Below are 53,386 nucleotides of genomic sequence, written 5' to 3'. Positions count from 1 at the left end.
GCAATGTCGGCCGGGGCGGCAGGCCGCAAACCGTCAGCCGCTTTCTTCGCCCGGAGGAATGCGACGGTAAGGGGTTCCCGCACATCCGTCATGACCGGGAAGTCGATCAGTTTCCCGATGTCGAGCTCGTAGTCCAGCCATCTCCGGTTCACGGCGTCGTGCGCTGCCATCAGGGCGGCAACCTCGGCCTGGCTGGCTTGTTCCGCCTGCACCGTCTGGTTCTTGAGCTTGTACAGTTCCATGCGGCGGCGGTGCCGGCGTGCGCTGGCCTTGGACCACTGCCTTGCCCACCCGCCGGCAATTCCGCTGAGGGGGAAGGCGAGCCACCAGTAATGGCGAAGGAAGTCAAAGAATTGGTCCACGGACTCATCCTCCCACCGGCCCCGGCGGACCCCAAGGGCAACGTCTGGCCCACTATGCTCAGACATCATGGAGGTGAGGGTGACGCACCCCTGTCTTCAGGCCCGACCGATACCTATTCAGCAGCGCTATATTTCGGAGGTACCCACTATGTCTGAATCCGAACTTGAAGCACTCCGGGAGCTGGCGGCCCGGGGGGACACTGACGCCGTCGGGCAGTTGATCGAACTTGCCGCGGAGCGGGAAGACTTCGACGAACTGCGGCGCCTCGCGGACGGCGGCAGCAGGGATGCTGCCGACCAGCTTGTTGAACTCGCCGCCGAAAAGTCGGACCTGGACGAGCTCCGGCGGCTGGCCGCCAGCGGCAACCGTGACGCCGCCGACGTTCTGGCGGAGCTCACGGACGAGGGCTCCGCCGACGACGAATAGCGGTCCGCCCGGGCGATGCACTGCAGCCCTGCCGGGTGCGGGCATGCGCCCGGAACGGGCCGGCCAGGCCTTAGCGGACGATCTTGAAGTTGAACACGGGTGTGCCGAGTGCGCCCCAGAGGCGGAGCCATACGGGCAGAAGCATTTCCGTGCCACGCGCGGTGGTGATGTCGCCGAGGTCGATGACGTCCTGGTGGCCGAATTCCTTCAGGAGCACGGTGACGGTGTGCTTGGCATCGGCGTCGTTGCCGGAAACGAAGACCGTGCTGGCCTCCGAAAGTCGGTCCGGATTGACCATGAGATCGGCGTTGAGGGTATTGAGTGACTTCACCACGCGGGCGCCGGGGAAAGCCCGCTGGATCTGCTCGCCCAGCGAGTCGGTGTCCTTGACGAACAGGGTGGGCGGCATGCCGTTGCTGAAGTCCAGGGGGTTGGCAATGTCGAGAATGACCTTGCCGGCCAGGTTCTCCGCCCCGGCCTGGGCCAGAACATCCAGGGAGGCGCCGCCGTTGGTGGCGTTGACAATGAGTTCAGCCCCGGCGGCTGCGTCGGCGAAACGCGCAACACCAATGCCGGCATTTCCAGCGGACCAGGCGGCAAAGGGAGCATTGCCCATGGCATCGGCGCCAGTCCGGGCAACGGTGGCCTGGGGGTCACGGGTGCCGATGGTGACGGTGTGGCCTAGTTGTATTGACCTGAGAGGTTGGTGACGCGGCTGGCTGGTGGCTGACCTTTGAGTGAAGTGTGGCCTCGGTGATGATTGTAGTGATGGAGCCAATCGGTGAAAGCGGCAACACGCTCTGATTCTGATGCGTAGGGTTTGGCGTACGCCCACTCGTCCAGCATGGTGCGGTTGTAGCGCTCGACTTTGCCGTTGGTCTGAGGACGGTAGGGGCGGGTCCGTTTGTGCTTGATGTCTGGGCCCAAGGCGTCCTTGAACGCGTAGGAGCGGTAGCAGGAGCCGTTGTCCGTCAACACCCGTTTGACAGTGACGCCGCAGGACTGGAAGTAGGCGTTGGCGCGTTCCCAGAATCCGGCCGCGGTTTCCTTCTTTTCATCGGCCAGGATCTCGGTATAGGCCAGCCGGGAGTGGTCATCGACGGCGTTGTGCAAGAACGCGTAGCCGGGTCTGCGGTTCGCCGCCGTGCCGGTCTTGTTCCGCCTGCCAGCGGCCCTGCCCAGGCTCCGGTGACCGCCTCCGTCCGGAATCCGCCCGAGCTTCTTGATGTCCACGTGGACCATGTCCCCGGGGCCCTCGTGCTCGTAGCGGCGGATCACCCGGCCTGTGGCACGGTCCAGCCAGGACAGCCTGGCCAGCCCGTACCGGGACAGGACCCGGTGCACCGTGGACGGGTGGATCCCCAACAAAAAACCGATCCGCGCCGGGCCCCACCGGCGGTTGACTCTGATCGCGATGATCCGCCGTTCCCGCCGTGGGCAGGTCTTCCGCGGCGAGGTTCGGGGCCGGCTCGAGGCATCCTGCATGCCGGCCTCACCATGGTCGCGGTAGCGGCTGGCCCACCGCGACGCGGTCGTGACCGAGACCTGGAACCGTTCAGCTGCCCGGCGCAGCGGCCATCCGTCATCAACGATGCATCTGGCCAGCCGGAGCCTGCCCTTGGGCGTGAGGATCGCGTTAGCATGGGACATTGAAGACCTCCTTGTGAACTGGACTCTCGACAAGCCCAACTCCACTCGGAGGTCTTCTTTTTGTCACCTAACCACGCCGGTGTTCCTAACGTCCGTGGTCAATACAACTAGGCCTGCCAGGCGTTCTGCGATGGTCCGGCCTACAGTGCCGGTTCCGAGGACTGCGATTTTCATGGTGTTCCTTGCGTGTTTTGATGGCGACGGCACCGATGTGACGGATCGTTCTCATAGTTTGTGACGGAACGTTCCGTCTGTCAAACTCGAGTTATCTGAAGGTAAAGGTTTTGCAGAAGGAGTGTGGTTCGTGTGGTCCGCAGGACGGGTGAGGAGAACCGGCGGAACGTCCTCGAGGTGGCCACGCGGCTGTTCTACCAGCGTGGCATCCGGGCTGTGGGAATGGACACGGTGGTGAAGGAATGCGGGGTGGGCAATGCGACCGTCTACCGCCAGTTTCCGACGAAGGACGCACTGGCCACCGCCTACGTCCAGGGCCGCGCAGATGCCTGGTTCGAACGGATGCAGTTGACCGCCGGCGAACACCCGGACCCCCGGGACAAGCTGGTTGCCGTCTTCGAAGTTCTCGCCGGTGACACTGCCGGCCGCACCTACCGGGGTTGCCCGATGCTGAACACCAGCACCGAGTTTCCCGAGGGAGAGCATCCAGCCCATCTGGCGGCCGTGGACCATAAGCAGCGGGTGCGTGACTGGTTCCGCTCCCTGGCAGCCGACGCAGGCGCCGACGACCCGGACGAACTCGCGGAGGAACTCCTCATCGTCCTTAATGGCGCCTACATCACGGCCGACATCCTCAGCGGCGCCGCCTATGGGAAGCGCGCTCTCCGCATGGCCCGACGCCTGGTCGACGATGCCTGTTCTGGCCTTAGGGCCGGGAAAGCCTCCAGCTAACGCCGGGCCCACGGCTGCCGCGTCTATCCGCGCCCACCCGTCGGATGGCAGAGTGGGACCATGAATGAGCAGCCGGGGAGCCATGTGTTGAACTTGGAATGCCGGCTGGAGGCTCCGCCTGAGAAAGTCTTCAGGATGCTGACGGAAGCCACCGAACTGGTGAAGTGGTGGGGCCCGGACGGCTTCACCCTCCCCTCGGCTGAACTCAACGTGGTGACCGGCGGGCGCTACCGCTTCCGGATGGCACCGCCGGACGGCGAGCCCTTCCACCTCTCCGGCGAGTTCCTCGAAATCGATCCGCCCTGGCGCTTGGTCTACACGTTCAACTGGGAGGAACCCACCCCGGACGACCGGGAGACCGTCGTCGACCTCGCGCTAGTCAGCGACGGCTCGGGCACCCGGCTGGCCCTCTCGCAGGGTCCGTTCCTGACGGAGGAACGGCTGGCACTGCACCGCGACGGCTGGACCGAGTCCTTTGCGAAGCTTCAGCGGCACTGACCACAACGTCCGATCAGACCCAAACGCTCACAGAACCGGAGGATAGTTAATGACCGCCGACCCGACGCAGGATCGAAGCTTCACCCTTACCCGCACTTTGGCAGCATCGCGGCATGCCGTGTTTACCGCCTGGACTGACCCTGAGCACCTGGCCTGGTTCTACAACCCGGAGATGCCCGCCCCCACCACGCCCGTTGAGGTGGACCTCCGTGTGGGGGGAACGTGGAAACAGCAGATGATCGTCAACAACGACCTCAGCTATCCCACCGGCGGGATTTACCTGGAGATTGTTCCCGACGAACGGCTCGTCTTCCGTTGGGGAGCAGTGGGCGGCTGGCCCGACCTCGACGGCGACAACGAACGAACTGCACCCGTTGTCACGGTGCAGCTGAATGACCGCGGCGCCGGAACGGAGCTCGTCCTCACAGTTCAGTTCTCCGAGACTCTCGACATCGACGAGGTGCAAAAGCTCATACTGGGAGGCACGCGCGAGGGCTGGGGTGCCACCATCGACCGGGTCAAGGACAGCACCGCCATAACCCCGGTAACCAACGGGCTCATGGCAGGGCCCCAGCTGTATGTCTATTTCCCGGGAACGGCCCGGGAAGCACTGAACTTTTACGCGGACGTTTTTGGGGGTGAGCTTTCCCTGCACACCTACGAGGACTTCGGCAGGAGCGATGGCCCGGCCAGCTCCATAGCTCACGGAACGCTCAGCGGCGTTGTTGCCCTGGCGGGATCGGATGCAGCCGAGGGCCAGACGACTGTCCGGCTGGAAGGCGTGATGCTCTCCCTACTGGGAACCGCCGAACCGGCAGTCCTTCACCAGTGGTTCGACAAGCTCTCCGTTGCCGGCTCGGTGATCGATCCCCTCTCGCCCAAACCATGGGGCGCCTCCGACGGCCAGGTCATTGATCGTCACGGACTTCACTGGCTTGTCGGATATGAGCCCTCAACGTGAACGAAGCAACAACCACGCGCTCATTCCCGGAGCCAGTGCGGGGGCATCACCAGATCCGCCGGCAGCTGGGTTGAGCGGCTGCCGCTGGCAGCGTTGAGCTGCGGCTGCGTCAGGTACAGGGCCGCCGACAGGTCGGCGCCCCCAAGCCGCGCGTCCCGAAGGTCCGCGCCGAGCAGGTCCGCACCCGAGAAATCACTGTCGCGCAGATCAGCCGCAATCAGGTAAGCCCCTCTGAGGTCCGCCCCGCACAACCGGCGCCCCCTGAGATTGACGCCCATGAGGTCCGCTCCGGGCCCCAGTCCGGCATCCAGGTGATCACCGCCCGCGGCAAAGTAGGCCGCCCGGACTTCCGCGCTGACTTCCATCAGCGTTGACCTCACCTGAGTATGAAGATCCTGGACGTCCAGCGCGAGCAGTTGCTGCAGCCCGCCGTCGACTGCCTGCCCGATGGTGGCGCCAAGTTCCATGGCACGGTGGGCGACGTCGGGATCGAAAGTCCGACGCCGGGCCTCGGCCAGGTACCAGAGCATCTCGTGCAGCTGCCGCACGGCTTTGAAGGCGGCAAACATCTGGTCTTTGGTGCCAGGGTCCTCCCGCCAGCTCGTTCCGCCGAAGAGCCCCTGGGACACTTTTTGCCCGGCGCCGAAGCAGTCAAAGACCGTGCAGCCGCGAAAGCCCCTCGGCCGCAGGCTGTTGTGGATGGTGCAGGAGAAGTCGGGGGCAAGGTTCTGGCACGGCGCGCCTGCGGGTTTGTCGAGCGCAAAATCTGCGGAACGCGAGAACCCGAAGGCTGTGCAGCAGAGGGCAAAGCAGTTGCCGCAGTCAGGGCGCAGGGACTGTCGGTCAGGGGAAGCCGACAAGGGTGGGGCGGGGTTGGCTGAATTCGTTTGCATGTGATCTTCCAGTGGTGAATTCGGGATGGGGGCCGGTGGCCGGGGAACTCCAAAGGGAGCTCCCCTCACGGGCGCACAGAATCACGGCCCCTCGAAGGAGCGAACTGGAATCGCTGAAGGGTTCTGGGTCACAGAGAAGAATAAGAAGTCACTGGTCTCAGATTACTCTCCTGGCTCGCTGCCGTCCCCCATCAGGCCGACGGCGGCACTCGACTTCGCCTTCTGTCCCACCACTACCGGCCGCGGGGCGCGGAACTGAAGCGCCGCCGTCGTAATTCCCGACCGCGCCCGCCGCATTCGTGCGGATAGAGTTCCGGAGATTTCCGGGTTCGCTGACGAGCCGCAGTCCGTGTGACTGCCTCGGCGGCGGGCACAACTATGGGGGACAAATGGCAATTCCTGACATCCTGGATGAAGACCATCTCGACACTCCGACGACCTGATCGCCGTCTCCTTCCTTTCTGGTGACGTCCCCGGCGAAGCCGCCTTTGGCATCCTGGAAACTCAAGCAGCACTGATTTCGGATCTCCTCGCGCAGATTCCGGCCGACCCCGACATGGCGGATGTGCAGGCAGACGAGTTCGACAAAGTACTCGGCGAAGCCAGCCCCGCGCTTCAGCTCTGGCACGTCCTCCAGGGACGAGATACCGGCCGCTGGGGCATGGGCGAAACGCGAACCAGCAAACTGATGGCCCGAAAACGACTCGTGCTCTGGATGTACGGGACGGGCACCGCGACAGGCGAGAGGCAGTAGCGCGGGTCCGGGGTTACTAGGGGGCGTGTTCCGGCGCGGACATGAAGTGTTCGATCGCGTCGGCCGCCGCAGCGGCTCCCCCGGCCGACCGGACGCGTAGGCCCATGGCTTCCAGGTTGCGCCGGATCTCCTGGTCGTTGCTGACGTCGGCGATGACCGTGCGGATCAGCTCTGGTGAAAGCGCATCGGCGGGGAGGCGGCGGCCCAGTCCCAGGTCTTGGACGCGGCGTGCGTTGGCTTCCTGTTCCGGCTGCAGGGGAAAGGCAACTACGGGAACCTCGAAGTACAGCGCCTCCATGGTGGAATTCATGCCCGTGTGCGAGAGGAACACATCGGCGTGGCGCAGGACGTCGATCTGCGGGAAGAAGGGGCGGACTTCAGCGTTGTCCGGTATCTCCCCCAGTTCGGAGACATTCATGCGGTCGCCGACGGCCATGGCCACCTGCCAGTCGGTGCCGGCGAATGCTTCCAGGCACATCCGGAAGAAGTCCGGGCGGTCGTTTAACGGAGTGGTGCCCAGCGAAATGAATACCAGGGGCCTGTCCTGCGCGCGGGGCTGCCAAAGCTCCTCGGTGGCCCGTTGGCCGGGGCTGGGTCCAACAAAGTGAAAGCTGGCGTCAAAGGTTTCACCCGCGGGCTGGAATTCCCGTGGGATGAAGCAGATGTTCAATGAAGCCGGCGGGCCCTCCATGAAGGTGAAATCTTCCAGGCCCTGTTCGGCCGCGAAGTCGGTGATAAGCCGGCGGACCTGTTTCCAGGCCTTGAGCATTTCGGCCGGTGCCCGGGCGGGCATCAGCTCGCGTATCGAGAAGTGTTCGTTGGTGGCATACGTCGGCTGCAGGGCGATGTCAGGCAGGGCAAGCTTCATGGCGGCCATCTTCCCGGCCAGGGTCATGGCGTCGTAACACACAGCGTCCGGCGGATCGGCGGTCAGCCGGGCGAGCAGGGCCGGGAATTCGACCCTCGCCCTCTCCAGCAGCCGCTCCAGCAGACCGGACATCATCCCGGCTCCGAGTCCCGCCAGCATCCCCATCCGGGGGGAGGCCGCCGGGTCAGCTGGCGGGTTGATGCGGGGAAGCATCGCAGCGAGGTCCTCCCCGCTCTCAAAGAAGACGGCGCCGGCGGACTCAACCGCCTTCGCGTACCGGGCGGAGGTTGCATAGGTGACCCGGTGACCCCGACGGACAAGCTCGGCCACGACCGGCAAGGTCGGGTTCACGTGGCCTGCGGCCGGCAGACAAACAAAAGCAAAATGCATGACGCTGTCCCTCCAGAAATCACGGCGGGCGGCATACGGACGCGGCTACCGCCGAACTCCACAGGCCCCCGCACCCGGAGCCATCGAACGGCGATAACTGACGCACCGCCGTCGTAATTTCCGGCGGCGGCCGCTGACCAACTGCCCCGCTGCGCCTACTGCCCCGGCGCCCGGTAGGACGGCGTCTTCTTGGCCGCCTCGTCAATGTCCTCCGGTGTCATGAGCGGCTTCAGGCGCACGTCCACGGTGCCGGTCGAATTGATCATCAGTGAAAGGGCTGCCGCGCCCGCCTGGTCCGGCACATCAAAAACGCCGAGGACGTCGATGTCCCCGAAGGCGTAGTAGAAACACTCCAGCGATCCCCCGACCGAGCTGAGCGCCTCCTCCAGCGCCTCACGCCGTTTGGTGCCGCCTTCGCGCATGAGTCCGGTGATACCGTCGCCCACGTAATTCGCTTCAAACAGATACTTGGTCATGGTTTTTCCTGTCCCGTGCTGTCCAGGACGCGGCATCCCAGCGTGTGCCTGACCCCAGTGAGGGCGGGTCCTGGCCGGTCCCCCGCGTGGGGCCGTGGCCATAGCGTAGGCCCACTTCAGGGCGGTGACAACAGCTTCCGCAAAGGCTACAAGGCCTCCATGAACAGCGCGCCCTGCAATTAAGAGCTTGAACGGGGATGCATGATCCGCATCTGGTCCCACGTCCGTTCGGACGCAGCGATGTTTTTGTTTGACCGCTCACGGTCTAGGGAAGCGAGTTCGACGGCGATCGCCTGGACCGCCGCGACGGCACCCGTGAGCGAGGGGAAAAAGCCCGCGCCTTCGGTGGGAACGACGATCCGCTGCTCGGCGTGCTCGGCCACGGGAGAGCCTGCGCTGTCCGTGATCGAAGCGATGGTTGCGCCCACGTTGTGGGCGATCTCCATGGCGCGCATGCTGCTGTCGTAAACCCTCCACAGGCTGATCACGATCACCAGGTCCTCGGAGGTCACCCGCGCGAGGGTATTCGTCAGTGCAGCGACATCAGCGTCGAGCAGCCGGACGTTATAACCGGCAATGACCGCGTTGTGCTCCAACGCTTTGCCCGGGATCGCGTAGCTTCCGGCGGCAACAATCAGGGTCTGCCGTGCCCCCGCGATCGCTTCGGCGATGGAGCGGACCGTACCTGGATCGAGTGTGCGCTCCAGATGGGCCAGATTGGCCCGGTCCGTGGAAACGGCGGCCTGGGCAGGGCTGCTGACGTGGCCGTTGTGCTCAGCCGCGACCTCGAGGGCGCTCAGCGACGCCAGAAACCTTGAGCGGAGCTCGAACTGGAAGTCCGCCCAGCCCTTGAATTCCAGTGCCTGCGCGGTCCTGGTCACGGTGGAAGCGTTCGACGACGCCGCTGCCGCGATGTCGCTGACTGAACCGTAGGAGGCGAGGCGGGGCTGTGACCGGAGGATGCCGATGACCTGCATCTGCCTGGCCGCTAGTTTCCGTCCCTGGACCCGGCTGTCCAGCCATTCGGTGACCGACGAAGTGTTAATTTCCTGTTTCACCTATTGACCTGCCTCACACTCTGGCCGTAGCTTCGATACATCGCATCTGCACAGACTTGTGCATATTCCTCAAAATGTACAACTTGGCCCACTTTGGCAGGAATCATCATGTCCCTCACAGCACGCTTGGACCGCCTGGCTCTCAGTCGTCCACACTACAAGCTTCTCCTCATCGGAGGCCTCGGCTACTCGTTCGACGGCATGGACGGGGCAGTGGTCGCCTTCCTCCTCCCCCGGATCCAGGAACTGTGGGGCCTCAGCAATGCAAGCCTCGGCCTGGTGGGCTCCGCCGCCCCGTTCGGCTTCTTCTTCGGCGCCATCCTCTCCGGCTATTTGGGCGACCGCTTCGGCCGCAAGAAGGTCATGCTCTGGGCGCTTGCTTTCTACTGCCTCATGTCGGTGGTGGCGGCCATGGCCCCCAACTTCGAGATCTTCCTGATTGCACGGATCTTCGCGGGCTTGGGTGCCGGCGCCGAGAGCGTCATCATTGCGCCGTTCCTGTCCGAGTTCATTCCCCCGAAGCGCCGTGGCTGGTTCATTGGAACCCTGGCCGGCTTCTTCTCCTTCGGCTTCGTTGGCGCGGCACTGATCGGGCGCTTTATTGTTCCGATGGGTGAGGACGGCTGGCGCTGGGCCCAGGTTGTCACAGCCATCCCGATTCTCCTCCTGCTGTGGTGGCGTCGAAGCCTGCCTGAATCCCCGCGCTTCCTCATCAGCCGTGGCCGCATGGCTGAAGCCACGCAGGTAGTAGAGCGTTTTGAGCAGAGCGTGGTGGCCGCTACCGGCAAGCAACTCACTCCGCTGACGCCCGGGAACGAAGAGATCATCAAGCACGAGCAGAAGATCAACATCTGGAACGCCCTCAAGTTCATGTGGTCCCGGGCCATGCGCCGCCGGACTGCTGTCATCTGGCTGATCTGGTTCGTGATCACGTTCTCGTACTACGGCTTCTTCTCCTGGATCCCCACGCTGCTGGTGGGTCGTGGCATTACCGTCACCAAGAGCTTCGAGTACTCGATCATCATTTACCTCGCGCAGATTCCCGGTTACTTCTCCGCCGCCTGGCTCAACGACCGGATCGACAGGAAGAACACCATCGCCCTGTATCTGGCCGGATCGGCGCTCAGCGCGTTTTGGCTGAGCCAATCCAACGACTCGGGGATGATTTTGGTGGCCGCGGCAACGTTGTCGTTCTTCCTGAACGGCACCTATGCCGGCGTCTACGCCTACACGCCGGAACTGTTCCCCACCTGGATGCGCGCCACCGGCGTGGGCCTGGCCAGCGCCGTGGGCCGTATCGGCAGCATCCTGGCACCGTCCATCATCGGCATCTTCTCAGTGGCCCTTGGCTTTGGCGGAGTGTTCGTCATGACAACGGTGGTGCTGACCGTCGGCGTCCTGGGTGTCGTCATCTTCGGCGCCTCCACCGCGGGCAAATCACTGGAGGACATCAATGCCCGCGCCGAGCATGATCCGGCACCGGCTGGAACAGGACAGAAATGAGCGGCATAGCAGACTCCATGAAGGCAGACACAGTGTTCCAGCAGACCTTCGAGGAGATGCGACGGGATCCCGGCGTCATCCTCTTCACCGCCCTCCAATGGATCCCGGAACGGTCCAGCCTTCGGCGGCTCTTCACCAGCCACCCGGCAGATTACCCGGTGGGTGGCGAGAAAACCGTGGAGATCTCCCCGGGCTGGCTCGGAACGGTCATTGAAGACAAAGAACCGTTCCTGGCCGCCGACCTGAACGCGCTGCGTGACGTCTTCGCCGATTCCGAACTCATCCAGCGGCTCGGGTGCGGTGCGGTCATCAACGTTCCTGTCCTTGACGGCGGCCGCAACGTGGTGGGCGTCCTGGCCATGCTGGACGCCGAAGGCGGCTACACCCAGCACAGTGTCGCTACCGCCGTCGACGTCGTCAACCGGAACCTGGCAGACCTGACCGCGGCCTTTGCCGCCCACCCCACCGAAGTCCCCGGGAAGGACACCGTCTAGATGAGCACCACCCCGTACACCCAGGACCCCAGTGAAGAGGCTGCCAGCACCGCTCCCCTGGTGATCCGCAACGCCAGCGTCCTGGACGTCGAGGCAGGCACCTACTCCGTTGCCGACGTCGTCAGTATTGACGGGAAAATAAGCGATATCGGTCCGGATGCCGAAGCGCCCTCGGGAGCCCGCGTCATCGACGGCACCGGCAAGTTCGTCATTCCGGGGCTCATCGATTGCCACGTCCACGTGGTCGCCTCCAGTGCCGACTTCCGGTCGCTGACGTGGACGCCAGCGTCATACGTCTACGCGCAGACCGCACGGATCATGGGCCAGATGCTGCGCCGCGGCTTCACCACCGTCCGGGACCTCTCAGGGGCTGACTTTGGCCTGGCGATGGCACAGCAGGAAGGCCTACTGGACGGACCCAAAATCCACTTTTGCGGGCACGCGCTCAGCCAGACCGGCGGCCATGGCGACATGCGGCTCCCGGGCGAAGACCACGAGCCCAACGGCCGTGGATGCTGTGGAATCGGCCGCGTGGCTGATGGCGTGGACGCTGTCCGGGCCGCCGCGCGGGATGAACTGCGCAAAGGCGCCCATCACATCAAGATCATGGCCTCCGGCGGAGTTTCCTCGCCTACCGACCGGATCGACTCCACTCAGTATTCGATGGAAGAGATGCGTGCCGCGGTGGAGGAGGCCGAGGCCGCCAACCGCTACGTCGCGGCCCACGCCTACACTGCGCGTGCCATCAACCGTGCCCTTGAGGCCGGCGTCCGTTCAATCGAGCATGGCAACCTGCTCGACGACGAGAGCCTCCGGCTGTTCCTCGAAAAGGACGCCTTCCTGGTCCCCACTCTTGTGACCTATTGGGCGCTCAAGGAGGAGGGCAGGAGCTTCGGTCTCACGGAGGAAATGTGGGCAAAGGTGGATTCGGTGCTCACCAGTGGCCTCGAAGCCATCGCCCGCGCGCACGAAGCCGGCGTCAAAATGGCTTTCGGAACTGACCTCCTTGGCGGCATGCACCGCCACCAGAACGAACAGTTCCGTCTTTTGGGGAAGGTCCAGCCGGCCATCGCCGCCATCCGCTCGGCAACCACGACGGCGGCCCTGCTCCTGGGGCGCGAAGGCGAGATCGGCATCGTGGCACCTGGCGCGGACGCAGACATGCTCGTGCTGTCCGCCGACCCGCTCGCCGACATCGCTGTGCTGGCCGATATTGCCGACCACCTGGACGTACTGGTCCAGAACGGGCGGGTGGTCAGCCCCTAACACTGCGCGGCCGGCGCCGTTCCGGATCAGTTCGGAAGAGGTTCGTTAGGCTGGGACTATGCGTACGGCGCGGGCCCGTGGTTCCTGCCTCCGTCCGGCGCATATGGCTTGGGGGCGCGCCGCCACCGGGCGTGCCATCGAGCATTGGACTGCCATGAACAAAGCTATCGCCGCCACTGCGGTGGCCGCAGCCCTGCTGCTCACGGGCTGCGCGGCTTCGTCATCCCCGGTGGACACCGCCCCGGACGCCCCGTCTGGCATGACGACGGCCAGCCAGACTGCTGCGGCCCCGGCATCACTGCCTGCGGCCACAGTTGATGACGATAGGACGGGCGACTTCACCACGGCGAACGCCGGCGCAGCCTGGTCGCAAGATCAAATCCGCAACGGTCACCGAACCCGGCCGGATCAAGATCGAGACCAGTATTGTTGACCCGCGGGGTGTTAACGGAAGCGAACCTGCCAGGACCGCGATCGCCATATGCGAGGCCGCCGTTGCCATCTTCGGCCCCAGCTACGTGGCCGTGATGGAGGATGACGGAACGCAATTCGTCCTGTTCGGCCACCCCTCCGTGCCGGCGGGCGCATGTACGGAAGTCTGAATCCTGCCGAGCCACCCCGTCACCCCAGAGGAAACAGTATGGTCTACGACCGAGAGCGTGAGAAGCGCAACGACACCGTTTACGCCGAACACAAGAAGGCAATCGCCGCCGGCGAGAAGCGCGTCCTCCGCAAGACCAGAACCGGGGAGTTGCACAGCTACCCCGCGGACGAGATCGGCATCACTCCCGGACGCGGTCAGGCCCAGGTCAGCACCTGGTGGGGCATGGGGATCCTCGCCGCCGTTGGCGCTGTGCTGGCCGTCCTTTCAGTGCTAATTTTGTTGGCCCCTCTGAGACAGGGCGAAGGTCCATTCTGGGGTTCGCTGTTCCTGACGGCCATGTCTGCAGGCCTCACGTTCTATGCGTTGAGCCTTGCACGGGACGAGTACAGGGCCACGCAATTGCGCAAGCTGCGCAACTCCCCCAAGCCCGGGACAGGCAACGTGGACATCGATCTCCTTGAATTGGGCCAGCAACGTCCCCACCGACCCGACACGTCCCGATAGGATCCGTTCCCATGTTCAACCAGCGCAGGCAGTTCCGCAGACCCGGCACCCTTTGCGACCCCGGCAGTTTCAAGATCCGGCAGTACGCGGAGCAGTACGGGCTGCGTGCTCAGCAGGACAACGCGGCGCAGGTGCGGTGATGGATCAGGGTGTTGCAACGCTGGTGGCTATTGGCTGCGTGCCGGTGCTTATGGCGATGGTGTTTCTCCTGAACTCCTTCTGGCAGCGCCGGCACCGGCGCACCAGGCCGCCGCGACACCAGGGCGAGCCTCAATCCCAGCGGGGCCGCGTGTACAAGAATCCGCCGCCCACCAATCACAACCAGGACCAGTGGAGCGGTTGGCCCTGATCGTCCATTGTTCGCGACGGCCAAGACTATGCACTACCCGGCCTTCACGGCGCGAACCAGACAGTTCTGGAACAAGTAGCAGCCGAGTACGGGCTTTCCATCGAGCTCCGCGACCACTATGTCAGGGGCACCTACGCAGTGCTCGATGCCGCCGGCCATAATGCTCACCTTGAACGCCCGGATCTGGCTGCCGCCCTCGTAAAGGATTGGCTCGGGCGGGCCAGGAGCTCCGGAAATGGCGCGCCGCCATCGTAATTCACGACGGCGGCCACTCACCAGCTGTGCCTCATCTACTGCCCAGGTGCCCGGACGACGGCGTCTTCTTCGGCGCCTCGTCTATGTACTCCGGTGTCATCAGCGGCGAACACTTCTGCAACTGGTCTGGGTGCTGACCGGAGCGGGGCCGTCGTGGGGCACATAGACCGTGATTCGGCCCCGCAACGGCAGTATCCGCGGCGTGTCCGTGTCAATGTGCCCCAGTTCGGTTTACTTATCGCACCCGATCCCGTCGCCGTCCCGGTCAAGGTGCTTCCCATATCCGGGGGTACCGCCATAGATGGGAGCCGCTCCGGCTTGGCGTGCCGCCGTGCAGTTCGCGTAGTAGACGGAAGCCGGAGCCGGCGCCTTGACAGCGGGTGCTGGTGCCGGTGCGGGTGCCGGGACTACCGGAGCTGGCTTCGCGGCCTGCGCCGCCGCCTGATCCGCTGCGGCCTTGTCTGCCGCAGCTTTCTCAGCCGCGGCCTTGTCCGCCGCAACTTTTGCTGCAGCAGCTGCCTCTGCGGCAGCCTTTTCTGAGGCGGCCTTGTCGGCGGCAGCCTTTTCAGCCTCAATCTTTTCGAGGGACTTGACGCCAAGATTCACGGTGGAACCCTTTGCCGCGGATGCGCCTTCCGTGGGGTCTTGGGACATGACCTGCCAGTTCTTCTTGGACATGATCTTCTTGCCGTCGATGATGTCCACGGCCTCGACCTTAAACCCAAGATCTTCCAGTTGATCCGTGGCTTTGTCCAGAGTCAGGCCGACAACGCCTGGAACCGCGACAGCATCAACCACTGCTGCGGCCGCCGTCGGCTGTTCTGCCTTCTGAGCGCCACCGCATCCGGTCAGCATGAGGCCGGTGAGCACAACTAATGCCAGTGTCTTTTTCATATTTCCCCCTTGGAAAGTTCGGAACATTGGAGTGATGGAACTGGTCTAGCTTTCGCAGGCCACGCCGTCATTGTCGCGGTCCAGCGCCGCCCGGTAGCCGGCCTGCCCGGCACGGATCGGTGCGGCGCCGGCGGCCTTGGCCGCCGCGCAGTTGGCGTAGTAGACGGCTGCGGGCGCGGGTGCCGGAACGACCGGGGCAGCCGGCGCGGGAGCAACCGGCGCCACCGGAGCCGGAGCCACGGGGGCTGGTGCCACCGGCGCCGGAGCGGGCGCCACCGGAGTGGGTGCAGGTGCCGCCGCGGCCACAGGTGCCTTCTCGTTCGTCGGTGCCAACTGGCCGGCGCAGTCTGCAAGGATTCTGGCCATCGCGTCGTGCTCTGCCTGGGTGACCCACAGGCTGTACGTTGCCTTCACCGAAATCTGCCGCGCCACATACTCGCACCGGAAGCCTTTGTTCGGCGGCAACCAGGTGGCTGCGTCGCCGTCGCTCTTTTTCATGTTGGTGGGACCGTCCGTCGACTGCAGGTTCAGCGGGTCGTTGGCAAAGGCCGTGCGCTGTTCCGTGGTCAGCTGCTGCGCGCCTTTCTGCCAGGCGTCGCTGAGGGCAACAACATGGTCGATCTGCACGGCGTTGCTTGTGGCGCTCCCCCGCTGGAAGCTGATGGTGGAACCGGTGTAGGGGTCCGCGAGCGTTCCGGACTGGACCTTGCACGGAACGCTATTAGTGAACGTGATGCCGGTCAGGTCGCGCTTGAGCATGTCATTCCGGGTGTCGCAGCCGTTGCGGTCAACGTCCAGCCACGCCTGCCCGAACAGCGCACGGTCATAGCCGGTCTTCGGCGCCCGGCCCTTGATGGGAAGGGTGGCCAGCAGATCGACCGCCTTGGTGGCGAACGCGGGCTGCCCCTTCGGAGCCGTGGCATTGGCGCCGTTCGCCAGGGCGGAAGCCGTCTCAGGATCGAGCGGAGCCTCCGTGGCCTGGGCGGTTGGAGCGGACGACGGCGCCACGGACGTTTCCGGGGAGGCGCTCGCTGAGGCGGTTGCCGGCGAGGCATCCCATCCCGAAGAGGCTGCCTGAAGGCCGTCCGCGCTGGTCCGCGGCAACGTCACGGCGCCCGTGAAGAACAGGGCAAAGGAAACCGCGAGGGCGATGGCCCCTGCCTTCCGCTTCGCCGGAAGCCACGCCCACGACCGGCGTCCTGTGAGCAGGACGTAGAGGCTGGTCAGCCCCGCCGAGATGCCCAGGAAAACCAGCGCCCCGCCGAACCCTCCAACGAAGGCACCAATAATCACGAAGAGGGCTGTAATGCCGCCGGCGACCAGCGTGGAAGCCCGCGGCCGCCTGGGCGGATTCGGCCCGGGCTCAGGAGCAGACGGTGCTGACCCGAAAAGGGTCTGGTAGTTCGACAATTCTTATTCCCCAATAGTCAGGGCTCGACGTTGAGCCCGACCTTTTCTCTTGAAACTTCACGTAAATGCTGAGCCTATTCCGCAGGGAGGCAGGAAAACCGAAATTGCGATGAACCTCGGACAACGTTGATGGATTCTTGAGCCGGTCTTGATCGGAGGCCGGGTGGCAGCCCCTGTCCGCGTAAGGGGGGCACTGGCTATACCCCTATAAGCGGAGCCTTCCTCGCCAGCGAGCGAACGGGTGCAATGGATGCAGGCCATTTTCCACTGCACCAATGAGGAGTTCGCATGCGCGGGCAGACAACAATCAAGGACGGCGTTACGGCCGGAGGTACCAAGAACGTTAAGGACCGACGGCGGCCCCCGCTTCCGCTGGTGGTCTACGTTCTGGCGCTGGGCACGTTCCTCATGCTCACCAGCGAGTTCGTGGTGGCGGGCATTCTGCCGCTGATCGCAAGTGACATGCAGGTGAGCGTCGCGCAGGCCGGATCGCTGATCACCGTCTTCGCGATCGGCATGGTGGTGGGCGCGCCGCTGATGGCGATGCTGACAATGCGTCTGTCCAAGCAGGTGACGCTGGTCCTGGCACTCATCGTCTTCGTTGCCGGCCATGTTGTGGTGGCGCTTGGCCAGGACTTCACGCTGCTGCTGGTGGCACGGTTCGTCAGCGCTCTCGCCACCGGCGCGTTCTGGGCGGTCTCGGCTGTGGTGGCCACCCGCGCCGCGGGGCCGTCCTCCGGTGCCCGGGCGGTGGGGATAGTGGGCGCCGGCGGGGCCCTGGCCACCGTCCTCGGCGTGCCTCTGGGGGCCTTCGTCGCGCAGCTGGTCGGCTGGCGCGGAACCTTCTGGGCGCTCGCGGCGGCCGCCGCGCTGGCCACCGTCCTCGTCGCCCGCCTTATTCCGCAGGATGCCCCCGGCGCGTACCCAACGTCCATCCGTGCCGAACTGGCCGGGCTGCGCTCGGGCCGGCTGTGGCTGGCACTGGCTGCCTGTGCTACGACGTGCGGCGGCGTACTCGCCGCCTACTCCTACATCGCCCCGATCCTCATCGACCAGGCTGGCGTGAGCGTATCCCAGGTCCCGCTGGTGCTCACCGGGTTCGGCATCGGTTCCGTCATCGGCACGCTCCTCGCCGGCCGTTTCGGCGACGCCCACCCGGGCCCGATCACCATCATCACCCCCGCCGTGACCACCATCCTCCTGCTCGCCATCAGCCTGGTATCCGGTTCGCCATGGCTGACCAGCGCCCTGGTGGTCCTGCTGGGGCTGTTCGGTCTCAGCGCCAACAGCGTGCTGATCCACCTTGCGGTGCGCTTCGCCGGGAAGGCCGCCACCCTCGGCTCCGCCCTCAGCGTCTCCGCGTTCAACGCCGGCACCGCGGTGGGCACCGCTCTCGCTGGCGCCGCCCTGGTCTCCCCCTTGGGGACCACCGGGCCGGGGCTGGTGGGCACCATCATTGCCGCGTTGACCCTGATTCCCGCCACTGCACTCGCCTTAGCGCGCCGCCGCCGGGCGGCGCAGTAGGCTCCGCAGTGAGAAGAAATACGACGGCGGGAGGAACCACGCGTGAGTGACCTTGAGGACCAGGGGCTGCCGCTGACGGCCCTTGCCGTGGCCGCAGGCAGGGCGGTGGAAACGTCCCGGCCCGACGGCCTCGTGACGGACCCGTTTGCCGTGGCTCTGGTGGAAGCTGCCCGGTCCCACGTGGATTTCCCCACCGCCTGGCCAGCGGATCCCGGCGCCGCCTCCCCGCTGCAGCAGCCGCTTCTGCTGGCATCGATCTACATCGCGGTGCGGACCCGGTTCATCGACGATTTCCTGCGTTCAGATTCACTGCCGCCAACCCCTCAGACGGTGCTGCTGGGCGCTGGGCTGGACACCCGCGCGTACCGCCTCCCCTGGCCCGCGGGCTCTCGGGTCTTCGAAATCGACCATGCGAACGTCCTGGAGTTCAAAGCCGGCGTGCTGGGCCGGCTTTCGGCGCAGCCGCAGTGCGGGCTCATCACGGTGGCCACGGACCTGTCCCGCCCGTGGCGGAAGCCGCTCACATCGGCCGGCTTTGATCCGAAACAGCCCACCACCTGGATCCTCGAAGGACTGCTGCCCTACCTCGACGTCGCCGCCCAGCTGTCCGTGCTGAAGGAAGTGGCAGCTTTGTCTGCGCCGGGCTCACGGGCCGTGATTGAGCGGGCCGTGCCGCTGCCCAAGACCGACGATATGGAAGCCAAGCTGCGCGACTTCAGCCTGCAGACGGGACTGTCCATGGGTGAGCTCCTGGCGCGGGCCGACCCGCCCGATCCGGCGGAGCTGCTCACGTCAGCGGGCTGGCTTTGCAGCGGACATTCGGTTCAGGAGTTGTGCGCCACCTACGGCCGCACACTGTCCCTCGACGCGCAGGGCCAACCCGCACCGGCGCAGGAGCCTGCGTCCGGGCAGTCACGGGGCGGCTTCGTCACTGCCCTGCGCTGAGACGATCTGCCGGCACCCAGCCCTAGTGCCGCCGTCGTACTTTCTGCGTTTCCCGCCCGCGGCATCAGGACACGCGGCGGAATTCCCCTGACGCGAGCTGGACATGGAAGGGCAGCACCAGCTGGATGTGGGTGTCGCCGATGGGCTCCTCGAGCAGCTCGTTGATGGAGGTCTGCCCCTCCAACTCGCTGCACCGGTCTTTGCCCATAAATCGACCCTATGCGGGCCGGGCCGGAGTAAATCGCAGGACACGGTGAGAGCCTGGCCTCTTCCTCCGGCGCCATGGCTTGCGGCCGCCGCCCGGTGGCATGATGGGCGCATGAGCCGAGTCACGTGCGGTCTGCCATGTCCTCCGTAATCCGGGTTCTCAGGCTCCGCACAGGCATCTCAGTTCCGTGCTTGGTCCACGGTGACTCCGGCGACAACCCGGTGCTGCTGCTGCACGCCTGGGGCGAATCCCGGAGCAGCTTTGACCGCCTGATACCCGAACTGAAGGGCTTCAGGGTCTACGCGCCGGACCTCCGCGGGCAGGGCGAGGCGGACAAACCCGCGGGCGGCTATTCCCTGGCGGAACAGGCCGCGGACGCCGCGGCCATCCTGGACGCCATCACCGTGGCGAGGGCCGCCGTCGTCGGTTCCTCCAGCGGCGGCTACGTTGCCCAGCAGCTCGCCGTTGACCATCCCGAAAAGGTGGCGGCGCTGGTGCTGGTGGGTGCTCCACTGAGCGTTCAAGGCCGGGCCGACTTCGCCGACGAGGTGGATAAGCTTACCGACCCCCTGGACGAGGACTGGGTGCGTGAATCGCTGACTTGGTTTCCCCTGTTGAACGAGGTTCCATCATCGTTCATCGATGACCGCGTGCGGGACGGCCTCAGGATGCCCGCCCACGCGTGGCGTAACATCCTGAGCGGCCTGACTGAAGCCACCCCGCCCTCGGAATCGGGCACTATCCGCGCACCCACCTTGCTCCTGTGGGGTGAACAGGACAGCTTGCTGCCACGACGTACCCAGGAAACCCTGGCGTCCCGAATCAATGGGGCCGTGCTTAAGGTCTATCCCGGGGTAGGGCATATGGTGCTGTGGGAATGCCCGGCCCAAGTGGCGGCGGATACGACGGCGTTCCTCACCTCCCTTGACTGACGCCCGGACTACGATCGTGGGATGCCCCTCCTTATCGCTCCTGACACCAGCTACCATTCCTCATGGCTGGAAGGATCCGCGGAATTCGACGGGGCCCACCGGGACGGCGGCGGCGCGGAGGACTGGCCCCTGGCGGACCTTGCAGATAGCCGGTCGTTCAGCCGCTTTGTGGACACCCTCCGCAACGATGCCTTGCCGGAGAGCCCGCGGAAACCCGGCCACGTTCCGTGCACCTACTTGTGGATCGTGGAGGGTGACACGTTCCTGGGTTCGCTGGCCATCCGGCACGAGCTCAACGATTTCCTCCTCAACACGGGCGGCCACATCGGCTACAGCGTCAGGCCCTCAGCGAGGCGCCGCGGCCACGCAGCCGCCGCGCTAGCCGCGGCCCTGCCGGTTGCCCGGGAACTCGGCATCCGCAGGGCCCTTCTCACCTGCGATGAGCACAACGCCGGATCCCGGGCCACCATCGAAAGGAACGGCGGCGTCTACGAGGACACCCGAAACGGCAAGCGCCGCTACTGGATCGACACGGCCGCCATCCGTCCTGCGGTGAGTTAGTTTCGCGCGGGCCCGAACCAGGTGGCCAGCGCTTCCTCCAAGCCCGCCTGAGTCCCGTCTGCCGTCCACGCCACGTGCCCGTCGGGCCGGATCAGCACGGCCGCAGGAGCGCTGACGGCACCGATCACCGGAAGTTCCCACCCGCCGTCGTACGTTGCATCCACCAGCTGCACCCGGTCCGCCCACGGCCCCGGCTCGATACTCCCCGGCACACCGAGGTTGAGCAGCACCGCGCGGGCATGGTGCAGGAGGCCGAACACGCGCAACGGGCCGTTGGCGGTGACGACGTCGAGATCGGGCATGCGGCGCCCGAGCAGCGGGTGCCCCTCGCCGAAGTCGTAACGGACGTCCAGACCGGAAATGAGCCCCGCCACCTGCTTCCGGGCCTCATCGATGGTCAGCAGTCCGGCCACCGTGTCTGCCAGTGCCCCGACGCGCGGATCGGCCTTTTGCATGATCGCCTGCGCCATCGTGTGCTTCAGCGCGCGCGCCCCCGCGGGATGCCGCTCTGCGTGATAGCTGTCCAGCAGGCTGTCCGGGGCGGTGCCCCTGACCACCTGGGCGAGCTTCCAGCCAAGGTTCACGGCGTCCTGGATGCCGAGCCCGATCCCCTGCCCGCCCGAAGGGGAATGGATGTGCGCGGCGTCCCCGGCCAGCAGCACCCGGCCGCTGCGGTAGGCCGCGGCCTGCCGCGTGGCGTCCGAGAATCGCGAGATCCACGTCGGAGAGTGGACCCCGAAGTCGGTGTTGTAGATGTCGGTCAGCGCCTTGCTGAGGTCGGCCAGGGTGGGCTCAGTGGCCGGTCCCAGTTGCTTCTCGGTCACCACCACCCGCGTGGTCCGTCCGTCCTCCATCAGGTGCAGCCCGTGGACGCCCACCTCGTCGATGCGCATGCCCGCCGGCGTCTCCCCTGTCACCTCCACCTCGGCGATCAGGCTGCTCCTGGTCGCGTCCCAGCCGGGGAACCCGATGCCGGCAGCCTTGCGGACACCGCTCCGCCCGCCGTCGGCGCCTACCAGGTACTGTGCGCGCATTTGTTCCCCGTCGCTGAGATGCACGTCCACGCCACTGCCGTTCTGGGAGAAGCCGGCCACTTCGAGCCCCCGGTGGACGGGCACGCCGAGCTCCTCGATCCAGCCGGCGAGGATCCGCTCAATATGGTTCTGCCACAGGCCCAGCGTGTACGGGTGCCGGGTGGGAAAGTCGCTCACGTCCAGCTTGGTGGTCCCGAAGAACGCTGCCTGGACGGGCGTCCCCTCGGCGAGGAACCGGTCCACAATCCCGCGCTGATCCAGGATTTCGATGGTCCGCGAGTGGAACCCGCCCGCCCGCGAGCCCACCAGCTCCGCCGTGGGGCGGCGCTCCACAATCGCCGCCTCCACTCCTGCCAGCGCCAGCTCACCGGCCAGCATCATCCCGGTGGGACCGCCGCCGGCAACGATCACATCAACCATCCAAGGCTCCGTCCGGCGAGACCGACGTCATCAGGATGGTCTTGCGCATTCTGGTACCTCCGGTGGCAGCGAAACGCGGCAGGGTCGCCGTCGTATCTCCCAGTCAAGCATCACCGATTCAGCTGCAACAGGTCCCATTCCCCGGCCCGCCCCCGAAAACCCGTTGTAATGGGCCCTCATGTGCCTCAAGCAGAACGTACTGTGAGAGTAGCTGGGCGCAGAAAAGGAGGACTGATGGCGCGCATTTTTATTACCGGCTCCACCGACGGACTCGGGCTGGCCACAGCGCAGTCCCTCCTGGACGGCGCCCACGATGTCATCGTGCACGCACGCAGCACCGGACGGCTGGGCGCCCTGCAGGAGCTGGCTGACCGCGGCGCGGCGACCGTTGTGGGCGACTTGTCGGACCCTGCACAAACCCGGGACCTTGCGGACCAGGTGAACCGGACCGGCCCCGTGGACGCCGTCATCCACAACGCGGGCGTGCTGAGCGGTCCCGATATTTTCCAGGTCAACGTCGCGGCCCCTTACCTTCTGACGGCCCTCATTCACCGCCCGCGCCGGCTGATCTACCTCAGCAGCGGCATGCACCGCGGCGGCCACGCGGGCAGCTTCCGCGACGGAGCCGGCGCCGGGTCCGGCTCACGCGGTGCGCCCCGGGTGTCCTATTCGGACAGCAAGCTTTACGTCACCGCGCTCGCAGCGGCAGTCGCCCGGTTATGGCCTGACGTTCTCAGCAACGCCGTGGATCCGGGCTGGGTGCCCACCAAGATGGGCGGCCCGGGCGCTCCGGACGATCTTCGGCTCGGGCACGTTACCCAGGAGTGGCTGGCCACCAGCGATGACGCCGAAGCACTCACGAGCGGCGGCTACTGGCACCACCAGCACCGGGATCAGGCGCATCCTGCCGCTCTGGACCAGCACCTGCAGGACGAACTCCTGGATTATCTGGCTCGTCTCACGGGAGAACGACTGACGTGAGTGCGCAGTGGTGGGAAATTGTTCTCGGAGCCCTGGCGGGGCTGGTGGCCGTCTACGCCATCCTTCTGCTGGCTTTGTGGGCCTACGCCCGGCGTCACCCGGAGACAGTGGGAATGCGTGATGCGTTGCGGCTACTGCCTGACGTGCTGCGCGTTCTCAGACGCGTGGCCGCCGACCCGTCAGTATCGCGCGGGGTGCGAATCAAGTTGTTCCTTCTGCTGGGCTACCTGGCCTTCCCGATCGACCTGGTCCCGGACTTCCTGCCGCTGATCGGCTATGCCGATGACGTGATCATCATGGCCCTGGTCCTTCGCTCCGTGATTCGCTCCGCGGGTCCGGACTCCTTAAGGCGTCATTGGCCCGGCACTCCGGCCGGGCTTGCCGTCGTCGAACGCCTCGCGGGCCTTCCGGCACCCCGCGACGCGGGGTAGCGGCTACAGGCCTGTTCCAGCGTCGGCAGGCTTTTCGTGGCGCGGGCGTTCAGTCCTGCATGGCAGCGGAAAGAATCCGCTGCATCATGTCCCGCAGGAACTCTTGCCCCTCGGCGCTCGGGTGTTCACCATCCGGTCCCAACAGGACGTCGGCGCGGCCATTTAACCACTGTTCGGCTATGGGATCGATGAAATCCATGCCCATGTACTGCGCCGCGGAAGCCTCAATGTCGCGTACGTCGGTTAACACCGGGTCCGTCTCCTCGCCGCCGGACAGTGGGCCGACCGCCACGAGAACCGCGTTTGGGGCCACGGACGAGGCGGCAGCGAAGGCCAGGACCGCAGCGTCCATGAGCTCATCCGGACGGGCCCCGGTATCGTTGTCGGACCCGAAAAAGACCACAACGTCCGTGTCAGGGCTGACGGCTTCCTGGACTTCCATGCTGAAGGTGTCCCCGTCGTCACCGGGAACCAGGTATCCGCTGCCGTTCTCTGACGCGTTGGTGACCTGCACCGGCCGCTGGTTGGACAGGCGCACCGATTGAAGGAGTTCCGGCCACGCCTGCTCCGGAGACGTTCCCAGTCCCGTGCTCAGGGAGTCCCCGATCACGACAACCCTGACCGTGGTATCGCCGGACTCTGACGCCGGTATGCTCGTCCCGGCAGCTGCCTGTGCAGTGCCGGTTGAGATCGGTGGAGCGGGCCTGGCCAGCCCGTCAGCGCTGGCCGGGGTGCACGCGGCGGTCACAAGAAGGAGCATCGCAGCACCGGATGCCTTCAGCGCGGCGAGGACGCGCGGCGATGACCCCTTCATCCACTCCTCCAAGATCCCGGCAGTCAGGAAAACTAACGCAATCCGTGAATACCTATGTTAACCCGCCCGCCTGAAGGTAAGCTGCGTCCGATCAAATCAGGGCCGTGGCATTCGCCGGTGACGCGGTTCCGCCGGTGATGTTCAGCGGTTTGATGGTGATGAAGGCATCCCATTGGCCGGCGTCTACTAGCTGCAGTATCAGTCTCCAAGGATGCGGCGCTTGGCGGCGCTGAATTCCTCGTCAGAGAGTGCGCCTTTCGCATGGAGCTCTGCAAGGAGAGCCAGTTCTGCCGCCACCGACCTTCCGCCCCTCATCCTGCCAAGCATTGCGCGATGGTCCGCGCGGGCCTCGGTCCGCGCGGATTCCGGGCTCCGCCCTCGTGATGAGTTTTTGACGGCAATCGCGATGAGTAGGGTTATCGCAAGGACGCCTAAAGCGATTCCCAAGGGGACCCGAAATGGCTCTGTTGCATTCGCCACGACTGCAATAACCGCTCCAGATGCAACTGCACACGCCCCAGCTACCCGAAGCCACCTCCGGCTGATGCTGAACGCGAACAGGTATCCGCCGGGCTCGGTAGAAACCGCGTGCTGGTTCATCTGCCGAGGATAGCCCTGCGCACAGGCATTGAACATCCCCCGGAGGTTTCTCTACCGCTGGCACGCCTAAGGGGTTACTTCAGCGCAGCTGATTCCCGTATCTCGTAGCTGAGGTTCTGAAGGTCCTCATCCATTTCATTGACTTGGATGAGGTATCCGTCGGGGTCCTCGACAGTGATAAAACGGCCGAAGGTCTCGTCCCTGACGTCCGAAGGTGCATACCCGGCAGCCGTTAGCCGCTCGACGGTAAGCTCCAGCTTTTCGTCGGTGGAGAAGTGCAGTGCGACCGCCCCGGCATCTGCCTGCGTGGTTCCCGCCTGGGCAATATGGAGGCCCAGTTGGCCCCCGTCGGAGTGCAGGTCCGCCCAGGTCCCGCTCGTTGCCGCAGTGTTCTCGTTCAGCCCAAGGGCGGTATAGAACTTTCCGGCGAGCTCGATGTTCCGCACGAAGCGAATTGGAGTAACCCTCATTTGCTTGAACCTTCCTTGCCTAAAGCCTCGGTGAGTACTTCCTCAACGAAGGACGACAGCGATAAGCCGCGTTCGATTGCTGCGTGCTTAACCTGTTTGACCAGGTCAGTCGGCAGATAAACATTGAATTGCGCTTTGTCGGCCATACCTAGCATGCTAGCAATCTAGCTACTGCTTGGCAACGGTAGGTTCTGGCTGAATCCGGGCCGCGTCCCGGATTCGTTGTCTAGTGGATCAGGCCGGCGACGAGGTTGATGGTGGTGGCCAGAACGATAGTTCCCAGCAGATAGGACAGCAGCGCCTGGCGCAGCACGGTGGCTCGTATCTCCTCAGTCTTCAGGTCTGTGTCCGAGACCTGGAAGGTCATGCCGACCGTGAAAGCCAGGTAAGCGAAGTCCAGGTAGCGCGGAAGTTTGTCCTCGTTGAAGTCCACCCCAGCCCTGTTCCGGTAATAGATGGAGGCATAGCGCAGGGTGAAGAGCGTGTGGACCAGGAACCAGGACAACGCCACGCTGCCCAGGGCCATCGAAATGATGGCCGCCTTCGTGCCCCCCTCGGCATTGGAGGCATCCAGCAGAATGAGGGCCACGCCGGCGAAGCTGGCCATCGTGGCACTTAAAACGAGTGCATCGGAGACGCCCCTTCCCGGATCTTCGCGCCGCGCGTGGGCCGCCGTGGCATCCGCCTGCAGCCGCCCGATGACAGCCCAAACCCAGATGAGATAGGTCAGTGACGCCGCCGCCCAGCCCATGGCTGGCGCGTAGGCCCATGACTTCAACAAGGCCCCCACGGCCAGAGCCGTCCCCAGACCCACAATGACCATCACCGCGACCCGCAGGCGCGAACGATGAACAAGCCTGTTGAAACGCCGGTCCGGGCGGGTCCTGTCAGGTGCATTCATAGGTCGATCATCCCATCCAGGCGGCCCCCCGTACCCCTGAACCGGCCCACGAAATCCCGGGCAGTCAACCGGCGAAACGAAGGAGGATCACCAAGCTAATCAAGGCCAAAAGAGCGGCCAGAAGCATCGCCGCCCTGGGATTGCCGAGGTTAAGGGTCCAGCCGAGACCGAACCGGCGTGGAACCAGCAGTGCGTGGTCTTCACGGTTGATGTAAAGCAGGCCGCCGCGCCAGTACTTGTCATCGTCCCGGTGCGTCAGGCCGGTGCCCTCCCCGGCTTCATCCCGCTCCACGTTGTGCCTGGCCAGGACCACAACGGTTATCACGACGGCGGCCAGGACCGGGAGCGCGACCACCAGCGGCGCCCAGGGCGTGACCGTCCCTGTCCACATCAACAGCGACGCCCCCGTCATCCCCAAATCGATCATCGCCACCAGCCCAAGCAGCGCCTTGGCGCCAAGTGACATGTACTGCCGGGACCAGCGCGCGGAGCCGACCGGTCGCGCCGGATCAATGTCCGGCCTGCTGTGGACGATGGCGGCCGCCATGACCCCGAGCAGGGCCGTCAAACCGATCTGCACGAACACCAGTGAGAACGCCCCGCCGACCGACTTGGCGACCACCCTGTCCGGCACACCCCTGGCGTCATAGTGCACCGCGAGGATTTGGGGCATCGACGGGTAGATGAGCACTCCAAGCACGGCCGTTGCGGCGGTGATGATCACCGCTGGCGCCAACCAGAGCCAGGGAAACCGCGGCGGGTCGGTCCGCAGTCCGGTGTCCACCGAGATGCCCTGGTGCAGGCCCTCGAACCAGCCCCCGGCGGCCTTCGCGGCCCGGATCTCCTGATGGGCCAAGAAAAAGCACCCGTACCAGAGACCGACAAGCACCAGCACGGACAACGGCAGCAGCAACGGTTCCCCCGTCACCGCGAAGAGGCCCACGCCAGCTGCGACGACGACGAGCCCGCAGGTGAGGACCCTCCACCGGTAGATGCGGGCCTCCTTGGTCACTGTCGGGTCCTCGGCGCGACCAGCCGGGACCCGGACCCCGAACGGAACGGTGGGGCTGGTCACCGAGGGCAGCACCAGCGCGAGCAGGAGCACCAGCCCCAACAGCACGGAACTCAAGACAATGGCAACGATCATGGCGCGTCCTCCCGCTGCCGGGCACCAAATGAATCGAGCAAGGACCGGCAGGTCCGGAGAACCTCCTCAGCCGGGATGCCTCTGGCCACAGCCTCGGCCAGAAGAGTCCGGGCCTTTGCGGTCCATTCGGAGGGGAACTGCGGCTCCGCGGCCGTCGTGGTCACTACCGCACCGGTCTTGCGGTTGAGGCGGATCAGACCCTGCTGACGCAGCAAGTCATAGGCTTTGTTCACGGTATGGAAGTTGATCCCGAAGTCGGCTGCGAGCGTCCTCGTGGCAGGCAGTGAACTCCCCTCGATCAGCACACCATCGGCGATCGCTTCCACGATCTGGTCCCGAAGTTGCTGATAGATCGGCAGGTCACTGCTGAGGTCTACGTTGAGGATCATGATTGCCCTCCCGCTGCTGTTATAGCAGTTATAGAACAAACAGCGACTGGCGGCAATGCCCCCCTACTACCCGCCCGTAGCGTAGCGCCGCGTTTCGCCGGAGGAGCATACTGGAAACGCCGCTCAAGTCGATGGACGATTACCCGTCCGGGAGGCTCGTGCACCGGCAGTTCCCGGGGAAATCGGCCGGCATCTTGACGAAGGTGGAAGACTCCCTTCCACGCTTCGTATCCTTTGGACAGAAAATATTGGTCTCAGAGGGGTAGAAGATCAACTATGAATCGCACGAAGACGAGGCTACTGTCGATGGCCGCCGCTACAGTGCTAGCCATGGGAGTTGCTCCCGGAATTGCGGTCGCCCATGGCGGACCCGGGCACGGGGACTCGGACCACAGCGCCGACTGGCGGAACAATGACGATCAGCGCCGCCTGGTCAGGATCCTGCGCCACGTTACCGACGACTATCGCTGGCTGGAGAACGCGGAGGCTGACGGCTACCAGAAAATTACCGAGTGCATCGAGCATCCCGGCGGGGCCATGGGCTTCCACTACGCGAAGCAGGAACTGATCGATGACAAGACCCAGGCCCGAAAGCCTGAAGTTCTCGTGTACATGCCGAATGAGGACGGGCGGTACAAGCTGGTAGCCGCTGAGTTCATATCCACGGCGGCCGAGCGGCCTTCGATTGCCGGCCTCGACTTCGAGGACGGGCCGTTCCCCGGCTCCTACGCGCTCCACGCGTGGGTATGGAGGGATAACCCGGACGGCATGTTCGCAGCCTACAACCCGGACTTGGGCTGCCCGAAGTAACACCCCTACTGGTCAGGCCGGTCGAGACCGTCCATGCTGACTCGCGCCATGCGTTCCGCGGGGACGATCAGCACCAGTGCCACGAGGAGGGCGGCGGCCAGCATGATCGATCCGCCGGCATAGGCGACGGCGACGCTCCCGGCGAGTGATCCCGCGTTGGCTGAGGCCGCCACCAGGACACCGACGCCCAGGGCACTGCCGAGCTGGTGCGAGGTGTTCACCAGACCGGAGGCGGCTCCGGCGTCGCGGGTGCTCGCGCCTGCGATGCCCGCGGCGGTGAGCGGGGCGAAGCCGAGGCCTTGACCGACGCCGATCAGCACCAGCGGCAGCGCGACCCCGGTGAGGTACGGGGTGGACGCCGTAATGGTGCTGAGCCAGATCATGCCCGCCAGCGTGAGGGCGAGGCCGGCAGCCAGGAGGGAGGCATTGCCGAAGCGCTGGGTGAGCCGCGGAACAGCCAGTGCGACGAAGAAATTCACCACGGTCATGGGGAAGAAAGCAACGCCGGCCTGCAACGGGTTGTAGCCGTAGACCCCTTGCAGGAACTGGGTGGTGAAGAAGAAGAAACCGATCATGGTGCCGGCAAACAGCAGCCGGGCCGCGTAGGCGCCGGCCCGTTCCCGGCTGGCGAACAGGTGCAGCGGCATGATGGGCTGCTGGACCCTCCGCTCGTTGAGCACCAGCAAGCTGAGGAGTACGAGGGCTGAGGCCAGGGCGGTGATTGTTTCAGGTACCGCCCAGCCGGCCTCGACCGAGTGGACGATGGCGAAAACCAGGGCGCCCATGCCCAGGGTCGAGGCCACCGCACCGAACACGTCGAAGCGGCCGGACGAGCGCGGGGTCTCAGGGATGTATTTGACCGCGGCAAAGATCATGGCAACGCCGATGGGCAGGTTGACGAAGAAGCCCGCCCGCCACGAAACCCATTCCGCGAGCGCGCCGCCGACCACCAGGCCCAGGTTGGCACCGATGCCGGCCACAGCGCCGTAGGCACCCACCGCGCGGGTGCGTTCCCGGCCTGCGGCGAACGTCGCCGTCAGCAACGACAGCGAGGAGGGCGCGACGACGGCGGCCCCGATTCCCTGAAGTGCCCGGGCGGCAACCAGCCACCAGTCGTTGGGGGCCACTCCGATCAGGAGGGACGCGAAGGCGAAGACCGCCAGGCCCGCGATGAACACCCGGCGCCGGCACAGGACGTCCGCGAGACGCGCGCCGAGCAGCAACAGGCCGCCGAACACCAGCGTGTACGCGTTCTGAAGCCACGACAATCCGGTCGGTGACAGTCCCAGCTCCGACTGGAGGCTGGGCAGGCCGGTGAAGATGATCGAGTTGTCCAGGATGATCATAAAGTAGCCCACGAGGATGATCGCCAGGATGGCAGTGGAGCGGACTTTGGCGGGCGGCTCGGCTGTGGTGGTGTTCAAGGTTTTCCTTCGCATTGATGGGCAGCCGCGGTTATCCGTTTGCCTGCTTATCCACTTCACCACCAAGGGAGAAACCGCGGGAGTGGCCACTGTTCCATGTACCGGCAGACCACCGTTCAGCAGCCGGGCGGCCTGAAGGGGTGTACTGTCAGGCCCTCCCGCTGGCCCCGGGCCGGCCGTAGCCTGAGAGCATGGACAGCCGAAATGATGTGAGTGAATTCCTGCGATCCCGCCGGGCCAAAGTGACGCCTGACCAGGTGAACCTGATTGTGGGCAGCAACCGGCGGGTGCCGGGTCTGCGGCGGGAAGAAGTGGCCATCCTGGCGTCGGTGAGTGTGGATTACTATGCCCGCCTGGAACGCGGGAACCTCACCGGCGTCTCCGATGAAGTGCTCGAATCCATCGCGCACGCCCTCAGGCTTGACGAAGCCGAGACCGCACACCTTTTTGCGCTCGCCCGGCCGCCCAGCCCGGCCCGGGCCGCCGGAAGCGCGCAGCCAAAGAGCAGGAACTGCGGCCCAGCCTGCAACGGTTCATGGACGCCATCACCGGCGCCCCCACCTGGGTGCGCAACGAACGCATGGACTTCATCGCGGCCAATCCGCTGGGCCGCGCCCTCTACGCCCCCGTCCTTGCGGACCGCGTTCAGCCCGCCAACACCGCGCGTTTTCTGTTCCTCAACCCCGAAGCGCCCACGTTCTTCCCGGACTGGGAACAGAACGCCAACGACGTCGTCGCCACCCTGCGCGGCTACGCCGGCCGGCAGCCGCACGACCGCAGTCTCTCGGACCTGATCGGTGAGCTCGCAACCCGGAGCGAGGAATTCCGCACCCGCTGGGCCGCCCACAACGTCCGGTTCCACCGAACCGGTCTTAAGCGCATCCACCACCCTGTCGTCGGGGACCTCGAGCTCAGCTACGAGGCGATGGAACTGCCGGCCAATCCTGGCTGGACAATGTTCGCCTACACGGCCGAGCCCGGCTCAGCCAGCGACGAACGCCTGAGCCTGCTCGCCAGCTGGGCCGCAACCACCGCCAGCGAACTCCCCGCCACCGCCTCGACTGAGCGCTGACATCCTCCGAGAAAGAGCACCATGGCACAGAACTTGAAAAAACCCCGCACCGTGCTCGTTGTCGGTGCGACCGGAAGCGTCGGCCGCCACGTCGTGGCGGAGGCAGTACGTCAGGGTTACACGACGCGGGCCCTCGTGCGGGACGCGCCGCGCGCAGGCCGCCTCGACGCGGCCGCAGAGAAATCAGTGGGCGACCTGACCCGGGCCGAGACGCTGGCCGACGCCGTCGCTGACGTTGATGCCGTCGTCTTCACCCAAGGCTCCGCGTACGGCGATGCCGCGGCAGCGGAAGCGGTGGACTATGGCGCCGTAAAAAACGTGCTCGATGCGCTCGGAGGCCGGCGCGTGCGCATCGCGCTCATGACAGCCATCGGGGTGACCCGGCGCGGCGGGACCCACGACTGGAAGCGACGCAACGAACGCCTGGTCCGGGCCAGCGACAATGCCTACACCATCGTCCGCCCCGGCTGGTTCGACTACAACGATGACGACCAGTTGGTGATCACACTACTGCAGGGCGATACCCGCCACGCCGGAAGCTCGGCGGACGGCGCCATCGCCCGTCACCAGATCGCCCGGGTTCTGGTCGACAGCCTCGCCTCAGACGCATCCGATCACATGACGTTCGAACTTGTCGCCGAGCACGGACCCGCTCAGGGTGACCTGGACCCCGTCTTCGGTGCCTTGGACAAGGATCCGGTGGGTTCGCTCGACGGAGTACGGGACCAAGCGAACATGCCGGCCGACGCTGAACCGGACCGCGTACGTGAAGATCTCAGAGCGGTGGGCGCAGATCACCGGGCAGCAAACCACCAGGCATAGGAACCGATACCCGGTTCAGCGCCCGCACGGACAGCACGCAACAGACAGGGAGAAATCATGGAATACCGCCTCTTGGGACGCACCGGAGTCGAAGTCAGCCCGCTGTGCCTGGGCACGATGATGTTCGGCGCCTGGGGCAACAAGGACGTTGACGACTCGATCCGCATCATCCACCACGCCATGGACGCAGGAATCAACTTCATCGACACGGCCGACGTCTACTCGGCAGGCGAATCGGAAGAAATCGTTGGCAGGGCCCTGAGGGGCCGGCGCGACGACGTCGTGCTCGCCACCAAGTTCTTCATGCCGATGGGGCAAGGGCCCAACCGCAGCGGCGGCTCCCGGAAGTGGATCATGCAGGCGGTGGAGAACTCGCTCCGACGCCTCGGCACCGACTACATCGACCTTTACCAGGTGCACCGTCCCAGCGCGGTGATGGACGTCGAGGAGACTCTTGGTGCCCTCACGGATCTGGTCCGCCAGGGCAAGGTCCGGTACATCGGATCCTCCTCGTACTCCGGCAGCCAAATCGTCGAAGCGCAGGTCGCCTCCCGTGAGCGCAACCTCGCCCGGTTCGTTACCGAACAGCCGCCCTACTCAATCCTTGTCCGCGGCATCGAGCAGGACGTCCTGCCCACCACGGAACGCCACGGCATGGGCACCCTGACGTACAGTCCCCTGGCTGGCGGATGGCTCTCCGGAAAGTGGCGCAAGGACACGGCGCCGACCCCCGCCTCGGCGGCACGCCCCAAGGCGCGCTTCGACATGACGAGCGCCGCCAACCAGCAGAAGCTCGAGGTTGTCGATGCACTGGCGCGAGTCGCGGCGGAAGCGGGAATCAGCCTCATCGACCTTGCCCTCGGGTTTGTGATCAACCACCCGGGGGTCACCTCCGCGATCATCGGACCCCGCACCATGGATCAGCTCGAGTCGCAGCTGCCAGCGGCCGACGTGAAGCTGGCAGTCGAAGTTCTGGACGCTATCGACAGCCTGGTTGCCCCGGGGCTGACGCTGAATCCCGACGACAACAGCTACGGCGCGAACGAACTGACTGCCGCGGCACGCCGCCGCTGACGCCGCGGCCAGGTCAGGCCAGGTACAGGGGATTCGGTGCTGGGGGCGAACCCGAATCAGGGACGGTCGGTCTTGACCACAGTGAACAGCACCGCCGAGTCCTCGTCCGCCTCAAGGCTGTGCAGGCCGTCCGGCACGATCAGCAGGTCCCCCGCCCTACCCTGCCAGGACTCGGCTCCGGCCCGGAGCCTGACCGATCCTTTGATGACGTAGACCGTGGCCTCGCCGGGGTTCTGGTGTTCGCTGAGCTGCGTGCCGGCGCGGAACGCCATGACCGTTTGCCGGAGCCGCTTTTCGTGCCCGCCGAAGGCTGTATCGGCGGCGCGTCCGCTCGAGGCCGCCACTGCTGCGGTGATCTGCTGGCGGGCCAGGGCCTCTATCGATATCTTCTGCATGAGGACACCGTACCCACAAAGCACTCCGCACGTCGCTGGACCCCGGAAAAAGTCGTGGGAGCCAATCTTTTGGTTGTCGGCAGGTTCGATGAGTGATGGCTAGGCAACGAGCTTGGCCACCAGCTCCCCGCGGCTGCCGACGCCCACCTTCTCGAAGACCGACTTCAGGTGGTCATGCACGGTGTGCGGGGAGATGTACAGGTGCCTGGCGATGTCAGCGGTCGGCTTTCCGGACAGCACCTCAAGGCAGACCTCGTGCTCCCGCGCTGTGACGCCGTAGGCCGCCAGCAGCAGGCTGGTCAGGTCTCCGGTGGTGGCGGGCGCGACCGTGACCACCATCTGTTCCGGGTCGTCGCCAGTGAGGAGGCGGCTGGCCTGCAGCACCACCCAGTTGTTCCGGGCGTCGCGCATCCGTGCCCTGGCCGTGCCCGACCTCGATGCGTGAGCCTGGGCCACCGCTGAATGCATGGTCATGGTGAAGCGGCCCGGGGCGGTGTCCTCCACCTCGGCCAGCCAGGAAACTGCGGCTGCAGTAGCCGCCCGGAGTTCGCCGTGCGGCCCTGCGATCACGATCACCGGGCCGCCCACGGCTTGACGCACGGCATGCTCCGCCCGCACCGCGACCCGGCTGGCCGCAGCCAGAGTCGCCGACACCGCGGCCAGAAACTCCACCTCGCGGTCCGTGAAGTCCCGGCCCGATCCCCGGAAGATGCTGCCCACTCCCCAACAGGCCTCGTCAACCCGGAACGCAGCGCGCAGTTCGTGTTCCAGGCCGAGCGGCTTCAGGATGTCGTTGATCCGGACACTGTGCACCACGTCCCGGTGCGGTGCGTCGGAAATCCTGGCGACGGGCCGTGGACGCAGGCACAACTCCGCAAACCGGTTGGGTTCCTGACCTGCGTACTCCGTCTCCGCGAAGCGCGCCGCGTACTCCTCCGTCACCCCCCAATCGCGCCAATTGACTACGGAGGTCATCACCAGGGAGCCGGGGTCGACGGCGGCCCAGCATCCCTGTTCGAACGGCACCTCCTGCTGCACGACGGCGAGCGCGGCGACATAGAGCTCGTCCAGTCCTGTCCCTTTGGCGGCCAGTGCGGTGATCTCCCGCCGGGCGCGCTCAGCGCGCTCCTCCCACATATGTCCAGTATCCGCCTGCGGAGCGGCGCCGCAATCCCCCAAATCGGGGGTTCCTCAAGCACCCCGGAACGCCCTGGCGGGGGATGGATATGCCGCGCACCGCCGTCGTACTGTTCAGCCATGAACGTTTTATCCCAGATTTTCGCGGTCATCGCCGGGGTAATCTACATCGTGGTGTTCCCGCTGGAGAGCTTCCTGATGCACCGGCCGGGGGCTCAGAAGTTCCTGAGCACCCCGCCGCAAAACGTCCCGGCCGTCATGATGTGGGCCATTCCCACGGGGTTCCGTAACCTGGCGATCGGCCTGGGGGTCCTGGCCGGGGTGGTGGCCGTGAACATGGGGTACCTCGTGGCGGGCTACACCCTGGTGATTTACTGCTGCGCCAACATGGTGCTGACCGCTCCGGCCATGTTCCTGGCGGACATGCTGGGCCATTACCCCAAGAAGGGCGACAGCATCCCGGGCACGCTGGGGGCTACCGTCCCGGCGCTGATAGCCCTGATCACGTTGCCGTCCTGACGCTGGCCTACAGGCCAAAGTCAGAGAGCCGTGGGTACCTTCGACAAGAGAAGGTACCCACGGCTTACGTAATGACCCCTCGCCTAGCTGAGGTAGCCGTTCGGGTTGAGGACGTACTTCGTGGCTGCACCGGCGTCGAATTCGGCGTAGCCCTTGGGCGCCTCTTCAAGGGTGATCGCCTTCGCGTTGACGTTCTTGGCGATGTTCACCTTGTCGTTCAGGATGGCCATCATCAACTGGCGGTTGTACTTCATCACCGGGCACTGGCCGGTAGTGAAGCTGAGCGACTTCGCCCACCCGGTACCCAGGCTGAGGCTGAGCGAACCAGTCTTGGCAGCCTCGTCAACTCCGCCCGGATCGCCGGTGACGTACAGCCCCGGAATGCCGAGGGCACCGCCGGCCGCGGTGATGTCCATCAGCGAATTCAGTACCGTGGCAGGTGCCTCCTTGGCGTCATGGCCGTGACCGCGCGCCTCGAAGCCGACGGCATCCACGCCGCAGTCCACCTCGGGCACACCCAGGATCTGTTCGATCTGTTCCGCCGGGCCGCCCTTGGTGAGGTCCACCGTTTCGCAGCCGAAGCTGCGCGCCCTGGCCAGCCGGTCCTCGTTCAGATCGCCCACAATCACGACGGCGGCACCGAGCAAATGCGCGCTCGTCGCCGCTGCGAGGCCAACAGGGCCCGCGCCGGCCACGTACACGGTGGAACCAACGCCCACCCCGGCGGAAACGGCCCCGTGGAAACCGGTGGGGAAAATGTCCGACAGCATGGCAAGGTCCAAGATCTTCTCGAGGGCCTGGTCCTTGTCCGGGAACTTCAGCAGGTTCCAGTCCGCGTACGGCACCAGAACGTAATTGGCCTGGCCGCCGACCCAGCCGCCCATGTCCACATACCCGTAGGCCGCGCCGGGGCGGGCCGGGTTGACGTTCAGGCAAATACCGGTCTTGCGCTCCTTGCAGTTCCGGCAGCGTCCGCAGGCGATGTTGAAGGGGACGGAACAGATGTCCCCCACCTTGATGAACTCGACGTCCGGACCAACTTCCACCACTTCACCGGTGATTTCGTGGCCGAGCACCAAGTCGGCAGGCGCGGTGGTGCGGCCACGGACCATGTGCTGGTCCGAGCCGCAGATGTTCGTGGCGACGGTTTTAAGGATTACTCCGTGGCGCACCGGGCGCCCTACGTTGGCGGGATTGACACCCGGCCCGTCCTTGAGTTCGAAGGTGGGGTAATCAATGTCGATCAGTTCGACCTTGCCCGGCCCTTTGTAGGCAACGGCTTTGTTCCCTGTCATCATGCTCTCCTCTTGTCAGCGCCGCGCTCCCGGTAGGGGCGCGGTGGATCATAAAGTGTTGCGATGGACCTCCAGGTGCAGGGGCTGCCCGTGGCTTGAGCAGCTGAATGTCATCCTGCGGTCGGAGGTCTGGTCAGTCTAGGCATGCCCTATCGGAAAGGGCCATAGCCCGCGCCCCCTTTCTCCTCCCCTGCCACGTGTGCGCCGGTTTTCCCACGACGCCGGGCCCTGCAAGCCGGTAAGTTCCCGCATCTGTTCCGGAAACGCCGTGGAGGAAACCGTGCTCAAAGGAATCAGCAGGATGACAGGGGCCGTGGCGGGCCTGCTTCGAAAATACCCCCGCGGGCAAGTGGGCGGCCACGGACGCCCGGCGGTTCGGATTCATCATCCGGTACCCCGCCGGCGCGGAGGCCACCACCGGCTACACCTACGAGCCCTGGCATCTGCGCTACGTGGGCAAGACGGTCGCCGAGGACATGCTCATCAAGGGCAAAGCCACCCTTGAGGAGTACTTCAGCCTGGAACCAGCTCCCGATTACCTGACCACCGCGGCGATCGCCGGCTAGCGCCCGGTGTCCCCGCCCAGCACCACGTTCACCGGTTCCTCGCCAGCCTGAAGCAGCCCGATCTGCTTGCGGATGAGCCGCGCCATCCGGGGCAGCATGGCCGTGCTGGCGCCGCCAACATGCGGTGTGATCAGCACACCGGGCACGGTCCACAACGGATGGTCCTGCGGCAGCGGTTCCGGGTCCGTGACGTCCAGCGCCGCCCGCAGCCGGCCAGTTGACGTCTCGCGGAGCAAGGCGTCAGTGTCCGCCACCGGACCCCGCGCGACGTTCACCAGCAGCGCGCCGTCCGGCATTGCCGCCAGGAACTTGCCATCCACCAGGCGCAGCGTCTGCTCGCCCAGGGGCACGTTCACCACCACAATGTCGTGCAGCGGCAGTTGCTCGTACAGGGAATCAATCCCGTAAATTTTGCCCTTTTCATCGTCCCGGGCCCGGCTGGCAAGCCGCGTCACCTCTGTTTCGAACGGCAGCAGCCTGGCCTCAATTGCCTTCCCCACTCCTCCATAGCCCACCAGGAGCACGCGCCGGTCCGCGAGGCTGGGGCGCATCCCGTTGTCCCAGGTTCCCGTCGCCGCATTCCGCGCAAACTCGGCGATCCCCCGCTGGCTGGCGATCATCATGCCCACCGCAAGCTCCGCCGTCGAGGTCTCATGCACTCCCGCAGCGTTGGCAAATCGGCACCCCGCGGGCAGGACCGCGGCGACGCCGTCGTACCCGATCGACTGGCTCTGCACCAGCCCCACCTCGACGGCGGCGAGCGCAGCGAGTGCGTCCGGCCTGCCCATGTAGGGCGGCACCACGAGATCGAACTGGTCCGCCGGAGCGTCGCCGGTAAAGTCCCACAGGAAGAGTTCCACGCCGGCGGGCGGCTCCACCGCGTCCGCCAGCTCCTGGCTGGGCAGGCTCACCCGTAAGTTCCGTATTGCAGTCATACCGGACATGCGGGCTCCTTCTCTCGACTCACCTGACAGTTAACCAGCTTTGCCTATCCGTGAGTGACGCCGGCGCCAACAAGGTGGCCTCCCCGTCATTCTCCTGTTTCCCTCTGTTCACACGCGGGGGGCAGTCTAGGCGTGGTCCCCATGTCCCTTCACCCCCAGGAGAACCTCATGCCTAGTCCCGTGTCCCGCCGCAGCTTCCTCGGCGCTGGTGCAAGCGCCACCGCCTTGGGCTTCGCCTTCGCCGGCGCCGGCAGCCTCGCCCCGTTCGCCCGCCCCGCCAACGCGGCCACCCGCAACGCCTTGGGCTACGGGGCGCTGATTTCGGACCCCCAGGGAATCCTCGCGCTGCCCGAAGGATTCTCCTACAAGCTGCTGGCCCGCTCCGGACAGACTCCCACCGCCGAAGGCGCCCACCCCTCCGATCCAGACGGCATCGGCGTCTTCGACGGTTCCAACGGCGGCTCGGTGCTGATCGTCAACCATGAAAACAGCGGCTCCGAACCCTTCCCCGTCCCCGTCGTCGAGGGCCTCACCTACGACCCCGGTGCCAAGGGCGGCACTTCCACCATCCTTGTGGACGCCGACGGCAACCGGGTGAGCCAGTACACCTCCGTGGCCGGCACCAACAACAACTGCGCCGGCGGCATCTCACCCTGGGGCACCTGGCTGACCTGCGAGGAGACCGAGGCGCGGGCCGGGTCCGGCACCAACACCAAGGACCACGGCTACGTCTTTGAGGTGGACCCCGCCAGCCGCGAGGCCAACGTCGGCTTTTCCGCCATCCCCCTGAAGTTCATGGGCCGCTACTCCCACGAGGCAGTCGCCGTGGACCCCGCCACCACCCAGATCTACCTCACCGAGGACGCCGGCAACCCCAACGGCCTGTACCTGCGTTGGACCCCGCCAGCGGGCTTCACCCCCGGCAAGGGCAAGTTCGTGGCCCTCGCACAGTCCGCGGGCGGCGACGTCGCCGGCCGGCTGCAGGCCATGAAGGCCTTCCGCGGGTCCACCCACATCAAGGACCTTTCCGAGGCCACCACCGTGGGCACCCGCTATAAAGTCGAGTGGGTGGATGTCCCGGACCGTGATGCCCGCACCACGTCAGTCCGCAAGCAGTTCACGAACGATGAGATCACCCGCTCCCGCAAGCTTGAGGGCCAGTGGTGGGGCGACGGCGGGGCGTACTTCGTCTCCAGCTTCGCCCGCACCTCCGACGGTTCCGTCAACGAGCACGACGGCCAGGTCTGGCACTACGACCCCGCCACCGAGAGCATCACCCTGAGCACCATCTTCGGCGTCAACCCGAACCCGGATCAGGACGGCGCCTTCGACGGCCCCGACAACATCACCGTGGCACCCCAGGGCGGGCTGATCCTGGCTGAGGACGGCAACGGGGTCTCGCACCTGGTGGGCGTGACCGATCAGGGCATGTCCTATCCCCTGGCCAGGAACGAGTACAACGACTCGGAATTCTGCGGCCCGGCGTTCAGCAAGGACGGCAAGTGGCTCTTCGCCAACATCCAGTCCCCGGGCTTCACCCTGGCCATCACGGGGCCGTGGACCCGCCCGTCCAACGCCTCCACCACGGCGGCCGGCTAAACAGGCCGTAGGTTGGGGTCTGGCACTCACTTGTCAGACCCCAACTACACGAGCAGGGCGGTATGGACGCAGACGTCATTATCATCGGCGGCGGCCTGGCCGGGCTCGCGGCAAGCAACGAACTGGTCAGGGCGGGCAAGCGCGTGGCCATCCTCGACCAGGAGAACGAGGCCAACCTGGGCGGCCAGGCGTTCTGGTCCCTCGGCGGCCTGTTCCTGGTGGACACCCCCATGCAGCGCCGCCTCCGTGTGAAGGACTCCTTCGAGCTGGCGTGGCAGGACTGGCAGGGCTCCGCACAGTGGGACCGGCTCGACGGCGAGCACCCGGAGGATGAATGGGCCCGGCAATGGGGACGCGCCTACGTTGAGTTCGCGGCCGGCGAGAAACACGCCTGGCTGCGCGAGCAGGGCATCAAATTCACCCCGCTGGTGGGCTGGGCTGAACGCGGTGACGGCAGGGCCGGCGGCCACGGCAACTCCGTCCCAAGGTTCCACGTCCCGTGGGGAACCGGCACCGGAATCTCCGAACCGTTCGCGGACAAAGCCAGGGCCGCCGCAGCGGCGGGCCAGGTCCGGTTCCACTTCCGTCATCAGGTGGACGGGTTAACGTTCGACGGCGGGACCGTCACCGGGGTGCGAGGCACCGTCCTGGCACCGGAGTCCTCGCCTCGCGGTATGGCCTCAAACCGGGACAAGATCGGCGAATTCGAACTGCACGCCCCGGCGGTGGTGATTGCCACCGGCGGGATCGGCGGCAGTCATGACCAGGTGCGGAAATGGTGGCCGCAGCGCCTGGGCACAGCTCCGAAGAAGATGATCACCGGAGTTCCCCGGCACGTCGACGGCCGCATGTTGGGAATCGCCGATAAGGCCGGCGTCCGGCTGGTCAACCGCGATCGGATGTGGCACTACACCGAAGGAATCCAGAACTGGAACCCCATCTGGCCGGACCACGCCATCCGGATCCTGCCCGGGCCGTCGTCCCTGTGGTTTGACGCGTTGGGCCGCCGGCTCCCCGCGCCCGGGCTGCCCGGCTACGACACCCTGGGCACCCTGAAACTGCTGCGAACCACCGCGGACATCCAGCAGCACAGCCACTCCTGGTTCATCCTCACCCAGAGGATCATCGAAAAGGAGTTCGCCCTCTCAGGCTCCGAGCAGAACCCGGACATCACCAACCGGGACCTCAAGCTGCTGATCCGGTCCCGGCTGGGCCGCGGCGCCGCTGCCCCGATCGAGGCGTTCAAGGAGCACGGCGCCGATTTCGTCGTCGCCGACAACCTGGCGGACCTGGTGAGCGGGATGAACCGGCTCACCGGGGAGGCGCTGTTGGACGAAGGACGGATCCGGCGGCAAATCCTGGAACGCGACGCGGAAATCCAGAACCCCTACGCCAAGGATGCGCAGGTCGTGGGGATCCATAACAGCCGCCGCTTCCTGGGCGACCGGCTGTTTCGGACGGTCAGGCCGCACCGGATTCTTGACCCGGCGGCAGGCCCGCTGATCGCCCTCAGGCTTCATGTTGTCACCCGTAAAACCCTGGGCGGCATCCAGACAGACCTCACCGGGCAGGCGTTCGCGCAGGACGGTACCCGCGTCCCCGGCCTGTACGCTGCCGGCGAGGCTGCAGGCTTCGGCGGCGGAGGCGCCCACGGCTACAACGCGCTGGAAGGAACGTTCCTAGGCGGCTGCCTCTTCACCGGCCGGACAGTGGGCCGCACCCTGGCGGCCCGGCTCTAACCTCCGGACGGGAAGACTATTTGAGCCCCTTCGCATACGCGGCCTGCCCCACATGCTGGAGGCAGTCGGCGATGGTGCTGACCAGCCGCACGCCTGCAGTCACGGGCGGGTCCCAGCGCTTGTCAACCACCCGGTCCAGGTCTTCGTCGGTAAGAGTCTTCAGGAACCCCACCGTCTGGCGGTGGACGGCGTCGTAGTACTCCAGCAGCAGTTCAGGCGCGGCCTGCACGGTGTCGACCTGGTGGCTGGAGTGACCGTAGCCGGTATCGCGCTCTGTCAGAGGCAGGCCGAAGCGGCCGGCAAAGTCCTGCGACGTCCACACCTGATCCAGGCCTGCGGCAGAGGCTACTTGCGCGTCCTCCACCCGGCCGAGGTGCCAGATCAGCCATGCGATCGAGTTCCCGGTTCCTGCCGGCCGCCGGACCAGGGCCCCGTCGTCGAGCCCCTCAAGGGTGGCCTCCACGGTCTCCCGGATCCGGACGAAGGCGTCGAGCAGCAGTTCATTGGATTTCATCAGGTCTCCCTCAATGCGCCATTCCCGCTAAGCCCCCATGCTTACACGCGCGCGCCACCCGCGGATAGACGGGGTGCGTCCCATAAGGGAACAGCCCTTGACGCCGTGCACGCCGAAGGCCAGCATGTGAATCGCGGCGGCTCCCACCCGCTCCCCCATTGGGCCGGTCCAGCCTGAGAGGAATTTGTCATGGGAAAAGTGACCGTCACCAACACATCTCTCTGGACGGCGTGATGCAGGCACCGGGCCGTCCAGACGAGGATACCCGCGGAGGATTCCAGCACGGTGGCTGGGCGCTGCCCTACAACGACCCCGTCATGGGACGCATGATGGGAGAGGGGATGGCGCACACTGGTGCCCTATTGCTGGGACGGCGCACCTACGAGGACTTCGCTGGCTACTGGCCGCGCCAAAAGGACAATCCCTTCACCGGGGTCTTGGACAACGTCCAAAAGTACGTTGCCTCGAGGACGCTGACCGAACCCCTGCGCTGGCAGAACTCAACGCTGCTCCACGGGGATGCCGCCGAGGCGCTGGCCACCCTCAAAAGCGAGACGGGGCCCGACATCGCCATCCTGGGCAGCGGGGAGCTGATCCAGTCGCTGAGGCGCCGCAACCTGATCGACGAATACGTGTTGCTGATCCACCCGCTGCTTCTCGGTTCCGGGCGGCGCCTCTTCCCGGACGGCGGCCCATCGTCGGAGCTTCGGCTCGCCAGCAGTGTGATCACCAGCACTGGCGTGGTCATCGCTATCTACCAGGCAGCCTGAGTGGTTGCCAGGACGGGATCCCAGCCCGCCTCCAGGCAGCCGGTTAGACCGGGGGCTCATCGGGGGCGTTGAATCACGCCGAGTACTCAAGGGCGCCCACGGGTGCCCTAAGCCCCTGCTCCCAGGATCTCCGCGCGGCGAAGCCCGACGATGTCCGCCAGCACATCGTCAGGCAGCGGACGCTCTGCGGTGAAGCGGATGGTCCCCTTGGAGAGCGAGTACCCGTTCAACCGGCCGGCGACGGCATCAATAACGGCCGGCCGCCGCCTGTCGGTAGGAGCGGGGCGGGCCCAGGACTTTAGTGGCGACGTAGCTCTTGATCATGTTGTTGTTGACCGGAGCCACCTGGAACATGCGGGTCTCGCGGAACTTCCGCTCGACGTCGTACTCGTCCACAAAGCCGTAGCCGCCGCGGGGCCGCCCCGCGCTAGCGGCAGGGGCGGCCCGTGGCTGGCGCCCTCAGGTCCGGCGGCGGTTACGCGCGCTGGGAGAGGACGAGAATGTTTCCTTCACTGTCCAGGAACCAGGCGGATTTTCCCCAGTCGTTGGTGGCAACGCCGTTCTCCGTCTTCAGCCCGGGTAAGTCGTAGTCCTCAAAAGCCACGCCGCGGCCCCGCAGTTCCTCCATCTCTCGTTCGAGGTTGTCCGTCTCCCAGCCCATCTGGGTGTTCTTGGCAGTCCCGGCATTCTCGGTCTCGTAGACGAGGAAGCTCGTTCCCTTTCCGCCGCTGAACAGCAGGCTGCCGTCCCCAGAGACGTCGGAAGACTCCAGTCCCAGCTTGTCCCGATAGAAATCCTTCGCCCTGTTGAGGTCCTTCGCGGGAAGGACAGCCATGATCTCTGAATCGTTGAGCATGATGAATTCCTTTGTGCATTGATTCCGCATGATGGCGATGCCCCCTGGGGTGCCGTCCCGGGACGTCACTGTCCGGGGCCGCGTGGCCGCCCGTCCGCCAAGTGCTCGAATGGCCACCTGGGACTCTGCCACGCCCCGCCAGCCATCATTTGGCGCGAGGGTCCCCGAAGGTTATGTGGCCATTATCGAACGAACCGGGACAGACCGAAATACCCTAATTTGAGCCGCCCTGTAACAAGGGTTGCAGAGGTGTGGCCGAGCGGTGGCGCCGCGCGATAATGAGACCATGAGCAACCAGGACCCGGACCTCTGGGAGGAATTCGACAAGGTCAAGCCCACCCGCCCGGACAGCGTGGCCGGCCGCCCAGGCGGCGAACCGGTGGGCTTCGGCTTCAGTACGGGCGTGCGCAGCGCCAAGGTGGCCCTGGGGTTCGCCGTCTATGCGCTGGCGCTCGGAACCACGCTGGTCCTCACCGGCGCTGTCGTTTTCATCGCCCAGCGCCAGTGGCTGCTGCTGGGACTGATGGTGCTCATCGAAGCCGTGTTCGTCTACGGATTCATCCGGCTGGCCCGCCAGGCACGCAACCGGCGTTCCCCGCGCTAGGACCGTGCGGCGCGGATCGCACCACGGACCGCGGCGCCGAGGACGGCGATCACCGGGACCAGGCACATCAGGATGACAACGGTGTTGGGCCGGAACTCCGCGCGGCCGCCGGCGTTCCCGTACACACCAAGGGGCAGCACCATCCCGCCCCCGCCGCCGCCGGAGGCGCCGTCTCCGGCCTCGCCCCCGCCGCCGAACCCGAACGACACCAGGGCCACGGGGACGATTTCTTCCCCGCCGACATTGACCGGCTGGCCGTATGCCCTGGCTACGCCGACGTTCTTGAAGGTCTCCACAAAGGACGCAAAAGAATTAGACATGGCACCACCATAGGCGCGTGGTGCGCCGATCACCACGGGTAAGCGCCCGACGTCGGCCGTTGCCTCCGCGCCCCGGGCTTGCAATACTGCGTGGATGCCTTCCCCCCACACCGCTTTCGCCGAGAACGCCATCCGCCAACCTGCGCGCGCCCAGTTCGAGGCCTTCCTCGATGACCACAGGAACATGCTCACGAACTGCCTGGACGGGCTGACTGAGGAACAGGCCCGCCGGTCCCTGGTGGCATCCCGCACCACCCTGCTCGGCCTGGTGAAGCACGTGACTTTTGTGGAGAAAGTCTGGTTCGACGAAGCCGTCACCTGCCGGTCCCGCGCCGAGATCGGCATCCCGGCCGGCCCTGACGAGTCGTTCATCCTCACAGACCAGGACACCATCGCCAGGGTCCAGCAGGCACACCGCAAGGCGTGCGAGGCGGCGCGCCAGGCGACGTCGTCGTTGGCCCTTGACGACCTGCTCCCAGGGAACAGGCGCGGCCCGCTCCCCTTGCACTGGGTCTATCTGCACGTGCTGCGCGAACTCGCTCAGCACTGCGGGCATGCCGACATCCTGCGTGAGCAGATCCTCAACGGCTAGAACCGGAAACGGCCCCGCCGCCCCAGGTCAGGCTTTGCCGGCCGTCGCGGCCGTGGACAGCGCTGCCAGCCCGCGCTCGAAATCGCCGCCCACCATCTTGTCCATGTTCACAACCAGGGCAAAAACCTTAGCCAGCCCCTTGTTCTCGCCGGTCATCCGCCACGTGACCCGGGTGCCGCCGTCGGCCGGTGTAAACGTGAACGAGGTGGGGTTCACGGCCTTGAACGGTTTGGTGAATTCGAGCCGTACCTTGATGCTCCCGGGAAAGTCAGACTCAACAATCTCCATGTTTCCGCTGCCGGCCTTGCGGTTGCCGCTCCAGGCGTAACGGGCTCCGACGCCGGCATCGTTGCCTGCGTACGAACGGTCCATCTCCGGGTCGACGTTCTCCCACGGAGACCATTTTGTCCACTCAAGGAAGCTGTTGACCAGCGGAAAAATCGCTTCCGGCGAGGCAGGAATGAAGGCGCTGCGGGTGACTTCGTAGGATGACATGCGGCCATCATAAGCGGGAAGCTCCGCTAATTCCTGCAACACTCAGTCTCTGCGTTCCCGCCACATCAACGTCACGCCGAAGGCCGCCCCGGTGAGGATCAGCATGGAGATGGTCATCAGCCCCCAGCTCTCCTGGTCCACGCCGTCGGCTGCGAACACGCCGATCAGGACGGTGGCCGTGATGGCGCCCAGGTAGCGGCACGTCTGGAAGATTCCCGCAGCAACGCCGCGTTCCTGCGGCCGGGTGGAGACGAACATGCCCTGGTTCGAGGCGATGCTCACCGCCCCGAACGGAACACCCATGAGGGCAGTAAGAACCAGCACCAGCGGTATGGCCAGTGAGTGGGTCAGGAGCCACATGAGGGCGGCCACCGCAGCAAGAAGTACGACGCCGGCAATCAGCACCCGCCGTACCCCGAACCTTCCCATCGCCCGGACTGCCCATGGCGTGGCGACGACTGATGCGGCGGCCAGCGGCAGCATCAGCAGACCTACCAGGCCTGGTTCGTAGCCGCCCGACTCCTGCAGCAGTTGGGGCAGGCCGAAGAACGCAAAATAGTAGACGCTGTTGAACAAGGCGAAGCCCACGTACACCAGCATCAGCGGCCGGTTCCTGCCGAGGAGCCGCAGGTCCAAAAACGGCGGGCTGAAACGCAGTTCACGCCAGGCAAACAGCGCCGCCGCCACGGTACCGGCGCCCACCAGCAGCCACCTGTACCCCGGCGCCACGTCGAGCAAAGCCATCATCACCAGCAGCAAAGAGCTGATGAAGCCGAGGATTCCCGGGATATCCGAATCCCGCACCAGCGCCGCGAAGCTTCCATGTTCCCGGGCCGTATCCGCCGGGGCCGCCCGCCGTACGATCAGCAGCGCCGCCAACGCCAACGGAACATTGATAAGGAACAGCGCCTCCCAGCCGACGAAGCCCACCAGCAGGCCACCGATGACCGGGCCCACCGCCGCCGCGGACGTGTTGGCCATCTGGATGTGCCCCAGCGGCCGGGACGATCTGAGGCCGGCCGGCTGGGCGGGGCCGGACTGGTGGACCATGGCGCCCACCATAACCACCGCGCTGGGGTAAGCCGCGGCGGTACCCAACGCCATTACGGCCCGGGCCACACACAGCAGCGCGAAGTTCGGCGAAAAGGGCGCGAGCGCGCAGGTCACGGCCACGAGCGCCATGCCGAGCGAAAACATCCGGCGCGGCCCGAACCTGTCAGCCAGCTTCCCCATCAGCGGCTGGCCGGCAGCGGAACTGAGGTAGAACGAGGTGATCACCCACGTGACCGTTGCGACGTCGAGCCCGAAATCCGCGCGCAGCACCACCAGGGCCACGGCGATCATGGAGGAGTTCAGCGGGTTCAGTGCCGTGCCCAAGCTGAGGCCGGCGACGGCCAGCCGGGTCCGGGGTTGGTTGCTCACGGAAACAGTCTGCTCTACCCGCTGCTGGAAGCACGATTTGATGACAGCTCCCGGCCGGCCTTAGCCGGGAGGAACATCAGGTCCGGGCAGCGAGCGCCTTGTCCAGGAACTGCAGGTGCGCGGGCGTGGTGGCCACGGCACTTGCCTCATATTCCGGGTGCCCGGCGATGTAGCTCTTGATGAACGGGCAGACCGGGACGATCCGCAGGCCCGCAGCCACTGTCTCATCCAGCGCCGCTTTGGCCAGCCTGCCCGCCAATCCCTGCCCCGCGTATTCCTCATCGACCACCGTGTGATAGAAAATCCGCTGCGCCGGGCCCTCGCCGTCGTACGCCTTGTACCAGGCCTTCCCAACTACTTTTCCGGCATCCAGAACCTCGAACCGCTCGCGGTCCGGATTGTTGCTGATGGTGATGTCGCTCAAGGGATTCTCCTTCGCTGCGGGCTTTCCCCAAGCCTAACGCTGCTGCGAGAAGCTGTTGTGACCCCCAACACAACGTGCCTATAGTGGCCTACGGTGCACCATCCGGCTTGCGGAAAGGCAGGCCGTTGAGCCAGTTCCGCCACAAAGGAGAACCGCATGGAAAACCGCACGCTTGGATCACTAACCGTTTCCGCCCTGGGCCTGGGCTGCATGGGCATGAGCGAGTTCTACGGGACCGGCGACGAACAGGAATCGATAGCCACTATCCACGCATTCCTCGACGCCGGCGGGACCCTGCTGGACACCGCGGACATGTACGGGCCCTTCACGAACGAAAAGCTGGTGGGCGGTGCCATCGCAGGGCGGCGGGCCGACGTGGTCGTGGCCACCAAGTTCGGCAACGAACGCCGTGAGGACGGCTCCTGGGTGGGCATCAACGGCCATCCGGACTACGTCCGCGCCGCCTGCGATGCCAGCCTTCAGCGCCTGGGCGTGGACCACATCGACCTGTACTACCAGCACCGCGTGGATAAAACCGTCCCCATCGAGGACACCGTGGGGGCCATGGCCGGACTGGTCGAAGCTGGAAAGGTCCGCCATCTGGGTCTATCCGAGGCGTCCGCGGAGACCATCCGACGAGCCCACGCCGTGCATCCGATCACCGCGCTGCAGACCGAATACTCGCTGTGGGAACGCGAACCCGAAACCAAGGTCTTTCCGGTGCTCGAGGAACTGGGGATCGGTTTTGTGCCCTACAGCCCGCTGGGCCGCGGCTTCCTGACCGGCCAGATCCGCTCTGCTGACGACTTCGCGGCCGGCGACTTCCGCCGGCACTCGCCCCGGTTCCAAGGCGAAAACCTTGACCGCAACCTGCAGCTCGTGGACCGGGTGAAAGAACTGGCCGGCCAGAAACAATGCACCCCCGCCCAGCTCGCCCTCGCCTGGCTGCTGGCCCAGGGCCAGCACATCGTCCCGATCCCCGGCACCAAAAAGCGCGAACGGCTCGCCGAAAACCTTGGCGCGGTGGGTGTCAAGCTCACCACAGAGGACCTCCGGCTGCTGGATGAACTGGCGCCAGCCGGGGCTGCCGCTGGGGCCCGCTACCCCAACATGTCCACCATCGACACCTGAGCCCCGCCGGCTTCCACGAACCCGTTCCACTACCCATCCCACGAAGGAGACACCATGGCCCAGAACGACGAAGAAGCTCAGATTTTGGAGCAGTGGACCCACAAACTGACCCAGGCCCTGCAGATCCTGGACCTTAAAGTGGACCCGGAGCTGATCCTTGAGCTGGCCAGGAAATCCGCAGATTCCGTGACGCACGCAGCAGCCCCGATCACCGCATTCCTGGTGGGCTACGCTGCCGCGCTCGAGGCCGGCACGGGAAGCGCCGGTTCCAAGGCAGCCTCGACGGCGTCCATCACCAAAGCGGCCGACGTCGCGTTCAGCCTTTGTGCGGACGCCCGCCAGCAGGCGAATCCCCAGCCGGAACCCGGCGCCAAGGGCTGGACGCACAGCGCGCAATAGGTGGTTCCCTGGTTGAGCTTGCCGAAATCCTGGGTTTCGACAGGCTCAACCACCGCCCACGGGCTCAGCCGGCGGCCACGGCCGCCGGCGCGTGTTCCTTGGCTGGCTCCAGCCGAACGATCACAGCTTTGGACACGGGCGTCTGGCTGCCTTCGGCCACGCTGTCCAGCGGAACAAGGACGTTGGCCTCGGGATAATATGCGGCCGCACAGCCCGCTGCGGTGGGGTACGAGACCACCCGGTAGTTGTGCAGCACGCGCTCCACGTTGTCCTGGTACACGCCGTGAATGTCCACGTGCTGCCCGTCGCTGAGGCCCAAGGCCGCCAGGTCATCGGGGCTGACAAACACCACTTCGCGGCCCTTCCTGATACCGCGGTAACGGTCGTCATTGCCGTAGATGGTGGTGTTGAACTGGTCGTGGGAACGCATGCTTTGCAGGATCAGCGTGCCCGCCGGCCGTTCGACGTGTTCGAGCTGGTTGACCGTGAGCATCGCCTTGCCCATGGGGGTGTCGAACTTGCGTGAGTCCCGGGGGCCGTTCGGCAGCACGAAGCCGCTCTTCTGCCGGATCTTCCCGTTGTAGTCCTCGCATCCGGGGACCACCCGGGAGATGTGGTCGCGGATGAGGTCGTAGTTTTTCTCGAACCCCGCCCAGTCAGCGTTGACCCGGTCACCCACCACTTTCTGGGCGAGCCTGCTGAGGATGGCCACCTCGGACAGCAGCCCGGGCGCCACCGGCGGGACGGCGCCGTGTGAGCCGTGGACTGCGCAGACGGTGTCCTCCACGGACACAAACTGCGGTCCGGATTCCTGCAGGTCAATCTCGGTGCGGCCCATGGTGGGGAGAATCAGTGCCTCGGCACCGGTGACGGTGTGCGAGCGGTTGAGTTTGGTGGAAATCTGAACGGACATTTCCGTGTTTTCCATTGCAGCTATGCCGGCTTGGGTGTCCGACATGGCGCCCACGAAGTTGCCGCCCATCCCGACGAAAACCTTGATCCGGCCGTCACGCATTTGCCTGATGGTCTCAACGGAATCAGCACCGTGTTCACGGGGCGGATCGAAGCTGAATTCCTTCCCCAGTGCGTCCAGGAACGACGGCGGCATCTGCTCCCAGATGCCCATGGTCCGGTCACCCTGGACGTTGCTGTGCCCGCGGATGGGTGAGGCTCCGGCGCCCGGCTTGCCGATGTTGCCGCGGAGCAGCAGGAGGTTGATGATCTCCTTGATGGTGGCCACGCCCTTTTTGTGCTGGGTGATGCCCATGGCCCAGGTGACAATCACTTTCTCGGCCTTCAGGTAGCGCTCCGCCAGCTCGTCGATTTCCTCGGTCCGCAGCCCGGTAGCCTCAAGGACGGCTGCCTCGTCCAGTTCGGCGAGGTGCGCCTTCAGCTCCTCCAGCCCGTGGCAGTGCTCCGCCAGGAAGGCATGGTCCAGCACTGTGCCGGGATTCTTGGCTTCGGCGTCGAGCACACGCTTGGAGACGGCCTGGAGTAGTGCCATGTCGCCGCCAAGCCGGATCTGCAGGAACTGATCCGCAATCTGGGTTCCGTGGCCGATGATGCCCTTGACCTTCTGCGGATTCTTGTAGCGCCGCAGCCCGGCCTCCGGCAGGGGGTTGATGGCCACAATCTGGCCCCCGGCCTCCTTGGTCTCTTCCAGGGCGGTGAGCATCCGCGGGTGGTTGGTGCCCGGGTTCTGGCCCATGATGATGATCAGGTCCGCTTTGGCGTAATCGTCGTAGGAGACGGTGGCTTTCCCGATGCCGATGGTCTGCCCCATGGCCCAGCCCGAGGATTCGTGGCACATGTTGGAGCAGTCCGGCAGGTTGTTGGTGCCGTACGCCCGGACGAACAGTTGGTACAGGAAAGCAGCCTCGTTGGAGGTCCGGCCGCTGGTGTAGAAAGTGGCCTGGTCCGGGCTGGGCAGGGACTTCAGCTTGTCCGCGAGGATGGTGAACGCCCGGTCCCAACTGACAGGCCGGTAGTGGTCCTCACCCGCGGCTTTATGGACCGGCGTGGTGAGGCGCCCCTGCATCCCCAGCCAATACTCGGAGCGTTCCCGGAGCTCACTCACCGCGTGCTCGGACCAGAATTCGGGGCCGACCAGCACAGGAGTGGCCTCCCACGTGACCGCTTTGGCACCGTTTTCACAGAATTCAAAGGTCTTGCGGTGGTCCGGGTCAGGCCACGCGCAGCTCATGCAGTCGAAGCCGTCCTTCTGGTTCATCGCCAGCAGGGTCTTCCCGGCCCGGCCCGCGCCCATGTGCGTGAGGGCCGGCTCCATGGAGTGGTAAACGCCGGGGACGCCGGCGGCCCAGGATTTGGGATGGCCGGTAACCTCGATGTCAGCCTCGTTGACCTCTTCGACCTTCGGGTTTTTACGCGCCACGCTGCACTCTCCTTAGTCATACTGACACCGTCAACACGAAAATATTCAGACTGGTACGGGTTCCTTCCACACTTGTTCAGGGCGTCCCGGAAGTCAAGGAAGGGCGTCCCGGCCGCGCCCAGAGAGGGTGCTGCAGGCGGCGGACGACGGCGGGAGGCCACCTCGCGTAGGCTTGTCACCACGGCTGAAGCAAGCGGCCGCAGGACCCACCACCCGGAGCTGCCTTAATGCCCGAGAAACCTGCGCTAAGTGCGCTTGCCTCCTCCGCTTTCTCCCTCCCGAAGCTCCGCGACGGCCAGCTCGCGGGCATGTCGGCCCTGACGGAGGGCCGTGACGTCCTTGCCGTGATGCCCACCGGCTACGGCAAGTCCGCGGTCTACCAGGTGGCCGCACTGTACCTCCACCAGGAGACGGGACATCCCGCCGTCGTGGTTTCACCGCTGATCGCGCTTCAGGAGGACCAGATCGCGGGCCTCACCGAGGCACTGGGCGAGGGCGCCGCCGTCGCCATTAACTCCGCCCACAGCGACGCGGAAGTGGACGACGCCTGGCGGAAGGTGGAGTCGGGAACTGCCGCTTTCCTTTTCCTGGCGCCGGAGCAGCTGGCGAAAAAGAAAACCGTGGAGCGCATCGCCGCTGTCCGCCCGGCCCTGTTTGTGGTGGATGAAGCCCACTGCGTCTCCTCCTGGGGACACGATTTCCGCCCCGATTACCTCACCCTGGGCACCGTCAGGGAGCAACTCGGCAACCCGCCCGTGGCAGCGCTCACCGCCACGGCCTCCCCGCCGGTGCGGGAGGAGATTGCCGAACGGCTGGGCATGAAGGACCCGCTGGTCCTGATTCACGGCTTCGACCGGCCCAACATCACGCTGGACGTGGTCCGGCATCACGAGGAGAAGGAAAAACGCCGCGCGGTGGTGGAGCAGGTGGTTGCCTTCGTCGACGGAAACAGTGCAGGCGTCGGCACCGGCCAACACGGCCTGCTGTACGCGGCCACGCGCAAGGACACCGAGAAGTACGCCGCCAAACTGGCCGGGCAGGGACTACGTGCCGAGGCGTACCACGCAGGCCGCTCCGCCGCGGACCGCGAACGCGTCCTCGAACTGTTTATGGATGACCAGCTGGATGTGGTGGTGGCAACCACGGCGTTCGGGATGGGGATCGACAAGCCCAACGTCCGGTTTGTGATCCACGCCGACATTCCCGCATCGCTGGATGCCTACTACCAGGAGCTGGGCCGGTCCGGGCGGGACGGTCAGCCGGCGTCGGCCGTTCTGCACTACCGGGCCGAGGACCTGGGACTGAGGAAGTTCTTCGGCACGCACCATCCGGACCCGGCGGCGCTGCTTGCCGTGCTCAAGGCCCTCCGATCGGCGGACGGGCCTGTGTTCGCGTCGTCACTGGCCGAGCTCACCGGCTTCAAGCCGCGTCACATGACTGGCCTGCTGAACCAGCTGCAGGAAGCCGGCGCGGTGAGCTCCGGCAAGCGCGGCGTCCGGCTCATCTCCATGGCCAAGCCGGCCGCACTGGTGCAGCGCGCCGTCGAACTGGCCGCCGCGCGGCAGCGCGTGGACGAGTCCCGGCTCCACATGATGCGCGGCTATGCCGAAACGGATGGTTGCCGGCGCCAGTTCCTGCTGGGGTATTTCGGCGAGGACCTCCCGGAGCCGTGCGGCAACTGTGATTCCTGCACCGAAGCTCCACGGCATGGCGCCGCCCTGCAGCCACAGGCCGGAAATCACGACGGCGGCGCTGCCGGGGATTCGGATGATGTTCCGTTTCCGGTCCAATCGCCTGTGACACACAAAAAGTGGGGTCCCGGGCTGGTGATGCGTTACGAGGATGATGTGATCACCGTCCTGTTTGAGCGGGAAGGCTATAAAACGCTCTCCCGGGATGCCGTCGTGAAGCGGAAGCTCCTGAAACCCGCTTAGGTAGTCTGGAAGTAGACCCACGACGAAAGGCCCCCACCGTGGCAGTTTCTCCCCTTGTCTGGACCCTGACCATCGCGGGAATTGTCGGCCTGCTGGCCTTCGATTACTTCTTCCATGTCCGGAAGGCCCACTCCCCGTCGCTGAAGGAATCGGCCGTTTGGTCCTCCATCTACGTGGGCATTGCCATGATCTTCGGCCTTGGCGTGCTGCTGTTTGGCGGCGCCACCATGGGCACCGAGTACTTCGCCGGCTACGTCA

61 protein-coding genes and 3 pseudogenes (2 of these 64 only partly in view) are annotated in these 53,386 nt (G+C 65.6%); 32 read left to right on the top strand and 32 right to left on the bottom strand.

The genetic code is table 11. The features are described from left to right. A protein-coding gene (locus tag AC1MCD_RS04650) for a hypothetical protein (protein WP_498676279.1) crosses the window boundary here: on the bottom strand, positions 1-362 show its 5' portion. Its footprint begins 310 nt before the window's first position; 362 of the gene's 672 nt are visible here — the first part of the coding sequence; it begins with the start codon at positions 360-362; the stop codon falls past the left edge of the window. Positions 363-510: 148 nt separating this feature from the next. Here AC1MCD_RS04650 and AC1MCD_RS04645 point away from each other — a divergent pair, with 148 nt between their 5' ends. Next, on the top strand, positions 511-789 hold the full coding sequence (locus AC1MCD_RS04645; RefSeq protein ID WP_498676277.1) for a hypothetical protein: 279 nt from the start codon (positions 511-513) through the stop codon (positions 787-789). Positions 790-859: 70 nt separating this feature from the next. On the opposite strand, the gene AC1MCD_RS04640 is transcribed toward AC1MCD_RS04645, so the two are convergent. Both AC1MCD_RS04640 and AC1MCD_RS04635 read right to left on the bottom strand, forming a co-directional pair. Continuing rightward, positions 860-1,480 (bottom strand): NADPH-dependent F420 reductase, encoded by a 621-nt coding sequence (locus AC1MCD_RS04640; RefSeq protein WP_498678185.1) that lies wholly within the window; start codon positions 1,478-1,480, stop codon positions 860-862. Continuing rightward, positions 1,471-2,439 carry an IS481 family transposase gene (locus AC1MCD_RS04635; protein WP_498676275.1) on the bottom strand — a complete coding sequence of 323 codons (969 nt, stop codon included), beginning with the start codon at positions 2,437-2,439 and terminating at the stop codon, positions 1,471-1,473. The genes AC1MCD_RS04640 and AC1MCD_RS04635 overlap by 10 nt, the downstream gene beginning before the upstream one ends. 306 nt (positions 2,440-2,745) lie before the next feature. Here AC1MCD_RS04635 and AC1MCD_RS04630 point away from each other — a divergent pair, with 306 nt between their 5' ends. From AC1MCD_RS04630 to AC1MCD_RS04615, 4 genes and pseudogenes are all read left to right on the top strand, one after another. Continuing rightward, positions 2,746-3,345, top strand: a complete 600-nt coding sequence (locus AC1MCD_RS04630) for a TetR/AcrR family transcriptional regulator (RefSeq protein ID WP_498676273.1) — start codon at positions 2,746-2,748, stop codon at positions 3,343-3,345. Between the two features lie 60 nt (positions 3,346-3,405). Beyond that, on the top strand, positions 3,406-3,843 hold the full coding sequence (locus AC1MCD_RS04625; RefSeq protein WP_498676271.1) for an SRPBCC family protein: 438 nt from the start codon (positions 3,406-3,408) through the stop codon (positions 3,841-3,843). A 49-nt stretch (positions 3,844-3,892) separates the two neighbouring features. Beyond that, positions 3,893-4,306: pseudogene (locus tag AC1MCD_RS04620) on the top strand (SRPBCC family protein); the annotation flags it as partial. Positions 4,307-4,402: 96 nt separating this feature from the next. Next, positions 4,403-4,804, top strand: coding sequence for a VOC family protein (locus AC1MCD_RS04615; protein ID WP_498678183.1), 402 nt, complete (start codon positions 4,403-4,405; stop codon positions 4,802-4,804). Between the two features lie 20 nt (positions 4,805-4,824). Here AC1MCD_RS04615 and AC1MCD_RS04610 read toward each other — a convergent pair whose 3' ends face one another. Then, entirely contained in the window at positions 4,825-5,697 is an 873-nt protein-coding gene (locus AC1MCD_RS04610) for a pentapeptide repeat-containing protein (RefSeq protein WP_498676269.1), read from the bottom strand. A gap of 439 nt (positions 5,698-6,136) precedes the next feature. On the opposite strand from AC1MCD_RS04610, the gene AC1MCD_RS04605 reads away from it, so the two are divergent. Further along, a complete protein-coding gene (locus tag AC1MCD_RS04605) occupies positions 6,137-6,451 on the top strand; it encodes a DUF6308 family protein (RefSeq protein WP_498678182.1) in 315 nt (104 codons plus the stop codon). Between the two features lie 16 nt (positions 6,452-6,467). Here AC1MCD_RS04605 and AC1MCD_RS04600 read toward each other — a convergent pair whose 3' ends face one another. The 3 genes from AC1MCD_RS04600 to AC1MCD_RS04590 all read right to left on the bottom strand — a co-directional run bounded on the left by AC1MCD_RS04600 (position 6,468) and on the right by AC1MCD_RS04590 (position 9,243). Beyond that, complete coding sequence (locus AC1MCD_RS04600; RefSeq protein ID WP_498676267.1) at positions 6,468-7,649, bottom strand: macrolide family glycosyltransferase; 1,182 nt, start codon at positions 7,647-7,649, stop codon at positions 6,468-6,470. 215 nt (positions 7,650-7,864) lie between these two features. Continuing rightward, positions 7,865-8,185 (bottom strand): GYD domain-containing protein, encoded by a 321-nt coding sequence (locus AC1MCD_RS04595; RefSeq protein ID WP_498676265.1) that lies wholly within the window; start codon positions 8,183-8,185, stop codon positions 7,865-7,867. Positions 8,186-8,364: 179 nt separating this feature from the next. Then, entirely contained in the window at positions 8,365-9,243 is an 879-nt protein-coding gene (locus AC1MCD_RS04590; protein ID WP_498676262.1) for a MurR/RpiR family transcriptional regulator, read from the bottom strand. 108 nt (positions 9,244-9,351) lie between these two features. Here AC1MCD_RS04590 and AC1MCD_RS04585 point away from each other — a divergent pair, with 108 nt between their 5' ends. The 5 genes from AC1MCD_RS04585 (at position 9,352) to AC1MCD_RS04565 (ending at position 13,754) form a co-directional block, all read left to right on the top strand. After that, positions 9,352-10,746, top strand: coding sequence for an MFS transporter (locus tag AC1MCD_RS04585; RefSeq protein ID WP_498676259.1), 1,395 nt, complete (start codon positions 9,352-9,354; stop codon positions 10,744-10,746). Next, the gene (locus AC1MCD_RS04580; protein ID WP_498676257.1) at positions 10,743-11,240 is read left to right on the top strand and encodes a GAF domain-containing protein; all 498 of its coding nucleotides are present in this window, start codon (positions 10,743-10,745) and stop codon (positions 11,238-11,240) included. The genes AC1MCD_RS04585 and AC1MCD_RS04580 overlap by 4 nt, the downstream gene beginning before the upstream one ends. Continuing rightward, a complete protein-coding gene (locus AC1MCD_RS04575; RefSeq protein WP_498676255.1) occupies positions 11,241-12,506 on the top strand; it encodes a metal-dependent hydrolase family protein in 1,266 nt (421 codons plus the stop codon). Between the two features lie 640 nt (positions 12,507-13,146). Then, on the top strand, positions 13,147-13,614 hold the full coding sequence (locus AC1MCD_RS04570; RefSeq protein ID WP_498676254.1) for a hypothetical protein: 468 nt from the start codon (positions 13,147-13,149) through the stop codon (positions 13,612-13,614). A gap of 11 nt (positions 13,615-13,625) precedes the next feature. Beyond that, positions 13,626-13,754: a hypothetical protein gene (locus AC1MCD_RS04565; RefSeq protein WP_498676252.1), complete on the top strand. Its 129-nt coding sequence runs from the start codon at positions 13,626-13,628 to the stop codon at positions 13,752-13,754. A 695-nt stretch (positions 13,755-14,449) separates the two neighbouring features. Here AC1MCD_RS04565 and AC1MCD_RS04560 read toward each other — a convergent pair. Both AC1MCD_RS04560 and AC1MCD_RS04555 read right to left on the bottom strand, forming a co-directional pair. Next, positions 14,450-15,112 carry an excalibur calcium-binding domain-containing protein gene (locus AC1MCD_RS04560; RefSeq protein ID WP_498676249.1) on the bottom strand — a complete coding sequence of 221 codons (663 nt, stop codon included), beginning with the start codon at positions 15,110-15,112 and terminating at the stop codon, positions 14,450-14,452. A gap of 45 nt (positions 15,113-15,157) precedes the next feature. Further along, positions 15,158-16,405 carry a GmrSD restriction endonuclease domain-containing protein gene (locus tag AC1MCD_RS04555; RefSeq protein ID WP_498676246.1) on the bottom strand — a complete coding sequence of 416 codons (1,248 nt, stop codon included), beginning with the start codon at positions 16,403-16,405 and terminating at the stop codon, positions 15,158-15,160. 405 nt (positions 16,406-16,810) lie between these two features. Between AC1MCD_RS04555 and AC1MCD_RS04550 the strand changes: the two genes are divergently transcribed. Further along, positions 16,811-18,046, top strand: coding sequence for an MFS transporter (locus AC1MCD_RS04550; protein WP_498676242.1), 1,236 nt, complete (start codon positions 16,811-16,813; stop codon positions 18,044-18,046). Between the two features lie 42 nt (positions 18,047-18,088). After that, positions 18,089-18,991: an SAM-dependent methyltransferase gene (locus AC1MCD_RS04545; RefSeq protein ID WP_498676238.1), complete on the top strand. Its 903-nt coding sequence runs from the start codon at positions 18,089-18,091 to the stop codon at positions 18,989-18,991. A 64-nt stretch (positions 18,992-19,055) separates the two neighbouring features. Here the strand turns inward: AC1MCD_RS04545 and AC1MCD_RS04540 are convergent, their stop codons facing one another. Beyond that, positions 19,056-19,199, bottom strand: coding sequence for a hypothetical protein (locus tag AC1MCD_RS04540; protein WP_498676236.1), 144 nt, complete (start codon positions 19,197-19,199; stop codon positions 19,056-19,058). 137 nt (positions 19,200-19,336) lie between these two features. Here AC1MCD_RS04540 and AC1MCD_RS04535 point away from each other — a divergent pair, with 137 nt between their 5' ends. Together AC1MCD_RS04535 and AC1MCD_RS04530 are read left to right on the top strand one after the other, a co-directional pair. Beyond that, complete coding sequence (locus AC1MCD_RS04535) at positions 19,337-20,131, top strand: alpha/beta fold hydrolase (protein WP_498676235.1); 795 nt, start codon at positions 19,337-19,339, stop codon at positions 20,129-20,131. A gap of 21 nt (positions 20,132-20,152) precedes the next feature. After that, complete coding sequence (locus tag AC1MCD_RS04530; RefSeq protein ID WP_498676233.1) at positions 20,153-20,692, top strand: GNAT family N-acetyltransferase; 540 nt, start codon at positions 20,153-20,155, stop codon at positions 20,690-20,692. On the opposite strand, the gene AC1MCD_RS04525 is transcribed toward AC1MCD_RS04530, so the two are convergent. Further along, positions 20,689-22,146, bottom strand: a complete 1,458-nt coding sequence (locus tag AC1MCD_RS04525) for an FAD-dependent monooxygenase (RefSeq protein ID WP_498676231.1) — start codon at positions 22,144-22,146, stop codon at positions 20,689-20,691. The two genes, AC1MCD_RS04530 and AC1MCD_RS04525, sit on opposite strands and share 4 nt — an antisense overlap. 234 nt (positions 22,147-22,380) lie before the next feature. On the opposite strand from AC1MCD_RS04525, the gene AC1MCD_RS04520 reads away from it, so the two are divergent. Together AC1MCD_RS04520 and AC1MCD_RS04515 are read left to right on the top strand one after the other, a co-directional pair. Then, complete coding sequence (locus AC1MCD_RS04520) at positions 22,381-23,127, top strand: SDR family NAD(P)-dependent oxidoreductase (protein ID WP_498676229.1); 747 nt, start codon at positions 22,381-22,383, stop codon at positions 23,125-23,127. Beyond that, positions 23,124-23,558 carry a YkvA family protein gene (locus AC1MCD_RS04515; protein ID WP_498676227.1) on the top strand — a complete coding sequence of 145 codons (435 nt, stop codon included), beginning with the start codon at positions 23,124-23,126 and terminating at the stop codon, positions 23,556-23,558. Before AC1MCD_RS04520 ends, AC1MCD_RS04515 begins: the two co-directional genes overlap by 4 nt. 49 nt (positions 23,559-23,607) lie before the next feature. Here AC1MCD_RS04515 and AC1MCD_RS04510 read toward each other — a convergent pair whose 3' ends face one another. From AC1MCD_RS04510 to AC1MCD_RS04480, 7 genes are all read right to left on the bottom strand, one after another. Next, entirely contained in the window at positions 23,608-24,372 is a 765-nt protein-coding gene (locus AC1MCD_RS04510) for an SGNH/GDSL hydrolase family protein (RefSeq protein WP_498676226.1), read from the bottom strand. Positions 24,373-24,570: 198 nt separating this feature from the next. Next, on the bottom strand, positions 24,571-24,687 hold the full coding sequence (locus AC1MCD_RS04505) for an SHOCT domain-containing protein (RefSeq protein ID WP_498676224.1): 117 nt from the start codon (positions 24,685-24,687) through the stop codon (positions 24,571-24,573). A gap of 359 nt (positions 24,688-25,046) precedes the next feature. Next, positions 25,047-25,442, bottom strand: a complete 396-nt coding sequence (locus AC1MCD_RS04500) for a VOC family protein (RefSeq protein WP_498676223.1) — start codon at positions 25,440-25,442, stop codon at positions 25,047-25,049. After that, positions 25,439-25,588, bottom strand: coding sequence for a ribbon-helix-helix domain-containing protein (locus tag AC1MCD_RS04495; RefSeq protein WP_498676221.1), 150 nt, complete (start codon positions 25,586-25,588; stop codon positions 25,439-25,441). The genes AC1MCD_RS04500 and AC1MCD_RS04495 overlap by 4 nt, the downstream gene beginning before the upstream one ends. 80 nt (positions 25,589-25,668) lie before the next feature. After that, complete coding sequence (locus AC1MCD_RS04490; RefSeq protein WP_498676220.1) at positions 25,669-26,343, bottom strand: DUF1345 domain-containing protein; 675 nt, start codon at positions 26,341-26,343, stop codon at positions 25,669-25,671. Positions 26,344-26,407: 64 nt separating this feature from the next. Beyond that, entirely contained in the window at positions 26,408-27,490 is a 1,083-nt protein-coding gene (locus tag AC1MCD_RS04485) for a DUF1648 domain-containing protein (protein WP_498676218.1), read from the bottom strand. Beyond that, on the bottom strand, positions 27,487-27,879 hold the full coding sequence (locus AC1MCD_RS04480) for a GntR family transcriptional regulator (protein ID WP_498676216.1): 393 nt from the start codon (positions 27,877-27,879) through the stop codon (positions 27,487-27,489). Before AC1MCD_RS04480 ends, AC1MCD_RS04485 begins: the two co-directional genes overlap by 4 nt. A 330-nt stretch (positions 27,880-28,209) precedes the next feature. Between AC1MCD_RS04480 and AC1MCD_RS04475 the strand changes: the two genes are divergently transcribed. Continuing rightward, entirely contained in the window at positions 28,210-28,689 is a 480-nt protein-coding gene (locus tag AC1MCD_RS04475; protein ID WP_498676214.1) for a hypothetical protein, read from the top strand. 5 nt (positions 28,690-28,694) lie between these two features. On the opposite strand, the gene AC1MCD_RS04470 is transcribed toward AC1MCD_RS04475, so the two are convergent. Then, entirely contained in the window at positions 28,695-30,113 is a 1,419-nt protein-coding gene (locus AC1MCD_RS04470; protein WP_498676212.1) for an MFS transporter, read from the bottom strand. Positions 30,114-30,304: 191 nt separating this feature from the next. Here AC1MCD_RS04470 and AC1MCD_RS04465 point away from each other — a divergent pair. From AC1MCD_RS04465 to AC1MCD_RS04450, 4 genes and pseudogenes are all read left to right on the top strand, one after another. Further along, positions 30,305-30,499, top strand: a pseudogene (locus AC1MCD_RS04465) (transcriptional regulator); the annotation flags it as partial. A 149-nt stretch (positions 30,500-30,648) separates the two neighbouring features. Next, positions 30,649-31,185 carry an MmyB family transcriptional regulator gene (locus tag AC1MCD_RS04460; protein WP_498676210.1) on the top strand — a complete coding sequence of 179 codons (537 nt, stop codon included), beginning with the start codon at positions 30,649-30,651 and terminating at the stop codon, positions 31,183-31,185. A gap of 21 nt (positions 31,186-31,206) precedes the next feature. After that, positions 31,207-32,007 carry an SDR family oxidoreductase gene (locus AC1MCD_RS04455; protein WP_498676208.1) on the top strand — a complete coding sequence of 267 codons (801 nt, stop codon included), beginning with the start codon at positions 31,207-31,209 and terminating at the stop codon, positions 32,005-32,007. A gap of 57 nt (positions 32,008-32,064) precedes the next feature. Then, positions 32,065-33,081 carry an aldo/keto reductase gene (locus tag AC1MCD_RS04450; protein WP_498676206.1) on the top strand — a complete coding sequence of 339 codons (1,017 nt, stop codon included), beginning with the start codon at positions 32,065-32,067 and terminating at the stop codon, positions 33,079-33,081. Between the two features lie 56 nt (positions 33,082-33,137). Here AC1MCD_RS04450 and AC1MCD_RS04445 read toward each other — a convergent pair whose 3' ends face one another. Both AC1MCD_RS04445 and AC1MCD_RS04440 read right to left on the bottom strand, forming a co-directional pair. Further along, positions 33,138-33,476, bottom strand: coding sequence for a cupin domain-containing protein (locus AC1MCD_RS04445; protein ID WP_498676204.1), 339 nt, complete (start codon positions 33,474-33,476; stop codon positions 33,138-33,140). Between the two features lie 99 nt (positions 33,477-33,575). Further along, the gene (locus tag AC1MCD_RS04440; protein WP_498676201.1) at positions 33,576-34,613 is read right to left on the bottom strand and encodes a helix-turn-helix transcriptional regulator; all 1,038 of its coding nucleotides are present in this window, start codon (positions 34,611-34,613) and stop codon (positions 33,576-33,578) included. Positions 34,614-34,733: 120 nt separating this feature from the next. Here AC1MCD_RS04440 and AC1MCD_RS04435 point away from each other — a divergent pair, with 120 nt between their 5' ends. Beyond that, positions 34,734-35,132 (top strand): DUF1304 family protein, encoded by a 399-nt coding sequence (locus AC1MCD_RS04435; RefSeq protein WP_498676200.1) that lies wholly within the window; start codon positions 34,734-34,736, stop codon positions 35,130-35,132. Between the two features lie 83 nt (positions 35,133-35,215). Here the strand turns inward: AC1MCD_RS04435 and fdhA are convergent, their stop codons facing one another. Together fdhA and AC1MCD_RS04425 are read right to left on the bottom strand one after the other, a co-directional pair. Then, positions 35,216-36,427 (bottom strand): formaldehyde dehydrogenase, glutathione-independent, encoded by a 1,212-nt coding sequence (gene fdhA / locus AC1MCD_RS04430; protein WP_498676198.1) that lies wholly within the window; start codon positions 36,425-36,427, stop codon positions 35,216-35,218. A gap of 562 nt (positions 36,428-36,989) precedes the next feature. Beyond that, positions 36,990-37,928, bottom strand: a complete 939-nt coding sequence (locus AC1MCD_RS04425; RefSeq protein ID WP_498678180.1) for a 2-hydroxyacid dehydrogenase — start codon at positions 37,926-37,928, stop codon at positions 36,990-36,992. A gap of 177 nt (positions 37,929-38,105) precedes the next feature. Between AC1MCD_RS04425 and AC1MCD_RS04420 the strand changes: the two genes are divergently transcribed. After that, complete coding sequence (locus AC1MCD_RS04420; protein WP_498676196.1) at positions 38,106-39,536, top strand: alkaline phosphatase PhoX; 1,431 nt, start codon at positions 38,106-38,108, stop codon at positions 39,534-39,536. A gap of 62 nt (positions 39,537-39,598) precedes the next feature. Beyond that, positions 39,599-41,275 (top strand): FAD-binding dehydrogenase, encoded by a 1,677-nt coding sequence (locus AC1MCD_RS04415; protein WP_498676195.1) that lies wholly within the window; start codon positions 39,599-39,601, stop codon positions 41,273-41,275. A gap of 16 nt (positions 41,276-41,291) precedes the next feature. Here the strand turns inward: AC1MCD_RS04415 and AC1MCD_RS04410 are convergent, their stop codons facing one another. Beyond that, entirely contained in the window at positions 41,292-41,789 is a 498-nt protein-coding gene (locus tag AC1MCD_RS04410) for a mycothiol transferase (RefSeq protein WP_498676193.1), read from the bottom strand. A 233-nt stretch (positions 41,790-42,022) separates the two neighbouring features. On the opposite strand from AC1MCD_RS04410, the gene AC1MCD_RS04405 reads away from it, so the two are divergent. Then, positions 42,023-42,559 (top strand): dihydrofolate reductase family protein, encoded by a 537-nt coding sequence (locus AC1MCD_RS04405; RefSeq protein WP_498676190.1) that lies wholly within the window; start codon positions 42,023-42,025, stop codon positions 42,557-42,559. A gap of 107 nt (positions 42,560-42,666) precedes the next feature. Here the strand turns inward: AC1MCD_RS04405 and AC1MCD_RS04400 are convergent. The 3 genes and pseudogenes from AC1MCD_RS04400 to AC1MCD_RS04390 form a co-directional block, all read right to left on the bottom strand. Beyond that, a pseudogene (locus tag AC1MCD_RS04400) lies at positions 42,667-42,816 on the bottom strand (DUF1801 domain-containing protein); the annotation flags it as partial. After that, a complete protein-coding gene (locus tag AC1MCD_RS04395) occupies positions 42,806-42,955 on the bottom strand; it encodes a hypothetical protein (protein WP_498676187.1) in 150 nt (49 codons plus the stop codon). The gene AC1MCD_RS04395 and the pseudogene AC1MCD_RS04400, both read right to left, overlap by 11 nt. Positions 42,956-43,034: 79 nt before the next feature. After that, a complete protein-coding gene (locus AC1MCD_RS04390; protein WP_498676185.1) occupies positions 43,035-43,415 on the bottom strand; it encodes a VOC family protein in 381 nt (126 codons plus the stop codon). Between the two features lie 286 nt (positions 43,416-43,701). Between AC1MCD_RS04390 and AC1MCD_RS04385 the strand changes: the two genes are divergently transcribed. Continuing rightward, positions 43,702-44,019, top strand: coding sequence for a hypothetical protein (locus AC1MCD_RS04385; protein WP_498676182.1), 318 nt, complete (start codon positions 43,702-43,704; stop codon positions 44,017-44,019). On the opposite strand, the gene AC1MCD_RS04380 is transcribed toward AC1MCD_RS04385, so the two are convergent. Next, positions 44,016-44,339: a hypothetical protein gene (locus AC1MCD_RS04380; RefSeq protein ID WP_498676180.1), complete on the bottom strand. Its 324-nt coding sequence runs from the start codon at positions 44,337-44,339 to the stop codon at positions 44,016-44,018. The genes AC1MCD_RS04385 and AC1MCD_RS04380 overlap by 4 nt on opposite strands. A gap of 94 nt (positions 44,340-44,433) precedes the next feature. Between AC1MCD_RS04380 and AC1MCD_RS04375 the strand changes: the two genes are divergently transcribed. Continuing rightward, positions 44,434-44,931 (top strand): DinB family protein, encoded by a 498-nt coding sequence (locus AC1MCD_RS04375; protein ID WP_498676178.1) that lies wholly within the window; start codon positions 44,434-44,436, stop codon positions 44,929-44,931. Between the two features lie 27 nt (positions 44,932-44,958). Here the strand turns inward: AC1MCD_RS04375 and AC1MCD_RS04370 are convergent, their stop codons facing one another. From AC1MCD_RS04370 to AC1MCD_RS04360, 3 genes are all read right to left on the bottom strand, one after another. Next, complete coding sequence (locus AC1MCD_RS04370; protein ID WP_498676176.1) at positions 44,959-45,426, bottom strand: SRPBCC family protein; 468 nt, start codon at positions 45,424-45,426, stop codon at positions 44,959-44,961. Between the two features lie 42 nt (positions 45,427-45,468). Further along, a complete protein-coding gene (locus tag AC1MCD_RS04365) occupies positions 45,469-46,848 on the bottom strand; it encodes an MFS transporter (RefSeq protein WP_498676175.1) in 1,380 nt (459 codons plus the stop codon). 76 nt (positions 46,849-46,924) lie between these two features. Next, positions 46,925-47,272, bottom strand: a complete 348-nt coding sequence (locus AC1MCD_RS04360) for a GNAT family N-acetyltransferase (protein WP_498676173.1) — start codon at positions 47,270-47,272, stop codon at positions 46,925-46,927. 156 nt (positions 47,273-47,428) lie between these two features. Between AC1MCD_RS04360 and AC1MCD_RS04355 the strand changes: the two genes are divergently transcribed. After that, positions 47,429-48,403 carry an aldo/keto reductase gene (locus AC1MCD_RS04355; RefSeq protein ID WP_498676172.1) on the top strand — a complete coding sequence of 325 codons (975 nt, stop codon included), beginning with the start codon at positions 47,429-47,431 and terminating at the stop codon, positions 48,401-48,403. Between the two features lie 54 nt (positions 48,404-48,457). Beyond that, entirely contained in the window at positions 48,458-48,802 is a 345-nt protein-coding gene (locus tag AC1MCD_RS04350) for a DUF6457 domain-containing protein (protein ID WP_498676170.1), read from the top strand. A gap of 64 nt (positions 48,803-48,866) precedes the next feature. Here the strand turns inward: AC1MCD_RS04350 and AC1MCD_RS04345 are convergent, their stop codons facing one another. Then, a complete protein-coding gene (locus AC1MCD_RS04345) occupies positions 48,867-51,194 on the bottom strand; it encodes an FdhF/YdeP family oxidoreductase (RefSeq protein WP_498676168.1) in 2,328 nt (775 codons plus the stop codon). Between the two features lie 227 nt (positions 51,195-51,421). Here AC1MCD_RS04345 and AC1MCD_RS04340 point away from each other — a divergent pair, with 227 nt between their 5' ends. Continuing rightward, a complete protein-coding gene (locus tag AC1MCD_RS04340) occupies positions 51,422-53,128 on the top strand; it encodes a RecQ family ATP-dependent DNA helicase (RefSeq protein ID WP_498676167.1) in 1,707 nt (568 codons plus the stop codon). Between the two features lie 38 nt (positions 53,129-53,166). Beyond that, positions 53,167-53,386 carry the 5' end (the start) of a TerC family protein gene (locus tag AC1MCD_RS04335; RefSeq protein WP_498676163.1) on the top strand. 977 nt of this gene lie beyond the right edge of the window, so 220 of the gene's 1,197 nt are visible here — the first part of the coding sequence; its start codon is at positions 53,167-53,169; its stop codon lies off the right edge, out of view.

It is taken from the genome of Arthrobacter sp. BF1 (assembly GCF_056680215.1).
The sequence above is the reverse complement of the archived record's forward strand: the minus strand, read 5'-3'. Positions and strand labels throughout refer to the sequence as shown.

Bases quoted from the DNA above. Each gene is read 5' to 3' on its own strand.
- AC1MCD_RS04645 (WP_498676277.1), top strand. From the start codon at position 511: ATGTCTGAATCCGAACTTGAAGCACTCCGGGAGCTGGCGGCCCGGGGG.
- AC1MCD_RS04635 (WP_498676275.1), bottom strand. From the start codon at position 2,439: ATGTCCCATGCTAACGCGATCCTCACGCCCAAGGGCAGGCTCCGGCTG.
- AC1MCD_RS04625 (WP_498676271.1), top strand. From the start codon at position 3,406: ATGAATGAGCAGCCGGGGAGCCATGTGTTGAACTTGGAATGCCGGCTG.
- AC1MCD_RS04615 (WP_498678183.1), top strand. From the start codon at position 4,403: ATGGCAGGGCCCCAGCTGTATGTCTATTTCCCGGGAACGGCCCGGGAA.
- AC1MCD_RS04610 (WP_498676269.1), bottom strand. From the start codon at position 5,697: ATGCAAACGAATTCAGCCAACCCCGCCCCACCCTTGTCGGCTTCCCCT.
- AC1MCD_RS04595 (WP_498676265.1), bottom strand. From the start codon at position 8,185: ATGACCAAGTATCTGTTTGAAGCGAATTACGTGGGCGACGGTATCACC.
- AC1MCD_RS04585 (WP_498676259.1), top strand. From the start codon at position 9,352: ATGTCCCTCACAGCACGCTTGGACCGCCTGGCTCTCAGTCGTCCACAC.
- AC1MCD_RS04580 (WP_498676257.1), top strand. From the start codon at position 10,743: ATGAGCGGCATAGCAGACTCCATGAAGGCAGACACAGTGTTCCAGCAG.
- AC1MCD_RS04575 (WP_498676255.1), top strand. From the start codon at position 11,241: ATGAGCACCACCCCGTACACCCAGGACCCCAGTGAAGAGGCTGCCAGC.
- AC1MCD_RS04570 (WP_498676254.1), top strand. From the start codon at position 13,147: ATGGTCTACGACCGAGAGCGTGAGAAGCGCAACGACACCGTTTACGCC.
- AC1MCD_RS04565 (WP_498676252.1), top strand. From the start codon at position 13,626: ATGTTCAACCAGCGCAGGCAGTTCCGCAGACCCGGCACCCTTTGCGAC.
- AC1MCD_RS04560 (WP_498676249.1), bottom strand. From the start codon at position 15,112: ATGAAAAAGACACTGGCATTAGTTGTGCTCACCGGCCTCATGCTGACC.
- AC1MCD_RS04550 (WP_498676242.1), top strand. From the start codon at position 16,811: ATGCGCGGGCAGACAACAATCAAGGACGGCGTTACGGCCGGAGGTACC.
- AC1MCD_RS04540 (WP_498676236.1), bottom strand. From the start codon at position 19,199: ATGGGCAAAGACCGGTGCAGCGAGTTGGAGGGGCAGACCTCCATCAAC.
- AC1MCD_RS04535 (WP_498676235.1), top strand. From the start codon at position 19,337: ATGTCCTCCGTAATCCGGGTTCTCAGGCTCCGCACAGGCATCTCAGTT.
- AC1MCD_RS04530 (WP_498676233.1), top strand. From the start codon at position 20,153: ATGCCCCTCCTTATCGCTCCTGACACCAGCTACCATTCCTCATGGCTG.
- AC1MCD_RS04525 (WP_498676231.1), bottom strand. From the start codon at position 22,146: ATGGTTGATGTGATCGTTGCCGGCGGCGGTCCCACCGGGATGATGCTG.
- AC1MCD_RS04520 (WP_498676229.1), top strand. From the start codon at position 22,381: ATGGCGCGCATTTTTATTACCGGCTCCACCGACGGACTCGGGCTGGCC.
- AC1MCD_RS04510 (WP_498676226.1), bottom strand. From the start codon at position 24,372: ATGAAGGGGTCATCGCCGCGCGTCCTCGCCGCGCTGAAGGCATCCGGT.
- AC1MCD_RS04505 (WP_498676224.1), bottom strand. From the start codon at position 24,687: ATGAGGGGCGGAAGGTCGGTGGCGGCAGAACTGGCTCTCCTTGCAGAG.
- AC1MCD_RS04500 (WP_498676223.1), bottom strand. From the start codon at position 25,442: ATGAGGGTTACTCCAATTCGCTTCGTGCGGAACATCGAGCTCGCCGGA.
- AC1MCD_RS04495 (WP_498676221.1), bottom strand. From the start codon at position 25,588: ATGGCCGACAAAGCGCAATTCAATGTTTATCTGCCGACTGACCTGGTC.
- AC1MCD_RS04490 (WP_498676220.1), bottom strand. From the start codon at position 26,343: ATGAATGCACCTGACAGGACCCGCCCGGACCGGCGTTTCAACAGGCTT.
- AC1MCD_RS04485 (WP_498676218.1), bottom strand. From the start codon at position 27,490: ATGATCGTTGCCATTGTCTTGAGTTCCGTGCTGTTGGGGCTGGTGCTC.
- AC1MCD_RS04480 (WP_498676216.1), bottom strand. From the start codon at position 27,879: ATGATCCTCAACGTAGACCTCAGCAGTGACCTGCCGATCTATCAGCAA.
- AC1MCD_RS04475 (WP_498676214.1), top strand. From the start codon at position 28,210: ATGGGAGTTGCTCCCGGAATTGCGGTCGCCCATGGCGGACCCGGGCAC.
- AC1MCD_RS04460 (WP_498676210.1), top strand. From the start codon at position 30,649: ATGGACGCCATCACCGGCGCCCCCACCTGGGTGCGCAACGAACGCATG.
- AC1MCD_RS04455 (WP_498676208.1), top strand. From the start codon at position 31,207: ATGGCACAGAACTTGAAAAAACCCCGCACCGTGCTCGTTGTCGGTGCG.
- AC1MCD_RS04450 (WP_498676206.1), top strand. From the start codon at position 32,065: ATGGAATACCGCCTCTTGGGACGCACCGGAGTCGAAGTCAGCCCGCTG.
- AC1MCD_RS04445 (WP_498676204.1), bottom strand. From the start codon at position 33,476: ATGCAGAAGATATCGATAGAGGCCCTGGCCCGCCAGCAGATCACCGCA.
- AC1MCD_RS04440 (WP_498676201.1), bottom strand. From the start codon at position 34,613: ATGTGGGAGGAGCGCGCTGAGCGCGCCCGGCGGGAGATCACCGCACTG.
- AC1MCD_RS04435 (WP_498676200.1), top strand. From the start codon at position 34,734: ATGAACGTTTTATCCCAGATTTTCGCGGTCATCGCCGGGGTAATCTAC.
- fdhA (WP_498676198.1), bottom strand. From the start codon at position 36,427: ATGACAGGGAACAAAGCCGTTGCCTACAAAGGGCCGGGCAAGGTCGAA.
- AC1MCD_RS04425 (WP_498678180.1), bottom strand. From the start codon at position 37,928: ATGACTGCAATACGGAACTTACGGGTGAGCCTGCCCAGCCAGGAGCTG.
- AC1MCD_RS04420 (WP_498676196.1), top strand. From the start codon at position 38,106: ATGCCTAGTCCCGTGTCCCGCCGCAGCTTCCTCGGCGCTGGTGCAAGC.
- AC1MCD_RS04415 (WP_498676195.1), top strand. From the start codon at position 39,599: ATGGACGCAGACGTCATTATCATCGGCGGCGGCCTGGCCGGGCTCGCG.
- AC1MCD_RS04410 (WP_498676193.1), bottom strand. From the start codon at position 41,789: ATGAAATCCAATGAACTGCTGCTCGACGCCTTCGTCCGGATCCGGGAG.
- AC1MCD_RS04405 (WP_498676190.1), top strand. From the start codon at position 42,023: ATGCAGGCACCGGGCCGTCCAGACGAGGATACCCGCGGAGGATTCCAG.
- AC1MCD_RS04390 (WP_498676185.1), bottom strand. From the start codon at position 43,415: ATGCTCAACGATTCAGAGATCATGGCTGTCCTTCCCGCGAAGGACCTC.
- AC1MCD_RS04385 (WP_498676182.1), top strand. From the start codon at position 43,702: ATGAGCAACCAGGACCCGGACCTCTGGGAGGAATTCGACAAGGTCAAG.
- AC1MCD_RS04380 (WP_498676180.1), bottom strand. From the start codon at position 44,339: ATGTCTAATTCTTTTGCGTCCTTTGTGGAGACCTTCAAGAACGTCGGC.
- AC1MCD_RS04375 (WP_498676178.1), top strand. From the start codon at position 44,434: ATGCCTTCCCCCCACACCGCTTTCGCCGAGAACGCCATCCGCCAACCT.
- AC1MCD_RS04370 (WP_498676176.1), bottom strand. From the start codon at position 45,426: ATGTCATCCTACGAAGTCACCCGCAGCGCCTTCATTCCTGCCTCGCCG.
- AC1MCD_RS04355 (WP_498676172.1), top strand. From the start codon at position 47,429: ATGGAAAACCGCACGCTTGGATCACTAACCGTTTCCGCCCTGGGCCTG.
- AC1MCD_RS04350 (WP_498676170.1), top strand. From the start codon at position 48,458: ATGGCCCAGAACGACGAAGAAGCTCAGATTTTGGAGCAGTGGACCCAC.
- AC1MCD_RS04340 (WP_498676167.1), top strand. From the start codon at position 51,422: ATGCCCGAGAAACCTGCGCTAAGTGCGCTTGCCTCCTCCGCTTTCTCC.